This is a genomic window from Oceanospirillum sp. (assembly GCF_982874595.1).
This window is the reverse complement of sequence record NZ_CEYNZH010000001.1, coordinates 229614-286650: the sequence shown is the minus strand read 5'-3', so window position 1 is coordinate 286650 and position 57037 is coordinate 229614. Positions and strand designations below refer to the sequence as shown.

Sequence of the window (57037 nt, the reverse complement as noted above, 5' to 3'; positions counted from 1 at the left end):
TCTCTTTCGGTGATGGCCCACGCCTTTAAACAGATACCTGAAAATCAAAGAACTAAGCTACAGGGGATTCTGATCAGCGTCGACCCTGAGCGGGACACCCTGCAGCACCTGAAGAATTACACCCAATTCTTCCATCCGCAGATTATCGGCCTGACCGATACTCCGGAGAAAATTCTGGCCCTGTCGCGCAAGTATGGTGCCTTTTATCAGAAAGCACAGATCGACAACAGCGCCATGGGCTACACCATTGATCACACGTCGATGTTTTACCTGACGAATGATAAAGGCGAAGTACTCGAAACCGTCAACCACTCAGCCTCACCGGATGCATTGCTGGAAGCACTTAAGCGCCAGCTTGATTAACAACTGACTGAACAAAACTGTGAGAACGATAAGGAATCACTATGAAAAAATGGCTTACTGCACTCATCTTTGCACTCATCACCCCCATGGCTCTTGCCGCCAATACCGTTGATGTGGTTAACCCTTATGCCCGAGCGGTGCCTCCCGGTCAGACCAACTCCGCAATCTTTATGATGCTAAAAAATAAATCAGCCAAAGAAGTGAGTCTGATCCGAGCCCAAAGCGGCGTAGCAGATGCCGTAGAACTACACACCCACACCATGGACCAGGGTGTTATGAAGATGCGTCGGGTATCAGAAATCCGTATTCCCGGTAACGGTATGACTCTCCTGAAACCAGGCGGCTATCACATCATGCTGATCGGACTGAAGCAAAACCTGTTTGAAGGGCAGAAAGTGTCGGTAAAACTGTACTTCAGCAACGGCAGCATGGCTGTGGTTGAAATGCCAATCAAAAAGGTGATGGCAGGCATGAAGCAACACGCCGCTCACTAAGCCTTTCTGAATGCACAAAAAAACGGCTCAGAGTTCGCTCTGAGCCGTTTTTTTATATCACAAGCTGGCATAGTGTCCGTTATACCGCATCGGTACCACTCTCACCGGTGCGGATACGGATCACCTGCTCCAGCGGAGAAACAAAAATCTTACCATCGCCGATCTTACCGGTATTCGCCACTTTAGTGATCGCTTCAATGACCTGATCAACGACATCATCACCCACCGCAATCTCAATTTTCACCTTCGGCAGGAAATCCACCACATACTCTGCGCCACGGTACAGCTCTGTATGACCTTTCTGACGACCAAAGCCTTTAACTTCCGTTACGGTAATGCCCTGAACACCAATCTCAGAAAGAGATTCACGCACATCGTCCAGCTTGAACGGTTTAATAATCGCAGTAACCAGTTTCATTGTTGTACTCCTGTGAAAACGGCCCCAGCCCGATGAGCTGGTGAAAATGAGTGAACAGGTCTGGTGTGCTTACCCTGTTTAAACTGCCAATAGCATACTGCTATTGTTGACAATAAAAAAGGGTACCCGAAGGTACCCTTAAGCTTTTTGAGGTCAAACCTCTTAGTGTTTTTCTTAATCTTTTTTCGTTTTTTAGGTCGAGCTCTTATTTTTGTTGGCTTAACACAGTGATTAAACCCTGAGCATTCGCTCAGCTTTTAATAATTAACCTTTAGTGAATTCCGGATAAGCTTCCAGACCACACTCAGCGATATCCACACCGTCGTACTCTTCTTCTTCAGAAACCCGGATGCCGATAACCACTTTCAGGATGCTCCACACGATCAGGCTTGCTACAAACACCCAGCCGAAGATAGAGATGATACCCAGCAGCTGTGCAGAGAAGGTTGCATCACCGTTGCTCAGAGGCACAGCCAGCAGACCCCAGATACCCACAACACCGTGTACAGAGATCGCACCCACCGGATCATCGATACGCAGTTTGTCCAGCGCGATGATGGAGAAGACTACCAGTACGCCACCTACAGCACCGATCAGAGTAGAAGCGAAAGCAGTTGGAGACAGAGGATCAGCAGTGATCGCAACCAGACCAGCCAATGCACCGTTCAGTACCATGGTCAGATCCGCTTTACGGAACCACAGGCGAGCCAGGATCAGAGCCGCAATCGCACCACCAGCAGCCGCTGCGTTAGTGTTTACGAAAACCTGTGCTACCGCGTTTGCTTCACCCACATCAGACAGTTTCAGCTCAGAACCACCGTTGAAGCCGAACCAACCCATCCACAGAATGAACGTACCCAGCGTTGCCAGCGGCATGTTGCTGCCCGGAATCGCGTTTACCTGACCGTTAGGGCCGTATTTACCCTTACGTGCACCCAGCAGCAGTACACCTGCCAGAGCTGCAGCAGCACCAGCCATGTGAACAATACCGGAACCCGCAAAATCAGAGAAACCCGCTTCGCTCAGGAAGCCCCCACCCCAGGTCCAGTAACCAGATGTTGGGTAGATGAAACCAGTCATAACCACAGCAAAAGCCAGGAAAGCCCACAGCTTCATACGCTCAGCAACGGCACCGGATACGATAGACATCGCAGTCGCTACGAATACCACCTGGAAGAAGAAGTCAGAGCGCGCAGAGTAGTAAGTCTCACCACCGCTTGCCAGAACAGCGTCTGTTGTATTCTCATCGCCAATCAGAAAGCCCAGATTTGGCAGAATACCGCCTTCATCACCACTGTACATGATGAAGTAACCGCAAAGCAGATACATCGTACAGGCGATCGCATACAGTGCGATGTTCTTAGTCAGAATCTCTGTCGTGTTTTTGGCCCGAACCAGACCCGCTTCCAGCATGGCGAAACCGGCCGCCATCCACATCACAAGCGCACCACAGATCAGAAAGTAAAAGGTATCAAGTGCATACTTGACTTGTACTAAATCTTCCATTGGAAGGCCCTCCGAAGGCTGAATTCTTTTTTTAGCTAGTAAGCGGCTTAGATAGCGTCAGTGCCGCGTTCGCCGGTACGGATACGAACAATCTCTTCAAGAGCGGTGATGAAAATCTTACCATCGCCAATCTTGCCCGTGTTTGCTGCATTGGTGACCGCTTCAACTACCTGGTCAACCTGATCACCGGATACCGCAACTTCCAGCTTTACTTTTGGCAGAAAATCCACCACGTATTCCGCACCGCGATATAACTCGGTGTGACCCTTCTGGCGGCCAAAACCTTTAACCTCAGTGACTGTGATGCCCTGAATACCGATATCGGATAATGCTTCACGCACATCGTCCAGTTTGAACGGCTTGATGACTGCAGTGACCAGTTTCATTGGTTTACCCCTACGGCACGCTTAACGTGCTTATCAGATTGAATTGTTGTCCGTAATTTTTTTGGTCTAAGGTGTGGCTTTCTTACGGTGCGTTGCTTGCTCAATGCACTCTCGCCAACATACCGGGGGTTTTGCACAGGATGTGCCAATAAGAAAAAACCTATGTATTTCATTGCACTAGAAGAAAAAACAGCCTTAAACCTGTTCTTTTATGCACCGAAACAGAAAAAACACTGCACCGTCAAAATCCCAAACAAATCGATATCGCACTATTTTTGTGCGCTTAAAACGCACCACGAAGACACACAGAAAGGACAATCCAAAAAAGAGGTCATGCACGTAAAGTGGTACACTCAACCCTGAAATTTGGCTCTCAGATGCATTGAAGGTGAAGCAACTGAGCAGCAAAAACAGAAACGACTAAACGAATGCAATAGTTGAGCGATGAAGATGCTAAAACCTGAAATGATTTCCGAACTGACCCGCCAGATGGGCGAAAAATTCTCTGGTGCTGGTCTTCCGGGCGAAGCCGAACTCAAGCGTCAAATGCAGGCGGTAGCAGAAAATGTTTTTGCTAAACTGAATCTTGTTACCCGTGAAGAGTTTGAAATTCAGAGCGAGATCTTGCTACGCACACGTGCAAAAGCCGATGCTCTGGAAGTACAGGTCGCGCAACTGGAAGCGATTGTTGCCCAATTAGCGGGCAATGCATCAGCCGATAAAGAACAGACAGCAGAAAAGCCGAAGAAATAACGCTCTGTTGTTAAGCCAACTAACACGGCAGCTTCTTTAACGGATAAAAGAAGCGGGTTAAGCAACCCAACCTCAACGCACAAGGAGTCGTGCCATGACCTTAGCTGTCATCTATAGTCGTGCTTCTGTGGGCATTGATGCCCCGGAAGTACGCATCGAAGTCCATCTTACTAACGGTCTGCCCGGTCTTGCGATTGTGGGCATGCCGGAAACCGCCGTCAGGGAAAGTAAAGATCGGGTCCGCAGCGCTCTGATCAATGCCGGTTTTGAATACCCTCAACGGCGCATCACCGTCAATCTTGCTCCGGCAGACCTGCCAAAAGAAGGCGGCCGTTATGATCTGGCAATTGCTTTAGGGGTATTAGCCGCTTCTAACCAGATTCCTGCCGATCGTCTGACGGAGTTCGAATGTTATGGCGAACTGTCACTTTCTGCAGAGCTGCGCCCTATCTCCGGCATTCTTCCTGCCGCCTTAGCCTGTGCACAGGCAGAACGCACCATGTTGGTTCCCTCAGAAAATGGCGATGAAGCCTCTCTGCCAGAAGCCAACCGGGTTATGACAGCTCCGCACCTTCTGGCGGTAACCGCCATGTTGCACGGCCAGGAAGAACTCTCTCTGCATCAGCTGGAAAACGAGAAACGACATACCCTGTTTCGTGATCAGCCGGATCTGGCCGATGTCAAAGGTCAGTTTCAGGCGAGGCGTGCTCTGGAAATCGCTGCAGCAGGAAATCATCACTTATTGCTGGTTGGCCCACCGGGCACTGGCAAAACACTGCTCGCCAGCCGTCTCGGTGGCATTCTGCCAAAAATGAGCGAGCAAGAAGCCTTGGAAGTAATGGCTTTAGCATCGGTATCAGGGCGCTTCTCCATGGATGAGTGGGGACAACGTCCCTTCCGCAGCCCGCACCATACCGCATCCGGCGTGGCTTTGGTGGGCGGTGGTTCCCGACCGAAACCGGGGGAGATCAGTCTGGCACACAACGGCATTTTGTTTCTGGATGAGCTGCCGGAATACGACCGGCGCGTGCTGGAAGTGTTGCGCGAACCGCTGGAATCCGGTGAGATCCATATCTCCCGGGCCACCCAACAGGTCCGTTACCCCAGTCGTTTTCAGCTGGTCGCGGCAATGAATCCCTGTCCCTGTGGCTATTTCGGTGACAGTTTAAGAAGCTGCCGCTGCACACCAAAACAGGTTCGCAATTATCAAAGCCGTTTATCCGGGCCTTTATTAGACCGTATTGATCTGCAGGTCGCGGTTACCAGCCTGCCACCGGAGCAGTTGGCCAACGTTAGCCCCGGTGAAAGCAGTCAGCAGGTTCAGGCCAGGGTAACGGAGGCGCATCAGCGCCAGCTGGACCGCTCCGGTAAAAGCAACGCCCAGCTAACCGGACGCGAGCTGGATAATCAGATCCTATTACAGGACGAAGCCAGTCACTTGCTCCAACAGGCGATGGAGCAACTGGGATTATCACCAAGAAGCTACCATCGCATTCTGAAAGTCGCCCGCACCATCGCGGATCTTGCCGGTGAAGAAAGTGTTGGTGTTCCCGCGGTATCCGAAGCACTGGGTTTGCGTCAACTGGATCGTTATCTGCAACAACTCTCGCCCTAGTCATAGACTTCGAAGTGATTCATTCTTAAGCAGTGTGACCAAGAGAAAGTTCACACTGCTTTTTTGTTTCCTGCTGGTACAATCCCTCTTTCAAAATCTGTAACTCTTTTATCTCAGTCAGACCCGCTTATTTTTACCGGAAACCCAATATGCTCTCTCGCCTGAATGATCGCCAACGTGAAGCCGTAGAATATATCGGTGGCCCACTCTTGGTGCTGGCCGGTGCCGGCAGTGGTAAAACCAGTGTAATTACCACCAAGATCGCCTATCTGATCAAAGAGAAAGGCATCAAAGCTAATAAGATCGCTGCAGTGACCTTTACCAATAAGGCGGCGCGGGAGATGAAAGAGCGTGTCGGTAAACTGGTACAGGGCAAAGAAGCACGGGGGCTGACGGTTTCCACCTTTCATAACCTCGGCCTGACTATTATCCGCCGCGAACATAAAACCCTCGGCTATAAGGCCGGGTTCTCACTTTTCGATGATCAGGATACCAAGTCTCTGATCAAGGATCTGATGCACAAGGATTTCCAGACCGATGCCGAGATCATCGGCATGGTGCAGAACATGATCTCCAACTGGAAGAATGATCTGATCGAACCGGAACAGGCGATGGGACTGGCCAATGATGATCGCGAGACTCTGGCTGCTGCGGTGTATCGTGAATATGACCGCCACCTGCAAGCCTATAACGCGGTGGACTTTGACGACCTGATCCGCCTGCCCGTTCGCCTGTTCCGGGATAATCCCGAGGTACTGGATCGCTGGCAGAACAAAATGCACTACATGCTGGTGGATGAGTATCAGGACACCAACGTCAGTCAGTATCTGCTGGTGAAACTACTGATCGGCTATCGCGGCGCGTTAACCGTGGTCGGTGATGATGACCAGTCGATCTACGCCTGGCGGGGTGCACGGCCGGAAAACCTGGTGAAACTGGGTGAAGACTTTAAAAGCCTGAAAATCGTCAAACTGGAACAGAACTACCGGTCAACATCGCTGATCCTACGTTGTGCGAACACCTTGATCGCCAATAACCCCCACGTTTATGAGAAAACCCTGTGGAGTAATATGGGTTCCGGTGCACCGATTCGGGTAATCAGCTGCCGCAATGAAGACGCCGAATCTGAACGGGTCGTCACTGAAATCCTGACCCACCGCATCAAAAACGACGGCCACTACAAAGACTTCGCCATTCTCTATCGTGGTAACCATCAGGCGCGCCTGCTGGAGATCAAGCTGCAGGCCTATCAGGTACCTTATAAGATCAGTGGCGGAACCTCGTTTTTCTCCCGCCACGAGATCAAAGACATCATGGGTTACCTGCGACTGCTGGTAAACCCGGAGGACGATAACGCCTTCCTGCGGGTAATCAATATGCCGCGTCGGGAGATCGGGCCTTCCACACTGGAGCGACTGGGCACCTACGCTAACAGCCGCCATATCAGTCTGTTTAACGCCTGTGATGAGATCGGTCTGGAACAATACCTGTCCGGCAAAGCCCTTGAGAAACTGGGTCGCTTTAATCACTGGCTGCAGCAAACCATCCAACGCTGCTCCCAGGATGATCCTATCGCCGCAATCCGCCAGATGATTCAGGATATCGACTACGAAGCCTGGCTGCATCAGAACTCCAGCTCGCCGCAGGTGGCAGAGCGCCGCATGGCCAACGTCTGGATTCTGGTGGATTCCCTGAAAGATACCTTAAACCGTATGCAGGAAGAGGACGAGGAAGCCACCATCGAAGATGCCATATCCCGTCTGGTACTGCGGGATATGCTGGAACAGCAGGAAAAAGAAGATGACTCCGACCGGGTTCAGCTGATGACCCTGCACTCGGCCAAAGGTCTGGAATACCCTCATGTGTACATTATCGGTATGGAAGAAGACCTGCTGCCGCACCGGAACAGTATTGATGAGGGAAATATCGAAGAGGAACGACGCCTGGCTTATGTAGGCATCACCCGCGCCAGGGAAACCCTGACCCTCTCCTTTGCCAGCCAACGGAAACAGTTTGGTGAAATGCTGAACTGCACCCCAAGCCGTTTTCTGGATGAACTACCGGAGGCCGATCTGGAATGGGAAGGCAAAGAGAAAGCACCGGACGAGGCCAAACGTGCCAGAGGACACGCCGCATTGGATGCTTTGAAAAAACGACTGGGCAGCGCGGATTAAAGCCAAACGTAAACAGCAGACATGAAAAAGCCGGTACAGCTCGCCAAAAGCTGTACCGGCTTTTTTGTATCAAACAGTTTTAAGGCAACGTCTTACTTGCTGTTTTCTACGATGTAATCAACGATAGATTTCACTTCGTCGTCGCTCAAAGATGGGTTACCACCTTTAGCTGGCATCGCATTGAAGCCATTGATCGCATGGTTGTACAGAGTGTCCATGCCTTTGCTGATGCGAGGAGCCCAAGCCGCTGCATCACCCTTCTTAGGTGCGCCAGCTGCGCCAGTGTTGTGACATGCGGAGCACACAGATCCGTACAGATCTGCAGGAGACTTAGCGCCACCTGCTGCCGGAGCAGGAGCGGCACCACCACAATCCTGACCCTGCAGGCAAACGTCACCAACCGGTGCCAGACGCTCTGCAATAGCTTCTTTAGACATTGCTGCCGCTTGTACTGATGTGCTCAGAACCGCGCCAGCCAGCACGCCCATTACACCCGCGATAATTCCGCTGCGTTTCACTCTCACCACCTCTAATCACTGGTCCGTCAAAAAACAGAATTTGTTTTTTTTTCGGTGTGTATTCTATTAACCCTAAAAAACGGAAGTATAGCGGCAATTAGTCTTAGCGGAAATAGCCAACAAGACGCATAACCCGCCATGGATCAGCTGATCTGCAGGTTATAAAGACACCTGAGGCATGCATCAGCCTCTGTCTATCACAGCACATACCCGTTTAGATCTTGATTTTAAAGCCCTTTCCCCTTTGCTGTTTTGATCTCACACGGGGTTCGGAGTAGACATAAGGTTAATAACTCCATAAAATGCATGCCGTTGCCCGCTCGTAGCTCAGCTGGATAGAGTACCGCCCTCCGAAGGCGGTGGTCGCGCGTTCGAATCGCGCCGAGCGGGCCATTTTCTCCCCATATATCAAGCACTTACAGCACCCATCAAAAACCTTAAAATCCTGTTTCCCGCTCTAGGTACAGCATAGGTACACAGCGGCACAAACTCAGGCAAACAAGCAGCCATAATACACGGCTAATTCTCCCTCTCTGACGACCATGTTAAGCCTGAAACTGTACCCGCATTTTGAATTGCTACGCACCTGTTGGCCTGTGCGCTTACCGGCTGCGCTTTTTGCGTCTCTGCGTACCCAGTGCGGTTACTCAGATTGGCCGGTGATCAGCGCCAGCTCTCAGGGTTAATCGTGATCGGTATAACGGTTTCGGGTGTGGTCATCATGACCATAACTGAAACACCCTTAAAATGAGGGTATTACCCTTGTTTTGAGGGTGTTTGCTGTTGGCCTGCGGTGATCCCAGAAGCCGGGCAGCTGATGAATCTCCAAAGGGGTTGCCGCTCGGGTTCGGCTTGTGGCGCGCTGGCCTGTGAACAGGTGGTGCATCTGTTGCACTACTCCCTGTGCTCTCTGGTGGCATACCTGTGCCGTGACCTGCGTAACGGTTTCAGTTGTGAACATCATGGCTATAAATGAAACACCCCTGTTTTAGGGGTATTCCCCCTGTTTTGCTGTTGGCCTTTACGTTGGCCTTTTGCTGGCTGGGTGATCGGCTCCGTGCTGATCGGGTGGGCATTTGGGAGCTGGCGCGGGCTGGCCCTTATGTTGGCCCCGGCTGATCGGCAGGACGTGAAATACCACTCAGAAAATTTTCCTTATTTCTCACGTAAAAAAACGGCTTTAAGGGTGCGGTCATTGAGCCTATGGAACCCTGGACTTTCAGACCCCCCTATACCCTATCGCTGTGTCCGCCCTACCAGTCCGCCCTTAACAACTGCCTACCGCTAGTAACGGTCTGTTTTAACGGGCTGTATTGTCTCTACGTGTCCGCCCCATCAGTCCGCCCCTTACCCATGCCGGGGTGACTTACCCCAAGCTGGGGTAACTGACTTACCCCAAAGTAGGGTAACTCATCCCAAAGCAAGCTAACTCAGATGATAAGCGTCTGACCTGCGCCCCCGGTGCGAGGGTGCAGCTGGTAAACCTCCAAAGAGATTACCGGCCCGATTCGGCTTGTGGCTATCTGCGTGGTTATCTCTGGTGCCGGGTAGGGTGACAACGGTTTGACGGTCTGCGCCAGCTCTCAGGGTGCCGATTCATACCGGCGTTACCTTCGGCAGTGTCGGCACTGCAAAACCGCTCTGTAATGCGGGTTTGACTGGGGTGCTGCTGACGACGCTAAAGCCCCGAAATTTAGCCGAAAGCCGGGGTTCTGCGCCCCCGTGGCGCTCGCTTGATCTCAGATAAGAACCTAGGTTTTTCAGGATACGCTTTGCCTGTGTCGTGCTGACTGGTGCGCACTCTGGTGTATCGGTTATATGTTGGCGTCCTGGTCTTGCTGGCCAGTTGCTGAAACTACTGTTCTCCAGATCGGTTTATCAGGTATGTGTGATCTTGAGCTGATCCCGGCTGCCGGTGTTTGTGTTGCTGTGGTAATCAGAATGCAAAACGTATCAGCGCAGAAAATCAGCTCCTGAAACTTGTTTCTGGAGTCTGTATTTTTTGTTTATCTACTGATTGTTAATACTGGTTATTCTACTAATGATTACTGGGACTCTCTGACACTTAGCTTTGGACTCTCTGACACTTAGCTTTGGACTCTCTGACACTTAGCTTTGGACTCTCTGACACTTAGCTTTTCAAGGTTGGCCCTTTTGTTGGCCCTGTGACCTTCTGGCTGATCGGCTCCGGCCTGATCTGGTGGGCGTTCGGTAGCTGGCGCGTGTTGGCCCTGATGTTGGCCTTGTGTCTCTGGGTTAGAGGCATTGTCTCTAGCCTAGAGACAATGCCCGCTATTCCTCATGTGTATCACCATCGCCACGACTGAATAAACGCTCTGCTCCCTCTGGCATCCAAGCAGGCGGACTATTCTGCTTAAACCTGTGTGATTACGTCACTCAGAAAGAAAACGCCTCCTGTGTGCGCTCTGGTGCGTTCTGGCTCTGGTGTCATGGTGACACTTGGGAATGCGGCCTGTGCTATCTGGTGCTACACCCTGTGCTATCTGGTGCTACACCCTGTGCTATCTGGTGCTACACCCTGTGTCATCTGGTGGCATACCTGCGCCAGCTCTCAGACATTCATTCTCTGTGTAACTGCTCCAGTTGCCAGCATCATACAGGCAGCTGAAAACACCCTGATTCGGGGTGTTTTTCCACCCTGATTTAGGGTGTTTAACCCTGTTTTGGGGTTGTTTTTTAACCCCGTTCTGGGGTTGTTTCTTTGCTGGCCTGTACGGATCGACAGTACCAAAACAACCCTGTTGGCAGTACCAAAACAGTCCTGTTACAGCGACACGCCTACCGACACGCTGAATCCTTTGTGCGGTGCTGCTTTCAAGCAAAGAGCGACACACCTACCGACACTCTGACGACATACGGCAGCAACCCGCTATCTAACCCGCTGAACCCCACGGATGACGAGAGTTGTAGCGAAGATGCAACCCACTCATCAACCCACCTGCAACCCACCACCAGAACGAAAAAAACCAGACCGGCCTATGCTGATCTGGGTTTCTGTTTTGGGTCGTTTTGACCTCATTAGGGCTGTTTTGACCCTGTTGCTCTGCTGGGTAGTTTCTACCTTATTCGGGTAGTTTCTACCTTATTCGGGTAGTTTCTTGCCGGGTATCAGTCGCATCAGTGACCGGGTGGCGGCATCTCTACCGGCCTTTGCTTTCAACTCCTTTACCGGCTCTGCTATGGCTGACTTCTTCCAGTGGGCAACGTACCGGGCAGCGGCCTTGTACATGACCAGAGGCGGCAACGTCTCCAGGCACTCAATAATCAGCGGCATATCCTCAGCCGGTGGGCTTGTATACCAGGTGATCCATTCCGCCCAAGCCTTAGCGCCAGCATCATAAGGCGGCTGATAGGGTTCATGGTTGATCATAGCAATATGGCGTTTTGCTTTAACCTGCTGGCGTTTCTTCTTGATTGCTGGGTGCATCTTTTTCTTCTCCATCACTACCACCCTTCACGGTAACTCAGCATAGCTTCAAATCTTTCATACTGATGTCTTATGACTGCCATGCCATCCTGACCGCCCATCGTTTCAGGAAAAATATTGGGGAGTGATACCGCTTTGATGAATCTATGAGCGCAGTTGGCAGCCCATTCCGTTAAAAAGAGCTCGGTATCTATCAGCTCATCAAGCTCAGCACGAGCTATAGCACTCTCACAACAGTACCACTCGCTCCAACTTAGAGGGCCGGTGTAAAAATTGTATCCGGCTGCGTTGAGCTCTCTAAGCACCCGGATAGCATCAATACACCTTGGATATTCATCAGGCGGTAACTGATCAACAGCGCATTCAGTCTCATCAGTAGGTAACTCATCAACAGAACTTTCAGGCTCCGTTATGGGCGGGCTCGACTCTTCAGCGACCTTTGAAGCTGCTGCCAACATCTCCGAAGCTGGCGCACCTGATCCGGAACGCGATAGTGGTTCCCGCCTGAGTGAATGCAAGAGCTGAATGTTGACCTTATACGTGTTGTATTTGCGCCCCCCCCTCCAATGGCCTTTTTTTCTGATAAGCCCTGCCTGCTCCAGAGACTTAATACTTCGGGTAACTGTCTTGAGTGACATTCCCGTCTCAAGAGATAGCAACTCTTGAGAGGGCCAGCTTTCGAGATTTTCATTTGCCCGGTCAGCCAGCCGGGAAAGTATCGTTTTTGCAGGCTGGCCCACTTTCATTTCTTTAGGAAAATCAGCTTCCCATACCGCCTTATGAGCTTCAAAACACATGCTATAATCCTGTGGTCGTATACACTCAGAGCCTCAACAGAAGGCCTGTGTAATAAATAGCCCGGTCAGACATTGCAGGTGTCAGCCGGGCTTTTTTTGGTCATCTGGTAGTGATCTGCGCCAGCTTATGCCGGATCGCTTAACCCCTGCTGCGCTTCGCTGATTTCCTCAATACGGGCGGCAACCTCAGCCACCTGATCCGCGATAACTTCCAGAGCATCCATCATCGATACGGTTTCATCATCGCTTAAAATGCGCTCTTGGCTCTCAAGGCTGCGAGTGACCAACCGGGTGATAACCTGCGTTCCGCTATGGGCAGTCAGTAGCTTATTTGAGTAGACCTGCAACAGATCGGATTGGTAACGCTGCTCAAGTGTGGTCTGTGGCTTAGGCATGGCGGAACCCTCCCTGCTGCAACTGGTTGAGCTGTTGCTTGATGTCTTCGTGAATCTCGAAACGCTGGTTTTCCACGTCATCCGACAGATCAACCAGAGAATCCCCCAGGCGTTCCAGTGCTTTTAAAAAGCCGAGCTTATCCCCGTCTGAAAGTTCCCGTTCGTTCAGTTCTGATTCCCGTAGCATCCGGGCGATACCCATTACAGCAAAGCCTGTATCTGACGTTTTTCGGTTGTATTCGGGCAGAACTATCTCGTTGAGTAGGTGAAGATTTGTGGAAAGCTCATTTAACTTAGACATGGCTCAGCCCTCCATCAACCGGTTTACGGCTGACAAACGTCAGGGACAGGCCAGCAAAAACAGCACGGGCTTGGTTCAGGTTTGAGGCGTAACAGCTCACCATACGAGCACGGTTAAGCGCGGATAGCTTTAAGCCCTTGGGGGCTATCAGGAAGGTGTAAATCATGGGATGGAACCCCTTGTTCATTTTAGAAACAAAGGGCGGATTGGCAGCCTCAAAGCAGCACCGAACAAGGAAGGTGCAGCGGGGGGCTTTGCGGTCATGCCGCTTGGCTCCCAATCCCTCCCCCCAAAACAGGGCGCAGCGCACCGGCTGGGTGCCAGTGTGCGAAAATTTGTCATTAGGGAGATAATAGTCTCCTTGTTCAGATGCTGCTAACGGGTGCTTAATCCGCCAGCTCTGCCGGGTGCTTAATCCGGCACAGCTGATACTAGCGCCAGCCCCAACAGAACACAAGGCGGGTTTTAAGGGCATCGACATCATGCGGCCATTCCCTCCGGCAGCCGATACTTAGACACCAGAGCGCGGGCAGCGTGTATGCTGCTTTCTTTCAGTTTGTACCGGGTGAAATATGCGGTTCCTCCGTGCCGGTGCTGGTATGGGTATCGGGTGCGGTAAAACTCCAGACCGTTAGCGTGGTACAGCTCGCTGACAGTCGAATGTAAGCAGGTATCCCCGTACAGACTGGCGGCTTCCAGCTGAATCAGGGATCGCGTCATCAGGTAGTGAAGGGCTATAATCTTTTTCGGTGCTTTTTTAAGACGGGCGGCTTTCTTAGTTGGAGCCGCTTGTTTTTTATGTGGCATCGCTAAACCCTCCCCTTATGCAACAGCAGCACCGGCCATGCCAGCCTGTGCGGTGTTGGTGAAGCTCTCAAACTGCGCCAGCCATTCAGACAGATCAGTTTTTTTATAACGGACATTGCGCCCCATCTTGATAAAAGCCGGAGCCTGTACGCCTGCCAGCTTGCCAGTAGTGCGACTCAGACGGACGGTGTATTCACTGAATCCCAAAAACTCAGCAGCCTGGGCACTGGTCAGTAATGCGGTGTGTTCGGTAGGTGTGTTCATGTTGTTACCCCACGGTTATCTGTTGGTGAACGTGGGGCAAGGTTAAGACGGTGGGAGTAGGGTTTCGAGGCACGAAAAACAGGTTTTTTTCTGCCGGTAGGATTCAGATAAAAAAGTTTACCGGCATGATTTTAAAGAAAAATTATGCCGGTACGTTTTTCAGTAAAAACTATGACGCTGCGTTAAGTTTTGCTTTCCAGTCTTCAATAAAACCATTCGTAATAACACGTTCAAACCACGTTTTAGCTGTCGTTCTTATATGCTCTTCTCCTTTCGTATGATCAGGATAAAGAGCAGCTGCCATAACACGGTTAATAATTACCTTACCCTCAGAGTTAGCCCAAAGCGTTAAGTCCATATACGGAATGACCTTACTCTCCAAAATCCCTTTTATCTTTGCTTTGGAATACTTAACACCATTATCAGGCAGCCCCAAATACTCCCTTATACCGGGTAGCGTTCTTTTGAGTTCAGATAGTATTAAGTGGTCAGGAGCGGAAAGATCAACGTCAAGGTGAAGGTATCCGGGGTTTGGGGATTCTGGGACAACCTTGTCAAAAAGGTCATCATGCAACACGGAAAGCACCAAAGTATTAATTTTGTCTTCAAGGTCATCATCAGTTAGGTTTAACTTCTCTCTTGCTTGCTCCCCTATCATCATGGCCCGCCCCGTGCTGATCGGCTGAACAACTTCACTGACTACGGGCTTACTTTCTATCGTCTTACTATTCAAAGCCCAGCTCTCAAACCAAGTCACATAAGGTTCTTTTAGTCTTTGTTCATGAAATGACTTGTCACAATGAGAATCACCGTAGCGAAAGGCGTGTACCCGTTCTTCTACTTGCACCAGTAATTCAGGCTCGCTCAGAGTCTCGAATACCTGATACTTCTCAATATCAAACCACTCCAAATCCCGGGCATCATTAATTTCTTCCATCAGCTGTACCCCTACAGCAACCCTCCGACAGATCAGCCAGCCCAGGCAAAGAGGGTGCTTTGCTTTTCGGATCGTCATCCTATGGCTGGCCACTGGATATAATCACAGCATTAACACTAAACAACAAGGGGCAACAGAATATAGGGCTAGTGTTCCCCCTGTTCCCTCGGCTTTATTCATGGGGAACGGCTACAGGCCCCGTGGTTACTGGCTGCTCCCCGTGTTCCCTCTGTTCTCCCTACAAAACGCAAAGGCAAAGTAAAAACCAGAGAATTACCCGATATGCTGGCGCGGTGTTATGGCGGGTGGCTCTGACTGATCGTCCCCGGTCTGCAACTGACTTGCGAACAGCTCTACAGCATTGCGCTTGTGGTTAGGTCTCAGGTGTCCATAGTTCTTAATCGTGGTCTGTATATCGGTGTGAGCCATCAGCTCCGACACTGCCAGCAGATCGACCCCAGCCATAATTAGCTGACTGGCGAAGTTATGGCGCAAGGTGTACAGCACCAGCTCACCCGGCAACTGCGCCAGCTTGCGAAGTTTGGCCCATGGCTTTTGCATTGAGCTGGGATCCATTTTGCCCCCTGTGCGCTCTGACTGAAAAACATACCCGGTTTCAGGCTGGCCCTGTTGCTGGTGCCAGGTGGTTAAGACATCGATCACCGGCTGACTGATCGGGAAGGCCCGAGGCTCTGGCTGGTGGTGGGCGGTCTTTTCTATGATCTTGGTGATAGTGGCAAACTTCAGATTCACATGCTCCCAGCGAAGCCCGAACAGATCACCGGGACGAAACCCGGTGTAATACATGGTCATGACCCAAGGTTTTACATGATCGACATAGGCAACATTATCCCAGTCCGGCAGATAAGACTTACCATGCGCCCTGCTACTCTGGCGTTGCTGGCGCTTTTCATCCTGATAAGCATCCAAGGCAGCAAACAGGGCTTTAACTTCGTGTGCCTCCAGGTATCGCCTACTCTGTGCGGCTGATAGCTCCTGTTCTGTTAGAGCCGGTTTTTCCAACTGGTGTCCCTGTAATGGGTTGGCATCAATAAAGCCTTTCTTTACTGCGTGGTTAAGCAGCGTAGTCAGAGCACCAAAAACCCGCCTGATAGTAGTCCATGCCAAACCCTCGACCTCTTTTTCCGTCTGCCATCGATCAATATCACGGGTAGTAATCTGCGACATTGGCTTAATCATCAGATCAGCAAAGTGTTTCCTGATGCGGCCCAATGTCTGCTTACCGTCCTTTCTCCGGTTCTGGTGTGTCGTATAAGGGCCGTCAAGATAAGCCCCTAACGTTTGCCGCTTCTGTTGATCGGATTCTTTTTTGGCGCTCTGCTTTGTTTCCTGAATATCCACACCACGGGCCACCCGGCCCAATAGGTCACGCGCCAGCTCTCGGGCCTGTTCTGCTGTCAGATCAGGATAACGGCCCAATGTGTAGACTCTCTGGTTGTTGGTGCCCGGTGCCAGGTACTTAATGCGGTAGCTGATATTTCTTTTACCGGGGCGAACGTGAAAGCCTGATACCTCGGTATCAAACACATCCCCTTGAGGCTGACCGGCTGATATTGCCCGGGCCATTTGTTGAAGTTTTCTAGCGGTGATTTTTTCGGTGGTTTTGACCATTTTCCTGTACCTGAAAATTTCTAGGTACAGCATAGGTACACAGCGGCAACCCTTCTCGTCAACAAGCAAAAACAAGAGCAACCAACAAAACAAATGCTAACCAACTGTTTTTAAAGCAATTTCACGCTGATTTCTGTTTCTAAATATGTGTGACTTGTTTGTCGTTATTTGTCACAAAAACGCCCTCCGAAGGCGGTGGTCGCGCGTTCGAATCGCGCCGAGCGGGCCATTTATCTAATCCCCCCCTACAGCACCTCTATAGATCAACCTGATCATATAGCTTGTTCAATGCTGGCTTCGTCCCCTGAAAGATCAATTTTTTGTTTCCGCTCTATCCCCGATTAAACACAACCCAATACCGATTGATTTCGCATAACGGACTTGGCGACTGCATTTAAATCTTTGTCAGATCAAAGTAGTAAAATAAAGACCTCGATGGGGTTTGCGTTCAGATCAGCAAGGTTTTACATTAGCTAATAGATATCCGGGGCACCGGCGGTTAACAGGGCAGAGTCAATGACATCATCCATCGATATCTTCACGGGTAAACTCCTTATCGTTGACGACGAACCCGTCAACGTTAAGCTGCTAGAACGAACCCTTGCCAAGGCAGGTTACAGCAACATCAGGTCTACACTGGACCCAAGGGAAGTTTGCGACCTGTTTGATGCTCACAATTTTGATCTGGTCCTTCTCGATCTCAATATGCCCTACATGGATGGCTTTGCTGTACTCACCGCCCTGCATGAACGCTTCAGCAGTCCTCCCCCGGTTCTGGTCCTGACCGCCCAGTCGTCGCAGGAATTCCGTACTCAGGCACTTGAGATGGGTGCTCAGGACTACGTGACAAAGCCCTTTGAGCGCAACGAACTTCTTCACCGTGTGAGCAACCTGCTTGGTAGTAAACTCTACCGCCATGCTCTGGAACGCCTGAATGAATCTCTTGAAGAGAAAGTCGCTGAACGCACTAAGCAACTGAATGAAACCCGCCTGCAGGTGGTTCGTCGTTTAGGTCGTGCTGCTGAATACCGGGATAATGAGACCGGCCTGCATATTGTCCGCATGAGTAAAATATCCCGACTACTGGGCGAAGCCTTGGGTATGGGGGCTTACGAGTGTGATCTTCTGCTGAACGCAAGCCCCATGCACGACATCGGCAAGATAGGCATTCCTGATCATATTCTGCTTAAGCCGGGTAAGTTTGAACCGGATGAGTGGGAGGTCATGAAGCAGCATGCTCAGATAGGAGCCGACATCCTCGAAGGCGAGGATTCTGATCTGCTGGGTATGGCCCGCGAAATCGCCCTGACGCACCATGAGAAATGGGATGGCACCGGCTACCCTAACGGCCTTAAAGGCGAAGATATTCCGCTGGTGGGACGTATCTGTGCCATCGCAGATGTATTCGATGCTCTGACATCTGAACGTCCCTACAAAAAAGCCTGGTCCGTTGATGATGCGATTAATTTGCTTCAGGAAAACCGAGGCACTCACTTTGATCCGGCCATCGTTGATGCGTTTATGGCCAATCTGGATGATATTCTGGCGATCCGCAACAGCCACCAAGAACCTCAGTAATCATCTAATCGGCAGAGCTTAAACCACAAACTTATCCACAGGCTGTGTATAAACCTGTTATTAAGGGGGTGTCTTCGGTGGATAAAGCCTGTTAATAGCCTGTTTATTCCTTTTTGACCTTTTACAGGGCGGGGCTTCCCGGCGTCTTACCCTAAGGCTCAATAGGAATCCTCCCCCAGATTGGTTAAGGTGACGATACGAATCACCAATGCAGGTTTAACCCTATGGCCTCGCTCGCCTCTTCCCTTCTATTACGCTTATTCAGTGCTCTGTTATTTTTGCTGGCAGCAAGTGGCTGTACTTCCAGTCAACCCGACAGGCACTTCAACAAACTCCCTTATCTGGCAAGCCTGAATAACGCGACGGTAACCGTCTCTGGTTTTTCCTCTGGTGGCTATATGGCCAACCAGTTACACCTTGCTCACCCGGAAGAGATCGAAGGCGCAGCCATTTTTTCTGCAGGTCCCTGGGGCTGCGCTATTAAAGGCCTGAGTCACGCCATGATGTCCTGCATGAAAACAACCTTACCGATGATCGGTCCGCAGGAACGCATGGCCATGCTACACAAAGCCAGCCGAAGCGGCGCCATTGGCGATCCGGCACTGTTGGTCGATGACCCTGTATATATCTTTATGGGGCAGAGTGATGATGTTGTCGATCCGGCTGTCACTGAAAGCTTGATCACGTTTTATCAGACGCTGGTGGCGGGTTATAACCTACGAATAACAACCCTACCTGATGCCAGCCACGGGTTCCCGACCCTACAAACAGATGCTAAATGCGGCTCCCCTTCCGGCAATCACCTTCAGAACTGCCATTTTGATGGTGCCGGCGAAGCGCTGACCACGCTCTATGGCAAATTGAAACCCGCATCAGAACCCGAAAAACTGAAAGGTAACGTTGAGGAGTTCGGCCAGCAGGAATTCTTTGATGGCAGAGGCATGCTGGACCGGGGTTATCTTTATATTCCCCAAGCCTGTCGGGAACAGGATGCTCAATGCCAACTGCATATCGCACTGCATGGGTGTGATCAAAGCGCAGAAGTTGCCGGTGACAGTTTTATCCGCGACAGTGGATTTAACCGCTGGGCAGACAGCAACAAGATTGTGGTGCTGTACCCCCAGGCGAAAAAAAGCCTGCCGAATCCGAAAGGCTGCTGGGATTGGTGGGGCTATGAATCTGAACCCTTCTTCTCACGCAATAACCAGCAGATATCAGCGATCATCGCTATGATACATCGCCTGAAAGGACGTCATGGATCATAGCGAATACTTGCTTACCTGCTTCAGTGCCCTGTGGATAATCTGATCATCAATAAAAAACCGCTTGCCCGAAGGCCAGCGGTTTTGTGTATAGCGGGTATGGGGAGTGTTTAACTTAACCCAAAACCTTCTTCATAAAAGGCGGCAGTGTCAGTGCACCACGGTGCATATCAGCCGTGTAGTAATCCGTCTCAAATGTTTTCGCAGCGGAATCCGCTTCACGGAAGGTTTTTACGTCAGAACCTTTACCCGCCATGGTGCAACTCCACCAGCCTGATGGGTACACCGGCTGAGGGAATGGCAGAGTCGCTGTGGTACTGAAACCCGCGGCCTGCATATCCACATGCAGATCCTTGATGATGCTGTCGGTGTGGTACAGCGGAGACTCAGACTGCTGAACCATGATGCCGCCCTGTTTCAGAATGCGGAAACAACGCTTGAAGAAGTCCACCTTAAACAGACCTTCGGCTGGCCCCACCGGATCCGTCGAGTCCACAATGATCAGGTCGATACTCTCTTCCGGGCACTCATCCACCCACTTCACGCCATCTTCAAACAGCAGCTCGGCACGGGGATCATCGTTGCTGTCGCACAGCGCCGGGAAGTATTTCTCAGACAGATCGGTAACCAGCTTATCGATATCGATCTGGGTTACTTTCTCAACGCCCGGGTGCTTCAGCACTTCACGCAGAGTACCGCAGTCGCCGCCACCGATGATCACAACACGCTTAGGATCAGGATGGCTGAACAGCGCCGGGTGAGACATCATCTCGTGATAGAGGAAGTTGTCGCGATCCGTCAGCATCACGCAGCCATCAATCACCATCAGGTTGCCATAGGTTTCCGTATCGTAGATTTCCAGTTTCTGATACGGACTCTGTTCCTCGTGCAGTTTCGCTTTTACTTTCAAAGAAAAGCCGGAACCACAGGAAGTGAAAACCTCAGTAAACCAGTTGTTGTCCAGTTGTTCGCTCATAGCTACCTCAACAATTGCATCTCAGAAACGTCTGCATCCCGGGCATTCATTCTGAAACCTGAGATGTGGTTGCACCTGATGGGAAGATGGCTTGCAGCCGAAACTCTTTTGTTTGAAAGAGCCGTTCAAGCCGTTTAAATAAGGGGCGCAACAATAACGGATTGCCCCTGCAGAAACAAAGATATTTTTAACCCAAAATCCGATAAAAGCCACCAGGAAAAACGGACAGAGTTTTTGTTTGATTTTTACAAAATTGAATGGATAATGCGCGCGCTTTTAAGTCGCCCTGAAAGCGATCAAATCACGACGAAAGCACACAGGAAAAAACTGCTTTCGTCATCAAAATGATCTACCCTCAAACCTGTTTTGTACCAGCCGACATTAACCTCAATATGACAAAAGGTGAGTAACGAAGAGATGACCGATTGGAGCCTTGAAGATGCGTTCCGCACATACAATATCGACCACTGGGGCAGTGACTACTTTGCTGTAAATCCTAAGGGTCGGGTTGTTGTTAAACCCAGCCCGGCGCAGCCGAATGCTGCGGTGGATCTGACACAACTTTGCCAGACGCTTCAGGCTCAGGGACTTTCGTTACCGGTTCTGGTTCGTTTCACCGATATTCTGCACCACCGTGTGAACCGCCTGTGCGCCGCCTTTGATAAAGCGATGCAGGAGCAGGAATACACAGGGGGCTACACTGCGGTTTACCCGATCAAAGTGAACCAGCAGCGCCGTGTGGTGGAAGAGATTCTGAACACCTCTGCCCGCTCCGCCAACCGTGTAGGTCTGGAAGCAGGCAGCAAACCTGAACTGCTGGCCGTGCTGGCACAAACGGGTCAGAAAAACTCGGTGATCGTCTGCAACGGTTATAAAGACCGCGAATACGTGCGTCTGGCGCTTTTGGGTGAAAAGCTCGGTCATAAAGTCTTTATCGTGATCGAGAAGATGAACGAGCTGAACCTTGTTCTGGAAGAGAGCAAAAAGATGGGGGTTAAGCCGCGCATGGGTATCCGTGCCCGCCTGGCTTCCATCGGTAAAGGTAACTGGCAGAACACAGGTGGCGAAAAGTCCAAGTTTGGTCTCTCTGCCAGTCAGATTCTGGATGTGGTAGAGCAACTGAAAAAAGCCGGTGCGCTGGATGCGCTGCAGCTGCTGCACTTCCATCTGGGTTCTCAGATCGCCAATATCCGTGATATTCAGCGTGGTCTGAAAGAGTGTGGTCGTTTCTATAACGAACTGTGCAATCTGGGCGCGAACGTACGCTTTGTGGATGTGGGCGGTGGTCTGGGTGTGGATTACGAAGGTACCCGTTCCCGCAGCATCTGCTCCATCAACTACAGCATGGAAGAGTACGCCAACAACGTGGTGCATGCGATTAACGAGGTTTGCACCAATAACAACCTGCCGCATCCGCATCTGATTACAGAATCCGGTCGTGCCATTACCGCACACCATGCGGTACTGATTACCGATGTGATCGATATCGAATCGCCGGATACCAATGCACCGGAACATATCGATGATGATGAACCGGCGGTGATTCAGGAGCTGTGGCGGGCCTTCCAGCTGGTCACTCAGGGTGCGGATGAGCGCTCTCTGGTGGAAAGCTATCACGATGTGGTGCAGGCGGTTTCTGAAGCGCAGGATATGTACACTCTGGGCATTCTGAGCCTGACCCAGCGCTCACTGGCGGAACGTATCTACACCGCAACCTGTGATCAGCTACGCGGGCAGCTGAATACCCGGAACCGTGCCCACCGCACCATTCTGGATGAGCTAAACGAGAAACTGGCGGACAAGCTGTTTGCTAACTTCTCCCTGTTCCAGTCGCTGCCGGATGTTTGGGGTATCGAGCAGATCTTCCCGATTCTGCCCCTGTCCCAGCTGCATCAGCCGCCGCTGCGCCGTGGCGTGATTCAGGATATTACCTGTGACTCCGATGGCCGTATCGACCTGTATGTGGACGGTCAGGGTCTGGAAACCACCCTGCCGCTGCCAGCCTGGCCGGAAGGTGAACAACGCCTGTTAGGGGTTTTCCTGGTGGGTGCTTATCAGGAGATTCTGGGGGATATGCACAACCTGTTCGGTGATACCGACTCGGTGGATGTTACGGTCAATGCCGACGGTGACGTGCAGATCAATCAGGTGATCAAGGGTGATACTGTGGCCAAGGTTCTGGAATACGTGAACTTTGACCCTATCAAGCTGATGGACAGCTACCGTGCCAAGATGGATGCCAGTGACCTGACCGATGAAGAGCAGGCGCTCTTTATTAAGGAACTGGAAGAGGGTCTGGCGGGCTATACCTATCTTGAATGACGTACTTATCGGGAATAAACAAAAAAGGCTGAGTCGTAAGACTCAGCCTTTCTTTCTCCGATTAGAGAGAAACCCGCTGATCAGATCGCAATACCTTCCGGCTCAGCCTCTTCGGCCTGCTTCTGCTCTTCTTCCTGCTGGCGACGTTCACGTTCAGCCTGCTGTTCCTGATACTCTTTCTTCAGGTATTCCGTACCTTCATCCAGCTTCTCGCTGGCCGCATCGGCAGCACGCTTTCCCCCTTCAACCAGGGAGTTACCAATACCCTTAATCGTCTCCCCGATAGCACCACTATCGGTTTCCGCTATTTTTTGTTTCGCAACATCAGCCGCTTCCTTACCGGTATCCCAGGCTTTGCTGCCCCAGTCTTTCAATTTACTGCCTATCTCTGCCGCGGTTTCTGCGGTTTCATCTGCCAGTGCCGAGGCTTTCTCTTTTAGGGCTTCTGTATCTGCCGCCTGCACAGGCAGGGCTATAGCTGTCAGTAATACCAAGGAGAAGATAAAAGGCTTCATGGTTCGGGTCATACCTTGATTCACAATGAGTTGTTATTAAGACACGAAGCGCATCGATGGGTTCCTTAGGAGGAACCCGGCAAAGTAATGTGATGTTGCTCTAACAGCTTAAACGTGGCCTCTGTATCCACCGGCCGGCTCAGCAAATAACCCTGAGCATAGGTGCAGCCTTTCTTCCGGAGCATATCCAGCTGAAATTCAGTTTCCACACCTTCTGCCACGGTTTCCAGATGCAGACTACGTCCCAGATTGATAATCGCAGTGGGAATAATCTGATCATTACGGCGTTCCGTCAGCTGTTGAGTAAAGGCGCGGTCAATCTTGAGCTTGTTAGCGGTAAAACGCATCAGATAACTCAGAGAGGAGTATCCGGCACCAAAATCATCAATGGAGATTTTAACCCCCAGAGCAGAGATATCCCGCAGCAGATTCTCGGTTTGCTCCGGCTGCTTCATCACTGTGGTTTCTGTGATCTCCACATGCAGTAACTCAGGGGCCAGGCCCGTACGCTTGAGTACATCTTCGATATAGGCAGGAAGCTCGGGATTTTCAAACTGAACAGCGGATAGGTTCACGGCCATCGCCACCGGATGTTCCAGCTGGCGATTCCAGATCGCCGCTTGTTCGCAGGCCGCTTCCAGTACCCAGTCGCCTATAGCATGAATAAGCCCGGTCTCTTCTGCATGTTCGATAAAATCGCCGGGATAGATGATTCTGCCATCTTCCGGTTGCCAGCGGATCAGCGCTTCAACCGCAGAAATAGAGGCATCTGCAATAGACACAATCGGCTGATAATGCAGAATAAATTCGTTCTGCGCGATCGCCTGCTTCAGCTGTCCGGTCAGCGCCATCCGGTCAAGATTTACTTCTGTCATTCCCGGATCAAACATCTGATAGCGGCCACGACCCGCTTCTTTAGCCTTGTACATCGCCATATCGGCATATTTTTTCAGCAACTCGCTGCCCGTAGCGTGCTCCGGGTAAAGACTGATACCGATACTGGCACCAACAAAAATATCCCGCTCAGCAATCTGCACCGGTCGGTCGATCTGCTCAATAATCTTACTGGCGACCACCTCCATATCCTGTGCTTCGTGCACACTACGCACGATGACCGTAAACTCATCGCCACTGATACGGGCAACCGTATCAGGCTCCCGAACACAGCTTTTAATACGACGCCCCACTTCCACCAGCAGCTCATCCCCTACGGAATGACCCAGCGTATCGTTGACGTACTTAAAGCGATCGAGATCGATATAAAGCACACCAAAGCGACTATGATCAGCAGAACAGGTACGAATCTCCTGCTCAAGGCGGTCGTTAAAGAGCACCCGGTTCGGTAGGTTGGTCAGTGGATCGTAATAAGCCAGGCGTTCCAGCTGTTGCTCGGTTTGCTTAAGGTTGCTGATATCCATGAAAACACCCACATAGTAGGTGTAATCAGACTGGCCATCGTTAACCGCATTAATACTGAGCCATTTCGGGAAGACTTCGCCGTTTTTTCGGCGATCCCAGATTTCACCACTCCATTGCCCGTTCTGGCTGAGGTTACTCCACATATCCCGATAAAATTCAGGATCATGACGGTCAGAACGGGTGATATTCGGATTTTTGCCCAATACATCCTGGCGACTGTAACCGGTAATCTGGCAATAAGCGGGATTCACTTCAAGAATGCGGGCGTCAGAGTCGGTAATAATCACCGCTTCACTGGTGTTATGCACCGCCATTTTAAAGAGCTGCAGCTGCTTCTCCGCTTCTCGGCGAAAATCCACCTCCTGCTGCAGGTTATTATTGATTTGCGCGAGCTCCTGAGTCCGCTCTTCAACCCGGTGTTCCAACTCATCATTGGCTAACTGTAATGCATCCAGCGCATTGTTCAGCTCAGACTCTGCATTTTCTTTAAAAGTGATCTCCTGACGCAGGCGCTGATTGGTTTCCTCAACCTTACTCTGCGTTATATCCAGAGCTACCAGGCTACGCTGGAAGCAGTCGATCGCTTCCGACATCTGCTGCAACTCTTTGGTTTTATAGTCCCGATCTCGCAGGCCTATTCGACGCTCACCGGAGGCCAGTTTATTCAGTGCCTTTATCATGCTGTGCAGGCTTCGGGAAAAATCCCCGGTCTGGCGGAAACTGAAAACGATCAGCATAAAGAGCACGATACTCATACCAAGAGTAAAGGCGATGACCTCCTGCTCTAAGCGATGCAGTTCAGTATTGGTATCCTTGGTAATCGTGTTTCCCATCAGTTCAAGGAAGGTAATGAACTGACGGTGAGTACCCGAGAAACTGCGGTTAAGCAGCAGTAACATACGTTCCGTTTCGTCATGGTTTTGCGAGGCATGTTCTAAGGTGGATTCAGCATTAACGGCATATCCTTCCAAGTCATCCACCAGAGCTTTAACCGCCGCATTGAGCGAGCGACTATTAAGGGATCGCTGTTGCTGAAACTCCTGCAAAAGGTTATCCCGAACCTGATAGATCACGTGCACCCGACTCAGACCGATGCTATGCAAGCTGCTACGATCATCCAGCTGCTGATAGCGGGTCAGCAGCTCCTGCAGAGAAACGTGGTTACGGGACAGGTCTGATAACAAGGTGGTATTACGGGCGATACTGGTCAGATCCTTAGTCACGATCTGACGCATACTGCTTTCCTGGCGGTTTACCAAGCCCAGCATCGTTGTAATAAAGATAACCACAACCAGGAAACCCATCGCTGGCACCGCGATCAGTTTCTGCCTGAGGGACAGGCGGCTAAGCATACTGGACTCCAATCACCGAAATCCCGGCACGCGGGTAATAGGTCAAAAACTGCTCGCTGCTATCTTCCATTGGCATATCCGAAACGCGTTACTGATAGAAATCTTTAGATAACTTTAAAAGACAACATTATATAGATGTCCGACTGAAGACCACAAAACTATTCAGAATAGAACAGAAAGCAAACGGGGCGATAATCATCGCCCCGTTATTTCGATCATAGACCAAGCGCTTTAACCTATCGGCTACAATTTGCTCCGTTTTATTACGCTGGGTAACTGAATCGGATGCCCGATCAGACAAAAGCCGGATCAGTGCGCCTGATCCCAGTTTTCGCCGCTGTCGGCTTCCACTAATAATGGCACATCCAGCTCAACGGCATGTTCCATCAGCGGCAGCAGACCGGCTTTAAACGCCTCCAGCTGAGCCTGGGGCACCTCAAACACCAGTTCATCGTGTACCTGCATAATCATCTTCACGCCGTTGCAGGCCGGATCATTGCCTTCAGCCAGCCAGTTATGCACGTTGATCATCGCTTTCTTGATGATATCTGCTGCGGTACCCTGCATCGGTGCGTTAATCGCGGTACGCTCCGCCGCTTTACGCATAGCACCGTTACTGGCGTTGATCTCCGGCAGATAGAGGCGACGCCCCAGCAGGGTCTCAACGTAGCCTTTCTCTTTGGCGCTTTCACGGATGCTGTCCATATAGCGTGCCACACCCGGATAACGGTCGAAGTAGCGCTCGATATAGATCTGCGCCTGACCGCGTTCGATATGCAGCTGCTTGGCTAAACCAAAGGCAGACATACCGTAGATCAGACCGAAGTTGATCGCTTTAGCGCTGCGGCGCTGATCGTTAGTGACCTGATCCGGCGTACAACCGAAGACCTCGGCCGCGGTCGCTTTATGCACATCCTGATTGTTCTTAAAGGCTTCCAGGAGGCCTTTGTCACCGGACAGGTGCGCCATAATACGCAGCTCAATCTGGGAGTAATCCGCTGCGACAATCACATTGCCCGCTTCCGGCACAAAGGCCTGACGGATACGGCGGCCTTCCTCGGTACGGATCGGAATATTCTGCAGGTTAGGATCACTGGACGACAGACGACCCGTGGCGGTGACCGCCTGATGATAGGAGGTGTGCAGACGACCGGTACGGGCGCTGACCATCTGCGGCAGCTTGTCGGTATAGGTGGATTTCAGCTTGCTTAAGCCACGATGCTCCATGATCAGCTTAGGCAGCGGATAGTCCAGTGCCAGCTCCTGCAACACCGCTTCTGCGGTAGACGGTTTACCCTTTGGCGTTTTCTTCAGCACCGGCAGCTTCATCTCATCATAGAGAATCTCACCCAGCTGTTTGGTAGAACCCAGATTGAACTCTTTACCGGCCAGTTCAAAGGCATCGCGTTCCAGCTCAGTTAAACGAGCCGTGATCTGCTGGCTTTGCTCGGCAAGCTTAGCAGTATCAATTTTGGCACCATTACGCTCAATGCGGGACAGTACCGGCACCAGTGGCAGCTCCACCTCGGCTAACAGATCGCCAAGACGACCTTCCGCCTGCACCATCGGCAGCAGCTTGTTGTGCAGGCGCAGGGTGATATCTGCATCTTCAGCGGCGTAAGGCGCGGCCTGTTCCATCTCGATCTGGTTAAAGGTCAGCTGCTTAGCGCCTTTTCCTGCGATCTGCTCAAAACTGATGGTGGTATGACCCAGATACTTGCTGGACAGGCTGTCCATGTCATGACGGGTGGCGGTGGAGTTGAGCACGTAGGACGCCAGCATGGTATCGCTGGCAACGCCCTGCAGCTCAATACCGTAGTTGGCCAGTACGTTGATATCGTATTTCAGATGCTGCCCGATCTTACCCTTAGTCGGATCTTCCAGCAGCGGTTTCAGCTGGTTCAGCACCCAGTCTCGATCCAGCTGCTCCGGTGCGCCCATATAGTCGTGGGCGACCGGTACGTAAGCTGCTTTACCCGCTTCCACGGCAAAGGAGACACCCACAATCTGTGCCTGCATATAATCTAGGCTGGTGGTTTCGGTATCAAAAGCAAACTGATCAGCGGCTTTCAGCTGTTCCAGCCACTTATTGAAGGCTTCTTCGGTCAGTACGGTTTCGTATTCACCGGCGATGGCCGGTTCTTCATCTTCTGCCGCCTGCTCGACTTCTGCAGCAGTGGCTTCTTCATTAGCAACCTTGTCAGAACTACCTTCAGCGCGATTCAGCGCGTTAAGCCAGGTTTTAAATTCCAGCTCAGCGTACAGCTCTTTCAGAGTGTCCGTATCCTGTGGTGCCAGCACCAGATCTTCAATGGTGACATCCAGCGGTACATCACACTTGATCGTCGCCAGCTCATAGGAGAGATAAGCCATATCTTTATGCTCAGCCATCTTCTTCGGCAGCGTCTTAGCACCACGGAAACTCAGCTCCGGAATCTTATCCAGATCCGCATAGATGGCATCCAGACCACCAATACCCTGCAGCAGACCCAGAGCAGTTTTCTCACCCACACCCGGAACGCCAGGAATGTTATCCACCTTGTCCCCCATCAGCGCGAGGAAGTCGATAATCAGCTCAGGGCCGATACCAAACTTGTCGTGCACACCCTGAATATCCATTACGGTGTCGGTCATGGTGTTTACCAGAGTCACCTTCTCGGTCACCAGCTGCGCCATATCTTTATCGCCGGTGGAGACAATCACCGAACGCCCGGCGGCTTCGCCCTGCTCCGCGAGAGTACCGATCACATCATCCGCTTCAACGCCATCAACACACAAAAGCGGCAGCCCCATCGCTTTAATCGCTTTATGCAGCGGCTCAATCTGGGAACGCAGATCATCCGGCATCGGCGGACGCTGGGCTTTGTACTCAGCGTACATGTCGTCGCGGAAGGTTTTACCCTTAGCATCAAACACCACCACAACCGGAGCCTGCGGATACTGTTTCAGCAGGCTCTTCAGCATGTTAATTACGCCTTTAATCGCACCGCTGGGCTGGCCCTTAGAGGTGGTTAAAGGTGGCAGGGCGTGAAAAGCTCGGTAAAGATAGGAGGAGCCATCAACCAGAACCAGAGGCAATTGGGTGGTGTCATTCATACAGGATATCAACTCAACTCGGTTATACTGGGAATATATTGGGATTCATCATAATGCACTCAGGATTCAGACCAAAGGTCTGACAAGGATTTAACATGAAACGCACTCCGTTTTTGACCTTATTTGCTGCTCTTCTGTTATCACTGCCCCTGAGCAGCGTCTACGCAGAAGATCAGCAACCGGAGCCGGAGATCACCATTCGTGATGGCGGTGACCGTACGCTGTACGAATATCGTGCGAACGGCATTCTCTACGCCATCAAAGTAAAACCTAAGGTAGGTGCAGAGTACTATCTGGTCGATGCCAACGGTGACGGTAACTTTGTCCGTAAAGAAACTACCCGTAAGTCTTTCCTGATTCCTGAATGGGTACTGCTTCGCTGGTAAAACGATCAAGCCATAAGAAAGCAGACCATCTTATTGATTTTGCAGTTTTTTTAATAAAAAATCGCTGCTGATTAATTCATTCCCTGCATACAGATAAGAGCACCGACCATGGCCGTTTACACTCAGGTTTCCGAGACTGAACTCAACTCCTTTCTGCAAGGCTACGGTCTGACGACTGATTACCAGCTGCAGGGACTGATGGGCGGTACTGAAAACACCACCTATCTCATTAGCTTTGATGGTCTGCAGGAAAGCTACATTCTGACCCTCTTCGAACAGGGTGATCACAGCGATCTGGGCTACTTTGTGTCTCTGCTGACCCAGCTGAAAGCTAAAGGTATGGATACCGTTGCGGCTCCCATGGCAGACAAAGCAGGGGAATATCTGCATACACTGTCCGATAAACCCGCATTACTCTTCCCTTGTCTGAGTGGCACCCACCCGGAAAATCCGGGCATTGCACAGGCCAAGCAACTGGGACAATGGCTGGGACAGATGCACGTTACCGCTCAGCCGTTTGAACTGCATAAGCCCAATAATCGATCGATCGACTGGATGAAGACGGTTGCACCGGATCTGCTGCCCTTGCTGGATGAGATGGATCAGCAGCTGATGCAGCTGGAGATCAGCCACTTTGCGGATCTGCTGGAGGAGTGCCCGGATCTGCCGGAAGGCGTACTGCACGGTGATCTGTTCCGGGATAACACCTTTTATGAAGGCGAAACCCTGACCGGCGTAATCGACTTCTACAACGGGTGTAATGGTCACCTGCTTTATGATCTGGCCGTCGTACTGAATGACTGGAGTTGTCAGGACGGCAGCGAACCGGATCTGGATATTCAAAGCGCTCTGCTGGAAGCCTACGAAAGTGTGCGTCCACTAACGGATACCGAGCGCCATGCTCTGCCCGGTTTCCTGCGCGCCTGCTCCCTGCGCTACTGGATCTCCCGCCTGCTGGCGAAACATCTGGCGGAAGAGGAAGGCCACGCCCACGGCTTTAAAGATCCTGAGCACTACAAACTGATTCTGCTAAACCGCATTAAGCAGGCGGGTTGGTAAACCAGCACACTGCCATCAAAAGACGAAACAGCGAAGACAAAAAAGGCGAAGCCCGATTACAGGCTTCGCCTTTTTTAATTCTTTAGCCGTGATAAACGCGCCAGCTTACTTCGCCTTAGGATCCATCAGGTTAACCACCTGAATCTCATCTTTCGGATCCGGCTGCGTCTGGTTAACGCGGGTTGCTGGTTCTGCCAGCTCTGGTGGTGCGGTCAGTGACATCTCATCGGTGAAGTCACAGGCAACACACTCACGATGCTGGATATCATCCTCGGTCCAGGCTTTCAGTTTATCCATCTCACCACAGCGCGGGCAGACTGCACCGGCGATAAAGCGTTTCACAATTGTCATATTTTTACCTGTAAAAGACCTGTAAAAAGTACCTGTTTAGTGTTTTTCAACCGAACAGGGCGGCCATTATGCCGCCCTGTTCCGGGGAACACTATTAGCGTTCCGGCTTATTCCGCTTTTAAGAGCCTACTCTTAATAGGCTGCGCTTAACCCTGAATACCACAGTGGCGCAGCAGGGCATCCACCTTAGGCTCACGGCCACGGAAGGCTTTAAACAGCTCAGCCGGTTCACGGGAACCGCCCATCTCCAGAATGTTTTCCCGGAAGGAGCGGCCAGTCGCTTCGTTAAAGATACCTTCCTCTTCAAAGCGGGAATAAGCATCAGCAGACAGCACTTCCGCCCACTTGTAGCTGTAGTAGCCTGCCGCATAACCACCGGCGAAGATATGGCTGAAACCGTGCTGGAAGCGGTTAAACGGCACCGGCGGCAGTACCGCCACCTGATCACGTACCTCATCCAGCAGCTGCTGTACGCTGGAATCCCACTCCGGCTGATATTCGTTATGCAGACGGAAGTCGAACAGCGAGAATTCCAGCTGGCGCACCATCATCATGGCGGACTGGAAGTTCTTCGCCGCCTGCAGTTTATCCAGCATCTCCTGTGGCAGCGGCTCACCGGTATCTACGTGACCTGCAATCAGATCCAGACCTTCTTTCTCGTAGCAGAAGTTCTCCATAAACTGGCTAGGCAGCTCTACCGCATCCCAGGCCACACCGTTGATACCGGAGACATCGGCGACATCGATTTTGGTCAGCATGTGGTGCAGGCCGTGACCAAACTCGTGGAACAGAGTGGTGACTTCATCGTGGGTCAGCAGCGCGGGCTTACCCCCCACCGGCGCGGAGAAGTTACACACCAGATACGCCACCGGCAGCTGAACAGAACCATCCGCTTTACGACGGCGCACACGGCAATCATCCATCCAGGCTCCGCCACGCTTGTTTTCACGGGCGTACAGATCCAGATAGAAACCAGCAATCGGCTGACCGTCCTGCGAGATCTCGTAGTATTTGGCATCGTCGTGCCAGCGATCCACCTGCTCGGTTTTCTCTTCGATGGTGATGCCGTACAGGCGATTCACCACCTCAAACATACCGGCGATCACTTTCGGAGCCGGGAAGTAAGGACGCAGCTCTTCCTGAGAAATGGCATAACGCTGCTGGCGCAGCTTCTCGCTGTAGAAACCGGTATCCCAGGCTTTCAGTTCACCGTCAAAACCCTGTTCGTTAGCGTAGGCCTGCAGCTCTTTAAACTCCTGACGGGCCTGAGGCACAGAACGCTCGGCCAGATCCGTCAGAAAGCCCAGCACTTCATCGGTGCTGGAAGCCATCTTGGTTTCGATGGAGTATTCGGCGTAGCTGTTAAAGCCCAGCAGTTGCGCCAGCTCATGACGCAGCTGCAGAATCTCATCCATGACTGGGGTGTTATCCCACTGACCGGCATTCGGGCCCTGATCTGATGCGCGGGTGACAAAGGCGGTGTACACCTCTTCACGCAGGGAGCGGTTTTCGGCGTAGGTCATCACCGGATGGAACGCCGGGAAATCCAGCGTAATCAGCCAACCGTCCAGCTCTTTCTGCTGAGCCAGTTGCTGCAGCAGACCCAGCGCGCTTTCCGGCAGACCGGCCAGCTCTTGCTCGTCGGTGATATGTTTGGTCCAGCCCTGAGTCGCATCCAGAACGTTCTCGGCAAACTTGTTGCTCAGCTCGGACAGGCGGGATTTCAGCTCGCCGTAACGCTTTTTCTTCTCGGCAGGCAGGTCGATACCGGACAAGTGGAAATCACGCAAGGTGTTGTTGATCGCTTTCTGCTGCGCTTCGTTCAGGGTGGCAAATTCAGGGCTGGCTTTCAGCGCCTTGAAGCTTTCACACAGGGCTTCGTTCTGACCGATCTCGGTACTGTACTGGGACAGTTTCGGCAGGCAGGCGTTGTAGGCTTCACGCAGCGCATCGCTGTTCAGTACGCCGTTCAGGTGGCCCACCGGTGACCACATCTGCGCCAGGCGGTCTTCATGTTCACTCATCGCCTGAGCCAGAGATTCCCAGCTTGGGTTTTCCTGCTGTTGCAGTTCGGCAATCGCCGCGCGGTTGTCCGCCAGAATCTGATCCAGTGCCGGCTCAATCATTTCCGGTTTGATCTGGCTGAAAGGTGGCAGGGTGTGACTTTCAAGTAACGGATTGCTCATGGATGAATCCTTATCAGTAATCTTTGGCTTTTTCGCTTACAGTGAATATGGGGACAGACCACAGAAATTCCACCGTGCCGCAGGTTATAATCACCATAGCGCTTTCCCTATTTTACGATAACGACAACTAAAACGGAGCTTCAGCCATGTCCACAGCCAAACCGGAAAACACCGCTTCTGCACCCGCCACCAATATTCGCCCTTTTAAAGAGTGGACACCCCAGCTGGGCGAGCGCGTGTTTGTTGATCCGACCGCCGTGGTTCTGGGGGATGTTGAGCTGGGGGATGATTGCTCCGTGTGGCCGTTAACCGTGATCCGGGGTGATATGCACCGTATCCGTATCGGCAACCGCACCAGCGTGCAGGATGGTTCGGTACTGCATATCACCCACGCAGGCCCCTTCAACCCGGATGGTTTCCCTTTGATTATTGGCGATGATGTCACCATCGGCCATCAGGCGATGCTGCATGGCTGCACCATAGGTAGCCGGATTCTGATCGGTATGGGTGCTATGGTGATGGACGGTGCGGTTGTTGAAGATGATGTCATTGTCGGTGCCGGTAGTCTGGTGCCACCGGGCAAAGTGCTGGAGTCCGGTCATCTGTATGTCGGCCGCCCGGTGGAGAAAAAACGCCCGCTGACCGAGAAAGAGATGAAGTTCTTCACCTACACCGCCGGTAACTATGTGAAGCTGAAAGACGAGCATATCGCGGAAGGCTATAACGGCTGAGTCTGTTAAGCCGTACGACACCTGAACCCTGCTCCGGCGGGGTTCTTTACTTTTAAGAACCGAATAGCACCAAATAGAGGCTGTACTCAAAATTCATTTCAGCGATAATTCCTCAGAATACCCCGTTTGATTATATTCGTTTGATTACAACACTGTGCCAGCCACCGGCACAGCTGACTGCGAAAGGATTATTTATGCCATCACAACAGGTTTCCCGTTGGTTCAAAAAAGCACTGATTACGGGTATCAGTGCCGCCCTTCTGACCGCCTGCGCCAGCTCGCCTACGGGTCGCAATCAGCTCAAACTTTTCCCCAGTTCAGAGATCGATCAGATGGGTGTGCAGTCCTTTGCTCAGATGAAGGAAGAAACACCGGCAACCACCAACACCTCCACCAGCCAGTATGTAAATTGCGTGGCAAATCAGGTGATCGCACAGGTGCCCTCCAAATACGGCATTAAAAACTGGGAAGTGGTGGTATTTGATTCGGAACAGGTGAACGCCTTCGCACTGCCCGGCGGTAAGGTGGGGGTTTATACCGGCCTGCTGAAAGTGGCTAACAACCAGCATCAGCTGGCAGCGGTAATAGGTCATGAGCTGGCGCACGTTTTAGCCGAGCACGGTAACGAGCGTGTTTCCACCGCCTTTGCCACCCAAACCGGTCTGGCGCTGGCCTATAAGATCAGCGGTGAGCCAAGCGAAGAGAAAGATCAGCTGTTTGCTCTGTTGGGTATCGGTTCTCAGGTTGGCGTTATTTTACCCTTCGGGCGGGTACAGGAAAGTGAAGCGGACGTGATGGGGCTGGAACTTATGGCCAAAGCCGGCTTCCAACCGGAGCAGGCTGTCAGCCTGTGGCAAAACATGTCAAAGGCCAGTGGTGGTAAAAGTCAGCCCGAACTGCTGTCGACTCACCCATCCCACGATCGCCGGATTAAAGATCTGCAGAAACTGATGCCGAAAGCCAACGCCCTGTATCAGAAGGCAAAAGCCGCTGGCCGGGTACCAAGCTGTAAGATCTGATCTTCCCGATCAGCAACTGATGATTTAACAGGTAACGCAAAACGAGATGATGTATTCGATTAAAAACCGCTGGGTACTTTGGGGCTTAGCATTAATGGTTGTGCCATCGGTGGCGATGATGAGTGGCTACTGGGCGGAACTGACCGACGTACAGAAGTGCATTGCTGAGGGCATGGGCTTTGATTACCGGGTGGGAGAATGCATCGAAGGACGTACCATTTTCGTTCCCTTCTCTGAGCGTCAGCCTCTTCTCGTCAACAGCGGTATTCTGCTGTCGATGCTGGGCTTAGTGCTGTGTCTGATCGGGCTGTATAAAAAGCGCTGATTTCTACAGCGGACATGTGGGTCGCCCTTCAGGGCGTCAGTCGTTAAAAACAACTGACGGGCTAAAGCCCGACCCACATACTGATTCCGTATTAACCTATCAGCCTTTCAGCTGTGCCCGAAGATCCGCCAGTACCTCTGCGGTATCCGGTTTTACACCCCGCCAGATGCGGAACGACTCGGCAGCCTGCTCCACCAGCATACCCAGACCATCAATCGCCTCGGCTGCGCCATGTTCCAGTGCCCACTGGTTAAAGACCGTGGTTTCTGCACCGTACATCATGTCGTAGCAGGCCGCATGCTCCGCCAACAGGCTATCCGGAAGCGGTGGCAGATCACCAGACAGGCTGGCTGCCGTACCATTGATGACCCGATCAAACTGCTGGCCTTCAAGATCGCTAAACCCACAGGCAGAAAGGGTGCAACCTTCCGGAAGCAGGTCTTTAAAGATATCGACGAGAAGTTCTGCTTTAGACACGGTACGGTTCGCAATCACCACAGAAGCTGGATTCTGTTCCAGAATCGGTTCGATAACACCGCGAACAGCACCACCGGCTCCCAGAATCAGCACCCGCTGCCCTTTAATGTCCACCTGCTGGTTATCGGTCAGGTCACGCACCAGTCCGACGCCGTCTGTAGTATCACCCCAAAGCTGACCATCTTCCGCCTGCCAGAGGGTATTCACAGCACCGGCCCGCTGAGCACGGGCGGTCAGTTGCTCTGCCGTGTCATAGGCATCCTGCTTGAAAGGTACGGTGATATTACAGCCCCGCCCCTGATCCGCCAGAAAAGCACGCAGGGATTGCGCAAAAGCATCCACCGGTGCCAGCAAGGCTTCGTAACTCAACAGCTGCTGGGTCTGACGGGCAAACGCCTGATGAATCTGCGGCGACTTGCTGTGGGCAATAGGATTACCAAATACCGCGTAACGATCGGTCATCTTAAACCTCCGTCGCCTGAGGCGTTGCGATCTGTCCGGAGGTCACTTCCACTACCACCGGCTTCAGCGCCTGAACGAGACCTTCCGGATCACCATAAAAATCTTCATGCTGAATCTTCTGGTAACGGCCACGGTACTTAATGGCAAAGGTCGGATAACCCTGACCTTCCGAGGAGGTCATCATGTTATGGCCCTGAGTAAACAGCGGGTCCATCAGATCAGACCAGGTTGCCGGTTTGCTCAGCTTCTCTTTCAGTGTGCTCTGATCCTCTAACAGGCCATCGGTGGCGCTGATCAGCAGATCGGTTTCATTCAGACTGAAGCCTTCACGGAAATGGTGGTTCTGCAGACGCTTGATGTAATCCAGTGTCTTTTCCGGATCCCCCTGCAGAATCAGCTCATGAATGGCGATACTGGCCGGACGGGAATCCAGCGCACAGTCCGGCTGCTGAATCAGTTGCTTAAAGCCCATACCGATAGTCTGACCAGTAATCTGCTCGATACGCTGGCTGGCAGCCAAAATATGATCACGGAAACGCGGCCCCAGCACGCGGGATTCGCGAATCAGACCACCCAGATAGATCTGCCACTGCAGCTGATCACCAAACTCTTCCCGCATCGCTTCCACAATAGGGGCTGCGGCATAACACCAGCCACAGAGCGGGTCCATAATGTAAGCAACCTGAAGTTTTTGGCTGGAATCTTTATCGGTAGGCATAGCATCGTTTGCGGCCTGTTGGCTCATCTTCTGGCTCCTGCAGGATATTCAGGAACGTCTTTCAGCAGACGTTTCAGATAACAATTTGAATAGGTCTTAGAACCGGACAGCGGGTAACTGCCCAGTTTGTTTTTTGAAAAATCAGATCCAGTCACGGTGCGGCAGGAAGCGTTCATAAAGCTCGGCTTCGGCACTGCCTGCTTCCGGCTCGTAACCATAATCCCAATGCACCACAGGCGGCAGAGACATCAGGATCGACTCGGTACGACCACCGGATTGCAGGCCAAACAGAGTGCCACGGTCAAAGACCAGATTGAACTCCACATAGCGACCACGACGGTAGCACTGGAACTTGCGCTCACGCTCACCAAATGGCGTCTCTTTACGCTTGGCGACGATAGGACGGTAAGCCTCCAGATAGCTGTCACCCACCGCCTGAATAAACTTAAAGCACTCTTCAAAGCTGCCAAAGGTGGCTTCGTTCAGATCATCCATAAAGAGACCACCGACACCACGGGCTTCATCACGGTGCTTCAGGTAGAAGTACTCGTCACACCATTTTTTGTACTTGGGATAAACCTCTTCCCCGAATGGCTCACAGGCCTTCCTGGCCACCTGATGCCAGGCAACGCAGTCTTCTTCAAAACCGTAATAAGGCGTCAGATCGTAGCCACCGCCAAACCACCAAACCGGCTCTTCGCCTTCTTTCTCGGCAACGAAGATACGCACATTCATATGGGAGGTCGGCACGTAAGGGTTTTCAGGGTGCATCACCAGAGACACACCGGCTGCATGGAAACTACGTCCGGCCAGCTCCGGGCGAACCGCTGAAGCGCTCGGTGGCAGCTTACCGCCGAAGACATGAGAGAAGTTCACGCCGCCTTTCTCAAAAACCGCACCCTCGGTAATCAGACGGGTACGACCACCGCCACCCTGTTCACGCTGCCAGTTATCTTCCTGAAAACCAACCTTGCCATCTTCTTCAGCAAGACCGGCACAGATACGATCCTGCAGGTCGAGCAGATAGGATTTAACGGCTTCAAAATCGACAGCACTCATGGCGTTCTCCGGTGGTTAAGGTTCAGGCAGGCTCTTAAAAAAGCGATCAATCACAGAGCCGGACTGAGAAAAAAGGTATGGAGTATCCGGACAGGAAACCCAATCAAAAAAGTTGCCGCAAATACTAGGGGGAATAACCCTCGGAAACAAGGAAAGAGACGTCAGCCCGGCTTGCATGAGGCTGGGTATAAGATAGGAATCACAAGAGGGTGTGGATAACGGGCTGGCGTGGATAAAAAAACGGCCCTTAAGAACCTGAAGAGCCGGGATTCAGTAGAAAGGCTATCTGTGGCGACTGACAGCCTATAGCGACTAAGCAGCCTGCATTATGGACGCAGGGTTTCACCGGTCAGCAGATTACGAATGGTACTTGGCTGACCCAGCCCCCCCAGTTCACCGGATAAAACAAAATCCAGACGATCATCAAAGTAGGTGTGGATATCTTCTTCACTCAGGGCAGGATCTTCTCCCGCCGGATTGGCCGAGGTGGACACAATAGGCCCGCCAAAGGCTTCACACAACGCCTGCACCAGAGGATGCGCCGTTACCCGCATCGCCACCAGCGGATGCTGGCCTTTGATCAAAGCCGGTACTTTTTCCGAAGGAGGCACTAACCACGTATTTGCGCCGGGCCAGGTGTGAGTAAGTTGTAACTTTTTCTCATGGGAAAGCTCTTCCATAAAGGAAGTATCCATATAGGGCAGCACCTGTTCATAACTCGCCGCGATCAGAATAACCCCTTTAGCGGGATCCCGTGATTTCAGTGACAACAGCTGTTCCATAGCGTCTGTATTATGCGGATCGCATCCCAGCCCCCATACCGCTTCGGTGGGATAGGCGATCACTCCACCCTGTTTCAGAGTATCGGCAGCTTGCTGAATCAGTTGTTTGTCCACGTTGTTCTACCTGCTTATGTCGGAGTCAAATATAGCCTGCGGCAAAAAATCGAGAAATCAGTTCCAAAAAGTCGGTTTGCCTCACTCCTTTCAGGCGGGCGAAAAATTAACCAAGGCGTCTTGGAGATGCAAGCGAAACCGTTCTGATGACGCTCCAATAGATAAGCGGGCCAGGGATAAGTTCCGCTCCGACAAAGCACTTAAGCAGTCTGCCATCGCCCTGCGTTCTGGTTTAGAAACCCCTGCATCTCCAGCATCAGACAATGCTGACTGATCTGTGAGGTCTCCATCTGACAATGCAGCACCAATTCATCCAGATTTCCTGCGCCCGCCTTCACCGCCTGCCAGATCTGATAGGCCTCCGGGGAGTTAAATTCCTCGGGGCTGCGATCTGCAGGTCGCTGACATCTACTGCCTGAAGCAGCTTGTTTACTGAAAAGAGATGTTTGTGGATCAACAGCGGCTGAACAGATCTGTTCAGAACGAGCCGGATAAACAGGCATCGAGACGGCATTCTGCAACCAGTGACTCAGCTCCTCATGCATATCCATCACGGTTTCGGTCAGTTTCGCTCCCTGCTTAATCAGCTGATGGCAACCTTTGCTCTGGGCCTGATGAATCGAACCCGGTATGGCAAAAACTTCACGCCCCTGTTCGCTGGCAAGTCTGGCGCTGATCAGAGAGCCGCTTTTCAGGGCTGCTTCAACCACCAGAAGCCCAACGCTTAAACCGCTGACAATACGGTTTCGCCGGGGAAAGTTTGGCCCCCTTGGTGGCGTACCCAAAGGGTATTCGCTGACCAGCAAACCGGCATCGGCTATAGCCTGTTGCAGACTTTTATGATGAGCGGGATAACAGCGATCAATTCCGGTACCTAATACCGCAAGGGTTTTACCATTAGCCTGCAGAGCGCCCTGATGAGCGGCTGCATCGATGCCTTCGGCCAACCCACTGGTAATGGTCCAGCCCAGTTCCGTTAACGCACCGGCAAAAGCTCTGGCATCCGATAACCCGATGGCCGTAGGACGCCGGGCACCGACAATGGCTAACTGGGGCTTGTGCAGAAGTTCGGCATCTCCCTGCAGATAAAGCAGCAGGGGCGGGTCTGATATTTCAGATAGCAGATAAGGGTAGTTGCTCTGCCCTAACGCTAACAGCTGGCGGGTTGGATTCCCCTGCAGCCATTCGAGCACACCATCCCGCTCCGGCCAGACCAGAGCATCACTGAAGGGATTGGCGATCCGTTGCTCAAACAGATGCCGTTCCGCCAGAGGTAAACGCTTCTGACCGCTTAAGGCTCTGATCGCCAGTGTCCAGAAAGCCTCTTCAGAGGGATCCATATCTTCCTGAGCGGCAAAAGCCAGTAACGCCTGAACACCCACCGGCCCCAGCCCCTTAATGAGCGAGAGGGCCAGAAAGCGCAAGCTGGTCAGAAGCTGATCATCTGAGGGGGCTGAGCATAAAGAGGGGGTTTCAGCAGACATCCTGTCGCTCCTTCTGCCAATCCTTAGCAGTCATACATTTAGCAGTTATAGATTGTTGTAGCAGTTATAGATTGTTGAGCCGGATCAGAGGCCCGATATCAAAAATCGGGCGTGATCAGCTGATCGCCAACACCAATCGGCTTCTTCGCTTCCATCACCAGTGCATAACTCACCTGCTTAAAGGTACGGAACACCATCAGCTTACCGGTCTCTTCCGGTGGTAATTCGATCAGCTCTTCCGTCCGAACATCCTTTACAGGCGATCTTTTCTGCTTAATGGTAAGCACATTACCCGGAACTAGTCGGTTGGATTGCCCCAAATTAATAGCAACGACCGCATTGCTACCGGCATAGCGAACACCAGACAGCACGGAGATAATCTCTCCCTGTACCCGACGGGCTGGCGCACTTGGGAAGAAGGTTGCTGGTGTTTCACCACGATCCTTCAGTGTGACCAGATCATTGTCACGGATCTCTTCACGGGCCTGCACCACGCGCATTACCGCCACATCATCACTGGCGGATTCCTGCTGCAGCGTGGCGATATACTTCAATTCAATCCCCAGTAGCTGCTGATCACCGGCAAGATCGGTTGCCAGATACGGTCGTTGCTGACGATAGACCAGGAAACGGGTGCCATCCTGAGCTTGCTCCGCTTTGCGGACATACACCAGATCACCAACACCGGTCACGATACGGCCATCTTCAGCACCCAGCACGTAGGCGCTTGCCTGAACCTCCTCTTCGCTGAACACCTGATGCCGCTCAATAAAGGGTTCTATGGTTTTCAGGGGGATCGCCGGAACGGCCTGACGGTAACGGGTAATACGAATACCGGGAGACAACTTCACCACGCCGGGTTTCTGACGCTCAATTCGGGGTAGGCCCTTTTCGTCATAGATCAGCGCCAGCCGGTCACCGGGGTAGATAAGATCAGGGTTCTCAACCTGAGGATTTTCCCGCCACAACTGCGGCCACATCCACGGATCTTTCAGAAAGAGCGCAGAGATATCCCACAAGGTATCACCGGGCTTAACTTCATAATATTGTGGTGCATCGGTTCTGAGGCTGTTTTGCCCTATCAAGCGAGTTGTTGCGTTTTCAATCGCTGCCCCTGCCCAGGAAACTGACTGAGCCAGGCTGGAGGTTGAAGCCATCCCCAGGACCGCTACTGACAGACCTGAAACCAGAACGCCTTTGATCAGCATTCGTAGTGGCGTCATTCGCCCAAAAGTCGGGAGAGAAGGTAAATTGGATGGCTTGTTCATGCTGTTTTCCTTTTGCCAAGCCGGCTCATTCCGAATGGTCAGTGTGAGCGCTAAAATCTGAGTACCGAAAGAATTACCATTGCTCAATCATGGCTTTCAGAGTTGGCTTATTCCACTCAAGAGATTGCCCCTAGGGAACCTCCCCCCTACAATACCAGTCAAATTTTCCGGAAGCAGCTATTTGCCCTGTTTTCAGAACAAAATTATCCGGACAGAGTCAGCCCGCCACCGGCTTATTGATGCAGGTTATTACTGATGCGTCTCTGTCCCAGACAGTATTGATAAAGGCACACGCCATGGCAGTTCTTGAAATTCTTGAGTACCCGGATACCCGCCTGCGCACGGTTGCGCAACCTGTTGCTGTAGTCGACGATAGCATTCGTAAAATCGTTGACGATATGTTCGAAACCATGCTGGATGCCAACGGCATCGGTCTGGCAGCCACTCAGGTCAACATTCATCAGCAGATTATTGTGATCGATGTTTCTGAAAACCGTGACCAGCCGTATGTCCTGATCAATCCGGAATACACGCCACTGGATGATGAAACCGAGATGATGCAGGAAGGCTGCCTTTCTGTGCCGGAATACTATGCCGATGTAGAGCGCGCGCTGCGTGTTCGCCTTAAGGCACTGGACCGTAACGGTGAACCCTATGAGCTGGAAGCCGATGGTCTGTTAGCACACTGTATTCAGCACGAATGTGACCACCTGCAAGGCAAAGTCTTTGTTGATTACCTGTCCAGTATGAAGCGCAACCGTGTGCGCAAACTGATGGATAAGCGCCATAAAGACCAGAACCGTTAAGAGCAGTACGCTGCTTTCTCAGGCCAGCTTTAGCTGGCCTGTTCTGTTTCTGATCACTGCTTACCGATGAATTGACCGTATTCTGGAGCCTCACCGATGTCATCCGATTCTTTGCGTATTATTTTCGCCGGAACCCCTGAATTTGCTGCCCGCTCTCTGGCTGCATTACTGGAAACCCGTCATGAAGTTGTAGCGGCTTACAGTCAGCCGGACCGCCCAGCGGGCCGTGGCCGTAAACTGGCACCGACTCCGGTTAAAGCGCTGGCACTGGAACACAATATTCCGGTACATCAGCCGGTATCTCTGCGGGATGAAGAGGCTCAGCAGATCCTGGCCAGCCACAATGCAGACCTGATGGTTGTGGTGGCTTACGGTCTGATTCTGCCGCAGGTGGTACTGGATACGCCGCGCTTGGGCTGCATCAACGTACACGGTTCTCTGCTGCCTCGCTGGCGCGGTGCCGCACCGATTCAGCGTGCGATCTGGCAGGGCGATAAAGAGAGCGGGGTCACCATCATGCAGATGGAAGCCGGTCTGGACACGGGTCCTATGCTGCTGAAAACCCGTCTGGATATCGCCGCCGATGAAACCGCTCAGACACTGCACGACAAACTGGCAGAACAGGGCGGAGAAGCTCTGAAACAAGCCGTTGATGCTTTGGCAGAAGGCAGCCTGACTCCGGAAGTACAGGACGATTCGCTGGCGAACTATGCTGAGAAACTGAGCAAAGCCGAAGCAGAGATCGACTGGGCTAAAGATGCGGCCTTTATTGACCGCTGTATTCGCGCTTTTAATCCCTGGCCAGTGTCCTGGACAACCCTTAACGGAGAAACTGTCCGTATCTGGCATGCAACACCTGAAACCGGGAACAGTGAGCTAGCACCGGGCACCGTCATCAGTGCCGACAAAACGGGGCTACGTATCGCCTGTGGCAAAGGTGCCCTGTGCATCAATAATCTTCAGCTGCCAGGCAAAAAAGCACTTTCGGTTGTGGATATCTTAAACTCAGGTAAAGGCCTGTTTGTGGCTGGTGAAACCTGCTTAGGTGAGTAACCTGAATTTATTGTACTGAGTTGATTGAATAATCCGGCCTCTGCATTTTGCAGGGGCTTTTTAGCAGATTACGGCGGTATTTTTTATGGCTCGTCCCAATGTTCGCGTTGCAGCAGTTCAGGCGCTCTTGCCTGTGGTTACCCAGCAGGACTCCCTCTCTACCAGTTTACCGAAGCAGCTGGATAAAGTGCCTGATCAGGATCGCGGGCTGCTGCAGGAGCTCTGCTTTGGCACGCTTCGCTGGCTGACTCAGCTGGAAGGAGTGCGCAACCAGTTACTGGAAAAACCCTTCAAAGCCAAAGACCGGGATATCGATCTGCTGCTATTGGTCGGCCTTTACCAACTGCACTATATGCGGACTCCTGCTCATGCCGCTATTAATGAAACCGTTCAGGGGGCTGTGGATATCAAAAAGCAGTGGGCCAAAGGGGTACTTAATGGTTGTCTGCGCCGTTTCCAGCGGGAAAGTGATGCTCTGTTGGCAGAACTTGAGCGTTCAGATGCAGCGCGTCTGGCGCATCCGAACTGGCTGCTGAACCACCTGAAAGAAGACTGGCCGGAGCAGTGGCAGGCTATTGCCTGCGCCAATAACCAGCACCCGCCGATGACCCTGCGGGTTAATCACAGTAAGGGTGAGCGTGATCAGTATCTGGCTCAACTCAAAGATGCCGAGATAGAAGCAAAAGCCTGTGACTACTCCCCCGATGGTATTCAGTTGGAAAAAGCGCTGGATGTAACCTCATTGCCAGGCTTTGCTGCTGGCGAGATCAGCGTGCAGGATGAAGCGGCACAGCTGTCGGCTCAACTGCTGCAGCTGGAACCGAATCAAAGGGTGCTGGATGCCTGCTGCGCCCCAGGTGGTAAGACGGCACATATTCTTGAGCGGGAACCAACCGCTTATGTCGTGGCGGTTGATAGTGAAGCGCGTCGCTTACAGCGTGTGGAAGAAAACTTCGAACGTCTTGGACTGAATGCCGAGCTGCATTGCTCTGATGTTACCGACCTGGATAACTGGTGGGATGGCGAATTATTTGATCGCATTCTGTTAGATGCACCCTGCTCGGCTACCGGCGTGATCCGTCGTCACCCGGACATTAAATGGTTACGCCGCAAAGCCGATATTCCTGCGTTAGCTGAGCTACAGCAATCTATGCTGCAGCTGCTCTGGAAAACGCTTAAACCGGGGGGCATCCTGGTTTATGCTACCTGCTCGGTTTTATCCATGGAAAATTCAGGGAATATCCGACAGTTTTTAGCCGCGTCCGATGCCTCTCTGATCGGACCTCAGGCTGCACCTTTTGGTATTGATACCGGCTTTGGCCAACAATTGTTGCCACAGCCCCAGGGACACGATGGTTTCTTTTACGCCGTACTGCAAAAGCCTGAACATTAGAAATACTAACCTGCCTGCAGAATCATTGCCGGCAGACAAGGCGGAAACCAAAAGCGGAATTAACTGAGATCTGATAATGAAGATTATTATTCTGGGTGCCGGCCAGGTTGGTGGCACTCTGGCTGAAAACCTGGCCATTGAAGAAAATGACATTACTGTGGTCGATACAGACGGTGCCCGTTTAAGAGAGTTACAAAACCGTTTTGATATCCGAACAGTGCAGGGCAAAGGCTCCTACCCCAATGTTCTGCGTCAGGCCGGTGGCGAAGATTGCGATATGCTCATTGCGGTAACCAACAGTGATGAAGTCAATATGATCGCCTGTCAGATCGCCTTCACCCTGTTCCGCACACCGACCAAAATAGCTCGTGTTCGCTCAAACGCCTATTCCGGCCGTAAAGGTCTGTTTGGCGCGGAAGCGATTCCGATTGATGTTCTTATCAGCCCTGAACAGGTGGTAACCAACCATCTGAAACGACTGATTCAGTATCCCGGTGCCCTTCAGGTGCTCGACTTTACCGGTGGTGTGGCTCAGCTGGTTGCTGTTCGTGCCTACTACGGCGGCCCGCTGGTGGGGCAGGAGTTAGGTTACCTGCGCCAGCACATGCCCAATGTGGATACCCGTGTTGCGGCAATCTATCGTCGTAACCGCCCGATCATCCCGCAGGGTGATACCGTCATTGAGGCGGATGACGAAGTCTTCTTTATTGCTGCCCGCCACAACATTAATGCGGTGATGAGTGAGCTACGTAAAGTCGATCATCAATACAAACGCATTATGATCGCCGGTGGCGGTAATATCGGTGAGCGTCTGGCGGAAGCGCTGGAACACGAATATCAGGTCAAAATTATTGAATACGGTCTGCCCCGCTGTCAGGAACTCTCTGAAAAACTCGACCGTACAATCGTTCTTCACGGTAGCGCGACCAGCAAAGACCTGCTGGTGGAAGAAAATATCGATGAGGTCGATATTTTCTGTGCCCTGACCAACGATGATGAAGTCAACATCATGTCCTCTATGCTGGCAAAGCGTCTGGGCGCGAATAAGGTGCTCACCCTTATTAATAACGCTGCGTATGTTGATCTGGTACAGGGTGGCGAAATCGATATCGCCATCTCACCTCAGATGGCCACCATCGGCAGCCTGCTGACCCATGTGCGACGGGGGGACATCGTTAACGTACACTCCCTACGTCGGGGTGCCGCTGAAGCGATTGAAGCCATTGCCCACGGTGATGAGCGCAGCTCTAAAGTGGTGGGTAAAGCGATTGAAGAGATCGATCTGCCGGATGGCACCACCATTGGTGCTATCGTCCGTAATGGTGAAGTCATCATCGCCCATGATGATGTGGTCGTTCAGCAGGATGATCACGTCATCATGTTCCTGGTGGATAAACGTAAAATTCGCGAAGTTGAGCGCCTGTTCCAGGTGGGCCTCACCTTCTTCTGATGCCTCAGATTTGCTGACAATAATCTGCTAACGATGAATAAACGGTCACTATGAATATTGTTATTACCATGCGCATTCTGGGGCTGCTGCTGATGCTGTTCAGCATCACCATGATGCCTTCTATTCTGATCTCGGCATTCTATAAAGATGGGGCGCATCTGGCATTTATCACCGGTATGTCGATCACCTTCTTCACCGGTTTTTTTACCTGGATGCCGGTTCGGCGGGAGCGTAAAGAACTGCGCACACGGGATGGCTTCCTGGTGGTGGTACTCTTCTGGACGGTACTGAGTCTGTTCGGTGCGATCCCGCTGTTTCTGGCAGATAACCCCCATCTGAGCTTTACCGATGCCGTATTTGAATCAGTTTCTGGTCTGAGTACCACAGGGGCAACGGTGATTACAGGCCTCGACAGCCTGCCGGAATCCATTCTCTTCTACCGACAGCTGCTACAGTGGTTGGGCGGTATGGGTATCATCGTATTGGCGGTCGCCATTCTGCCGATGCTCGGCATTGGTGGGATGCAGCTCTACCGTGCCGAAACGCCGGGGCCGGTTAAAGACAACAAGTTAACGCCTCGTATCACCGAAACAGCAAAAGCCCTCTGGTATATCTATCTGACCCTGACCGTACTCTGTGCCGTAGCCTACTGGATTGCAGGCATGAGCCTGTTTGATGCTATCGGCCATAGCTTTGCGACGGTGGCCATTGGGGGTTTCTCAACCCATGATGCCAGCATCGGTTACTTTGACAGCCCAGCCATCGAGATGATCGGCATCGTCTTTATGCTGATCTCAGCGGTGAACTTCTCTCTGCACTTTCTCGCCTGGCGGGAACGCTCCGTCAGGAACTACTTTTACGATCCGGAATTTAAGTTCTTTATCTTCCTGATCGGGCTGACAGCCATCAGTACAATCGGCGTGCTTTGGATTACCGATACCTATGAGCTACCGGATTCAATTCGCCATGGCTTATTTGAGGTGGTATCGGTAGCCACAACAACAGGTTTTGGTGTGGCGGACTTCTCTCAGTGGCCCAGTGTTCTTCCCTTTACACTATTCCTGGCAGCTTTTGTCGGAGGCTGCGCCGGCTCTACTGGTGGTGGTATGAAGGTGATGCGCATCCTTCTGATTCTGAAACAGGGTATCCGTGAGATTAAGCGCCTAGTACACCCTAACGCTATCATCATGGTTAAGCTGGGTGGACGTAGTGTACCGGACCGGGTGATTGAAGCCGTCTGGGGTTTCTTCTCGGTTTATCTGATGCTGTTTGTGGTGATGCTGATCGGTTTACTGGCAACAGGACTGGATCAGATTACCGCCTGGTCTGCTGTGGGTTCTGCTCTGAATAACCTTGGACCAGGTCTTGGGGATGTCGCATCCCACTATGGCGATATCCCCGATACCGCTAAGTGGATTCTGATTGTGGCGATGCTGCTGGGCCGACTCGAGATCTTTACTCTGCTGGTACTCTTTACACCGATGTTCTGGCGACGGTAAGTAAGACAGCAATCAAAAAAGGCCGGTATTTCAGTCAGAAACACCGGCCTTTTTTATGGGGCTGATGACTCAGGAAAGCTCCCGGGCTTTATAAAGCTTCTTCTCGCCCTGAGGGCGTCTTTTAAAGCGCTTGTATTCCCATTGATACTGGTCCGGAGCCAGCATAACCAGCTGCTCAACGGTTCGGTTCATAGCCGCAACAGCTTCAACCTCATCAGGACTATAAATCCCTTCATCCGCATCAATAAAATGGATATTAAAGCCTTCACCATTCGGCAAACGCTCTGCAAAACCAGCAACAACTCTGGCCCCGGTTTTACTAATCAGACGGGTGACCAGCTTCGGAGAAAAGGCCGGTATCCCCATAAAGGGCGCAAAAACTCCACCGGAGAGATCATCTGGCTCCTGATCTGGAAGATTACCGACAATAGCTCCCTGTTTAAGCAATTTCAGAAGCACAGCTACACCCTTGATATTCGCCGGAACCATATTCATACCAGCACGACATCTCCCTTCATAAATAATACTATCTAAGCTGTCCTTATTCTGAGGGGCGTACATTGCAGAAAACGTGTAGTGATGGTTGATAAAATGCCCAAATAACTCCCAGTTACCAAGGTGCGGGCCCATAACAATAACGCCATGCCCCTTAGCGTACACATCGTGAACTCTATCAAGTCCATGTACTTCCCTCACCGCACCTATAATTTGATCCAAAGGCGCCATCCAACACCAGCCAAACTCCAGGCCCGTTTTCATCGTTTCCTGAAGGCTTAAACGCACCTTTTTCTCAAGTTCATCTGCGGACAGCTCCGGGTAAACCAACGACAGATTTTTACGAGTAATTTTGGCCGACTTGGTATTATTGCGATACATCAAATCACCGAGCCAGTCTCCCCATTTCTGCAACCGCGCCAATGGCTGCCGACTCAGAAAACGGAGCACAACACCGGTCAGGTGCTGTTCCAGAAAACGCTTTATCCAGTTATTAATCTTCTTCATCGTGTCAGGCGCTCTTTTTCTGTTTGATTGCCTGTTCTATCATGGTGAACTGCTTATCCAATGCCCCCCGATTGCTTTTTACAACAGCCAGTGCTTTTTCACCAAGCTCAAGTCGCAGATCCGGCAATTCCACTAAAGGGCGCAGCTGGGCAAAAATATCCGCAGGATCAGAACAGCGAATCAATGCGTTATTCTGGTCAAACGTTTCTGCAACATCCGCAAAGTTAAACAGGTGGCCACCGGATAAAACTGGCTTTCCCAGCGCCGCAGGTTCAAGCAGGTTATGCCCGCCAATCGGCATCAGACTACCGGCAACAAAGGCGATATCGGATGCCGCATACATCAGCATCAGCTCTCCCATGGTATCAGCCAGTAATACCTGATCACTCTCTTCAAAAGCGTCATCACGGGAACGGCGCTTGTAGCTAAGTTCCTGACTTTCGATCAGGCTGGCGACATCATCAAAGCGCTGCGGGTGCCTTGGCACAAGAATCAGTACCGCGTCGGAATGTTCCTCAAGCAATAATTTGTGAGCTTCCAGAAGCCGCTCATCTTCACCGGCATGGGTACTGCCTGCAACCCAGACAGGCCGTTCACCAAAGAGAGCCTCTTTAAGCTGTTCACCTTCCTCAGTGAGACCCGGATCTGGGGTTATATCGAACTTAATACTACCGGTCACTGTGACCTTAGCTGCCGGAGCACCCAATTCAATAAAACGCCGGGAATCTTCCGGTGACTTAGCCGCAATGGCATAGATATCCGCCATCACTTCTTCGGTAGTTTCCTTAAACTTCAGATAGCTCTCCATCGACTTTTCTGATAATCGACCATTGGCAAAGACGATAGGAATCTGCCTCTGATGGCAACCGTGAATCAGATTCGGCCAAATTTCGGTTTCCATAATGATTGCTACTTCCGGTTTGATACCGTCCAGAAATCGATTGGCAAACCAAGGCAGATCCAACGGAATCATTAACTGAATCCCCTTCCCTTTCAGGGCTTTTCGAGCCTGCCGGGCTCCTGTAGCCGTCATGGTAGTGACGACCAACAGGTGTTGATCATACTGCTGCAACAAACGATCAATCAGCGGAGTCGCTGCAATCACTTCGCCTACCGAAGCAGCATGAAGCCAAATGACCGGTTTGATCGGCAAGCTTGGGGTATACCCCAAACGCTCAGAGAAATGGTTCAGTTCCGTCGTTTCTTTTTGCGCCTTCCAGAGCAGAGCAGGTGATAAAAGCGTCAGAATAGTACTGTAAAGGCCGCGGGTAATCTTCATAAACTATGCAGTTCCGGTTTCAAAATCATTGATCGTCAGTTGCGACGCTCAAAGAGATCAGCTCTGTGAGCTGCTTGCAGGGTATTCGATCATTAAACGATCGATAGTTTTTATTACGTCATCCGTTTGGATAAGCTCCATCGCGTGAGGATGACGAACACGCTGCCCCCATGACAGCTCCTCAACGGACTTATTCAGGTAGGTGCGAGCAGCATCCGGATACTTATCCACCACCCACTGCTGCCACTTATAGGGGCCGGTACGGTGAACATTGGATGTAGCAAATAAACCAACAACCGGAGTATTAACCGCATTGGCAAAATGCACGGGGCCGGAATCAGGAGCAATAACAAGAGATGCCCGCTGAATCAGAGCAACCAAGCCTTGCAGAGAAGTCTGAGCGACCAGGTTAAGAACAGGGGTTGTCGCCCGCTCCATAATTTCCCTGGCGTAGTAATGCTCAATATCACGGTTTCCGCCAGTGATGACCGCCTTAATACCATGCTGCTTATAAAGGTGTTCAACAACCGCGACATAGCCTTCCAGGGTCCAGTTACGAAAATTACGCGCCCTTTGGCTCGAACAGGGAGAGATCACCACGTACTGATCACAAGGGCATTTTTGCTGTGCTTCGGCAACAGCTTCTTCCGAAACAGGTAGCTCCCATTGCATATCTGACGCTTGTGCTGGAGCCACACCCAAAGCATCCAGAAAGTCATAAAACCCTTCAACGACATGGCCTTTATCCCGTGATGCTATGCGCTTATTGGTAAATAACCACTGCCAGTCTTTGGCTCTTTCTTTATCAAAACCCAACTTTATCTTTGCTTTAATACCCACGGAAAGTACTGAAGCACGAAGGGCCGCCTGCATATGCAGCAAGAGATCAAACCGGGTATCCGATAGCTGTTGCCAAATCGCTTTCATCCCCTTAATACCAGTGGATTTGTCATAGACAATAAACTCGACCCCTGACAGCCCCTTGAGTAGACTGTGCTCCGCCTTACCGGTAACCCAAACAATTCGGGTCTCTGGCCAAACCTGCTGCAATCTTTTAACAACAGGGACGACATTAGATACATCACCTAACGCCGACAGCCTTAAAATACAGATTGTCTGGGGTGGTGTTTTCCGGAAATGAGACATGACCATCGAGATATATTCCTCCAAGAAGCAGCACATTCTATATGATGCTGATCACCTGTCACAAATTGATGGCACTTTCTTTGATCCTTGTTTATGGAAGCAACAAGGCCGTCTCACTGAACCCAGTGGTGGACGTGGTCAGGCTTTCTTTATTGAACACCCAAACGGCGTTCATTATCTGCTGCGCCATTACCGCCGGGGCGGGCTGGTCGCTAAAATCAGTCAGGATAAATACTGGTTTATCGGACTGGAGAAGAGCCGCCCTTTTCAGGAATTTCGGCTGACATACGACCTGCATTCAGCGGGACTGCCTGTCCCCCGACCTTTAGCAGCTCGAGTCACGAGAACCGGCCCTTTCTATCAGGGTGACCTGATCACAGAAAAAGTCCCTCAGGCGAAACCCTTCGCTGAGTTTTTACTTGAGGCGGACCAACACAGTCTTTGGCAAAAGGTTGGCGCCATGATTGCGGCTTTCCACCAATGGGGGCTTAACCACGTAGACCTTAACGCCAATAATATTCTGGTAGATCGCCACTCCAAGGTTTGGCTGATCGACTTGGACCGCTGTAAAAAGATGCCAGCTTCCGGAGACTGGCAACAGGGCAATCTGAATCGACTGAAACGCTCAATCAGGAAATTAACACACCAAGATGTTTCAGAAACACACTGGAATAGCTTACAGGCAGGCTACAACAGTTAATGCTTTGCAACATTAAATCTGTATTTCTTACGGGTTATTAATCGTCATGTTGTGATTGATCGGTTATATTGATCACAACTTTTAAAACGATTAATTATTAGATAATACGGATATTATGTTTAACAGTCTCCTTGTCTCCGCTATCACTTGCGTAGCATTATCACTTCCTGCCATTAGTTCCGCTTCTTCACAAATGTCTGATTCCAGCTTTGCCAGCGATCTGGGTAATGGCTATAAAAGTTTCTACAGCCGAGAACAACTACCCTGGTTAGGCAAAACACTTCTGGCAGGCGGAATTCTGGCAAATACTGATCTGGACCAGGAAATTCAGGACAGTTATAACCGTCACATTCTTTCAGAAACCACTAATGATTTTGCTGATAATGCCAAAGTGATCGGCGACCCTGAAACGACTCTTTTATATTTCGGTCTCGCAGCCGTAAATCGTCTGGCTTGTGAACGTGACTGTGGAGCCGTCCCTGAATGGGGAGACCGAACCGCTCAAGCGCTTCTCGTTGGTTTGCCTGCAGTTTGGGCTTCTCAGGCAATTCTAGGTGGCGCCCGTCCCCATCATGATGAAGGATCTGGCTGGTCTATTTTTGAGTTAAAACGCGAACATGCAGTCAGCGGCCATGCATTTACCGGTGCCGTCCCGTTTCTCACAGCAGCTCAGATGGCCGATAATTACTATGCCAAAGCAACATTTTATGCACTATCTCCGCTGACAGCTCTCTCGCGAGTCAATGACCAGAAACATTATTTCTCTCAGGCATTAATGGGATGGTTATATGCTGCAAAAGTTACAGAAGTAATTAACAGCGACCTACAGCCGGAAGATACCGTTGTGCTACCCTATGCCGACGAAGATACTGTGCTGTTAAGCGTGATTAAGCCGTTCTGAGAACATCGGACGGTAAAAACTAATAATCAGCGGAAAAAGCGGCCTTCATGGCCGCTTTTTTCATGTCTGTTGCTTAATGTCCACTACATAGAGCCGCGGTCAAAATGTATACTTGATCGCTTATAAAAATTCATTAGCGCATTGATGGTGGCTAACTGAGATGAACCAAACTACGCCAGACGTACAAACTTTTCAGGGCCTGATTCTGGCCCTGCAACAATACTGGGCCAATCAGGGTTGTGTTGTTCTGCAGCCACTGGATATGGAAGTGGGTGCCGGTACTTTCCACCCTGCGACCTTCCTGCGCTCCATCGGCCCTGAAACCTGGAACGCAGCCTATGTGCAGCCTTCCCGTCGTCCGACCGACGGACGCTATGGTGAGAACCCGAACCGCCTGCAACACTACTACCAATTTCAGGTGGTGATGAAGCCATCGCCAAAGAACATTCAGGAGCTGTACCTGGGCTCTCTGCGCATGATGGGCATCGACACCAACGTACACGATGTGCGTTTTGTAGAAGATAACTGGGAATCACCGACTCTCGGGGCCTGGGGCCTGGGTTGGGAAGTGTGGCTGAACGGTATGGAAGTGACTCAGTTCACTTACTTCCAGCAGGCCGGTGGTATCGAATGTTATCCGGTAACCGGTGAGATCACCTATGGTCTGGAACGTATCGCCATGTACATCCAGGGTGTGGACAGCGTTTATGATCTGACCTGGACCATCGATCCGGACGGCAACAAGGTGACATACGGCGACGTATTTCACCAGAACGAAGTGGAGCAGTCGGCATTCAACTTTGAGCACGCTGACGTGCCGATGCTGTTCAAAAACTTCGACCATTACGAGTCCGAGTGCCAGAAGCTGCTGGCGCTGGAAACCCCGCTGCCACTGCCCGCCTATGAGCAGGTACTGAAAGCATCCCACACCTTTAACCTGCTGGATGCGCGCCACGCGATCTCGGTTACCGAACGTCAGCGTTACATCCTGCGTGTTCGTACCATGGCTCGTGATGTGGCCAACGCCTACTTTAAAGTGCGTAAGGATCTGGGTTTCCCGCTGGCACCTGAAGCCCTGCGTGAAGAAGTTCTGGCTCAGTTCAAAGAGGAAGAGGCATAAGATGGCTGAAGTACGCGATTTTTTAGTTGAACTGGGAACAGAAGAACTGCCACCAACAGCATTGAAACGCCTGTCTGATGTCTTTGCTGAAGGTATTAAAACAGGTCTGGAAAAGGCTGATATCCCATTTGCTGAAGTAAAAGCTCTGGCAACCCCCCGTCGTCTGGCGGTTCAGGTTAAGGCGCTGGCTGTAGCTCAGCCGGACCGTGAAATCCAGCGTCGTGGCCCTGCACTGCAGGCGGCTCTGGATACAGACGGCAAACCGACCAAAGCTGCAGAAGGCTTTGCCCGCTCCTGCGGTGTAGCGTTTGATCAACTGGAAAAGCTGGAAACAGACAAAGGCACCTGGCTGGTTTTCAATACGGTGCAAAAGGGTACTCAGACCGCAGACCTGCTGCCGGAACTGGTGAGCAAATCCATCAGCCAGCTACCAGTGCCCAAGCGTATGCGCTGGGGTGCAAGCCGCACGGAATTCTCACGCCCGGTACACTGGCTGGTAAGCCTGTTTGGCAGTGACATAGTGGACATGGAAGTACTGGGTCTGAAAGCAGGCCGTACCACCATGGGTCACCGCTTCCACCACAATGAGAGCATCGAACTGGCTTCCACCGAAGGTTACGTGGAAACCCTGCGAAGTGCTTTCGTTCTGGTTGATATGGAAGAACGCCGTGACACCATCCGTAAACAGGTGAACGAAGAAGCCTCCAAGCTGGGTGCGGTAGCCGAGATCGACGAAGATCTGCTGGACGAAGTAAACGGTCTGGTAGAGTGGCCGGTTGCACTGACCGGCTCATTTGAAGATCGCTTCCTGGAAGTACCTGCTGCCTGTCTGATCTCTTCTATGAAAGAGCACCAGAAGTATTTCCACCTGGTGGACAATTCAGGCAACCTGAAGCCAAACTTTATTACGGTATCCAATATCGTCAGTAAAGATCCGGCTCAGGTTATTGCCGGTAACGAAAAAGTGATCCGTCCCCGTCTGTCTGATGCCGCGTTCTTCTTTGAAACAGACAAGAAGAAACCGCTGGCCGAGCGTATTGATGCCCTGAAAACCGTGACCTTCCAGAAGCAGCTGGGCAGCATCTACGACAAATCCCAGCGAGTCAGCCAGGTCGCTCAGTTTATTGCTGAACAGATTGGTGGCGACAAAGCCAAAGCACAGCGCGCTGCGGATCTGAGTAAGTGTGATCTGGTCACCGAAATGGTACTGGAGTTCACCGATCTGCAGGGCATCATGGGTGCACACTACGCGGCTAACGATGGTGAAGATGCTGAAGTTGCTCAGTCTCTGAATGAGCAGTATATGCCGCGCTTTGCCGGTGACGAACTGCCTGCGACCCAGACCGGTATGGCGCTGGCCATTGCCGATCGTATCGACACCCTAGTAGGTATTTTCGGTATCGGACAGCGTCCGACCGGTGATAAAGACCCGTTTGCACTGCGTCGTGCCACCATCGGCATCCTGAGCATCCTGGTGAAGAACAAGCTGGATATCGACCTGAAGGCACTGATCGAGCTGAGCATTGCGCAGCATGGTGATCTGCCGAAAGCGGAAGGTCTGGCAGATGACGTTCTGAACTATATGCTGGATCGCTTCCGCGCCTGGTATCAGGCCGAAGGTATTCCAGTGGAAACCTTCCTGGCAGTTCGCTCCCGCCCCGTGAGCAACGCGTACGACTTCGACCGTCGTGTGCAGGCCGTAACCGCCTTCAGCAAGCTGGAAGAAGCAGAAGCGCTTGCTGCCGCCAATAAGCGTGTTAATAACATTCTGGCGAAGCAGAACTACCAGGGCGATGCTAAGGTTGATGCCTCACTGCTGGCAGAAGATGCTGAAAAAGTACTGGCTGAGCAGGTCGCTGCGAAACAGGCAGAACTGGCTCCTTTGTTTGCTGCGGCAGACTATCAGACAGCTCTGAACAGCCTCGCAAGTCTGCGCAGTGCTGTTGATAGCTTCTTCGACAATGTGATGGTGATGGCCGATGACGAGCAGGTTAAAAATAACCGTCTTGCTCTGCTGGCGTCCCTGAGCAGCCTGTTCCTAGAAGTTGCAGATATCGCCTTGCTTCAGCAGTAAGCACCACCGCTGACTCAGCGAGAGTCGCTTTACTCACAAACTGTATCCTGTTTTACATTTTGTGGTTGTTAAAGCAGGAAAAGAGCCGTATTTTTACGGCTCTTTTTTTATCTCTGATAATGACTCAAACAACCTACTCGACAGAATACGACTATCACCATGACTAAACTGGTTATCCTCGACCGTGACGGTGTTATCAACCTGGATTCCGATGCTTTTGTAAAGAACGCTGAAGAATGGATCCCTATCGAACCCAGCATAAAAGCTATCGCGCGCCTGAATAAAGCGGGATACCAGATTGCTGTTGCCACTAACCAGTCCGGTCTTGGGCGCGGGCATTTTGATCAGGCTGATCTGGATGCTATGCATGACAAAATGACGGCCCTGGTTGAAGCGGAAGGCGGACACTTTGCCACCATCAAGTATTGCCCCCACAAACCGGATGAAGGCTGTGAATGCCGTAAACCACTTTCAGGTTTGATTGATCAGATTACGGAAGAGCTCAACATTCCCTCCCTTGAAGGCTGCTATATGGTTGGGGATAGTTTACGGGATCTGCAGGCTGGCGAGGCCCGAGGCTGTCAGGCTGTTTTGGTGAAAACCGGTAAAGGTGAGAAGACACTGGCAGCCAATGAGGGTCTGGAAAATGCGCTGGTATTCAATCAGCTGGCAGACTTTGTCGATTGGCTTCTCAACAAAGATGAATAGTTGAACGCCCTTGGAAATGTCAGATACAAAAAAGCAGCCTTCGGGCTGCTTTTTTGTTTTCCGGTGTTTAAACGAAATATTTGATTAAACGTCCAGATTCTCAACGGTCAGAGCATTCGTCTCGATAAAGTCTCGGCGTGGTTCTACTTCATCGCCC

53 protein-coding genes and 1 tRNA gene (2 of these 54 only partly in view) are annotated in these 57037 nt (G+C 51.6%); 25 read left to right on the top strand and 29 right to left on the bottom strand.

Annotated features, from left to right (window positions below; genetic code table 11):
- Both AC4GL5_RS01285 and AC4GL5_RS01280 read left to right on the top strand, forming a co-directional pair.
- Positions 1-363, top strand: the 3' portion of a protein-coding gene (locus AC4GL5_RS01285; RefSeq protein WP_490380972.1) for an SCO family protein. It extends 243 nt beyond the left edge of the window; the window shows 363 of its 606 coding nt (coding positions 244-606); its start codon lies beyond the left edge, outside the window; the stop codon is at positions 361-363.
- Between the two features lie 41 nt (positions 364-404).
- A complete protein-coding gene (locus AC4GL5_RS01280; RefSeq protein ID WP_490380971.1) occupies positions 405-857 on the top strand; it encodes a copper chaperone PCu(A)C in 453 nt (150 codons plus the stop codon).
- 79 nt (positions 858-936) lie between these two features.
- Here AC4GL5_RS01280 and glnK (AC4GL5_RS01275) read toward each other — a convergent pair whose 3' ends face one another.
- The 3 genes from glnK (AC4GL5_RS01275) to glnK (AC4GL5_RS01265) all read right to left on the bottom strand — a co-directional run bounded on the left by glnK (AC4GL5_RS01275) (position 937) and on the right by glnK (AC4GL5_RS01265) (position 3167).
- Positions 937-1275 (bottom strand): P-II family nitrogen regulator, encoded by a 339-nt coding sequence (gene glnK / locus AC4GL5_RS01275; RefSeq protein WP_490380970.1) that lies wholly within the window; start codon positions 1273-1275, stop codon positions 937-939.
- Between the two features lie 264 nt (positions 1276-1539).
- Positions 1540-2781, bottom strand: coding sequence for an ammonium transporter (locus AC4GL5_RS01270; protein ID WP_490380969.1), 1242 nt, complete (start codon positions 2779-2781; stop codon positions 1540-1542).
- A gap of 47 nt (positions 2782-2828) precedes the next feature.
- The gene (gene glnK, locus AC4GL5_RS01265) at positions 2829-3167 is read right to left on the bottom strand and encodes a P-II family nitrogen regulator (RefSeq protein ID WP_078320510.1); all 339 of its coding nucleotides are present in this window, start codon (positions 3165-3167) and stop codon (positions 2829-2831) included.
- A 450-nt stretch (positions 3168-3617) separates the two neighbouring features.
- On the opposite strand from glnK (AC4GL5_RS01265), the gene AC4GL5_RS01260 reads away from it, so the two are divergent.
- From AC4GL5_RS01260 to rep, 3 genes are all read left to right on the top strand, one after another.
- Entirely contained in the window at positions 3618-3920 is a 303-nt protein-coding gene (locus AC4GL5_RS01260; protein WP_490380968.1) for an accessory factor UbiK family protein, read from the top strand.
- Between the two features lie 94 nt (positions 3921-4014).
- A complete protein-coding gene (locus AC4GL5_RS01255; protein ID WP_490380967.1) occupies positions 4015-5535 on the top strand; it encodes a YifB family Mg chelatase-like AAA ATPase in 1521 nt (506 codons plus the stop codon).
- 149 nt (positions 5536-5684) lie between these two features.
- Positions 5685-7709 carry a DNA helicase Rep gene (rep, locus tag AC4GL5_RS01250; protein ID WP_490380966.1) on the top strand — a complete coding sequence of 675 codons (2025 nt, stop codon included), beginning with the start codon at positions 5685-5687 and terminating at the stop codon, positions 7707-7709.
- 92 nt (positions 7710-7801) lie between these two features.
- Here rep and AC4GL5_RS01245 read toward each other — a convergent pair whose 3' ends face one another.
- On the bottom strand, positions 7802-8227 hold the full coding sequence (locus tag AC4GL5_RS01245) for a c-type cytochrome (RefSeq protein ID WP_490380965.1): 426 nt from the start codon (positions 8225-8227) through the stop codon (positions 7802-7804).
- 316 nt (positions 8228-8543) lie between these two features.
- Here AC4GL5_RS01245 and AC4GL5_RS01240 point away from each other — a divergent pair.
- A tRNA-Arg gene (locus AC4GL5_RS01240) sits at positions 8544-8620 on the top strand.
- Between the two features lie 424 nt (positions 8621-9044).
- Positions 9045-9203, top strand: coding sequence for a hypothetical protein (locus AC4GL5_RS01235; RefSeq protein WP_490380964.1), 159 nt, complete (start codon positions 9045-9047; stop codon positions 9201-9203).
- 2127 nt (positions 9204-11330) lie between these two features.
- Here AC4GL5_RS01235 and AC4GL5_RS01230 read toward each other — a convergent pair.
- The 9 genes from AC4GL5_RS01230 to AC4GL5_RS01190 form a co-directional block, all read right to left on the bottom strand.
- Positions 11331-11690, bottom strand: coding sequence for a hypothetical protein (locus AC4GL5_RS01230; RefSeq protein ID WP_490380963.1), 360 nt, complete (start codon positions 11688-11690; stop codon positions 11331-11333).
- 2 nt (positions 11691-11692) lie between these two features.
- On the bottom strand, positions 11693-12472 hold the full coding sequence (locus AC4GL5_RS01225; RefSeq protein ID WP_490380962.1) for a helix-turn-helix domain-containing protein: 780 nt from the start codon (positions 12470-12472) through the stop codon (positions 11693-11695).
- Between the two features lie 125 nt (positions 12473-12597).
- Positions 12598-12867, bottom strand: a complete 270-nt coding sequence (locus AC4GL5_RS01220; protein ID WP_490380961.1) for a hypothetical protein — start codon at positions 12865-12867, stop codon at positions 12598-12600.
- A complete protein-coding gene (locus AC4GL5_RS01215; protein WP_490380960.1) occupies positions 12860-13168 on the bottom strand; it encodes a hypothetical protein in 309 nt (102 codons plus the stop codon). Before AC4GL5_RS01215 ends, AC4GL5_RS01220 begins: the two co-directional genes overlap by 8 nt.
- Positions 13161-13334 (bottom strand): hypothetical protein, encoded by a 174-nt coding sequence (locus AC4GL5_RS01210; protein ID WP_490380959.1) that lies wholly within the window; start codon positions 13332-13334, stop codon positions 13161-13163. Before AC4GL5_RS01210 ends, AC4GL5_RS01215 begins: the two co-directional genes overlap by 8 nt.
- Positions 13335-13648: 314 nt before the next feature.
- The gene (locus AC4GL5_RS01205) at positions 13649-13975 is read right to left on the bottom strand and encodes a hypothetical protein (RefSeq protein WP_490380958.1); all 327 of its coding nucleotides are present in this window, start codon (positions 13973-13975) and stop codon (positions 13649-13651) included.
- A 15-nt stretch (positions 13976-13990) separates the two neighbouring features.
- Positions 13991-14239, bottom strand: coding sequence for a helix-turn-helix domain-containing protein (locus AC4GL5_RS01200; RefSeq protein WP_490380957.1), 249 nt, complete (start codon positions 14237-14239; stop codon positions 13991-13993).
- Positions 14240-14408: 169 nt separating this feature from the next.
- Complete coding sequence (locus AC4GL5_RS01195; RefSeq protein WP_490380956.1) at positions 14409-15176, bottom strand: DUF6387 family protein; 768 nt, start codon at positions 15174-15176, stop codon at positions 14409-14411.
- Between the two features lie 273 nt (positions 15177-15449).
- Positions 15450-16808, bottom strand: a complete 1359-nt coding sequence (locus AC4GL5_RS01190; RefSeq protein WP_490380955.1) for a site-specific integrase — start codon at positions 16806-16808, stop codon at positions 15450-15452.
- A 516-nt stretch (positions 16809-17324) separates the two neighbouring features.
- Between AC4GL5_RS01190 and AC4GL5_RS01185 the strand changes: the two genes are divergently transcribed.
- Complete coding sequence (locus AC4GL5_RS01185) at positions 17325-18386, top strand: HD domain-containing phosphohydrolase (protein WP_490380954.1); 1062 nt, start codon at positions 17325-17327, stop codon at positions 18384-18386.
- Between the two features lie 224 nt (positions 18387-18610).
- Positions 18611-19651: an extracellular catalytic domain type 2 short-chain-length polyhydroxyalkanoate depolymerase gene (locus tag AC4GL5_RS01180; RefSeq protein WP_490380953.1), complete on the top strand. Its 1041-nt coding sequence runs from the start codon at positions 18611-18613 to the stop codon at positions 19649-19651.
- A 112-nt stretch (positions 19652-19763) separates the two neighbouring features.
- Here the strand turns inward: AC4GL5_RS01180 and speE are convergent, their stop codons facing one another.
- The gene (gene speE, locus AC4GL5_RS01175) at positions 19764-20624 is read right to left on the bottom strand and encodes a polyamine aminopropyltransferase (RefSeq protein WP_490380952.1); all 861 of its coding nucleotides are present in this window, start codon (positions 20622-20624) and stop codon (positions 19764-19766) included.
- Positions 20625-21041: 417 nt separating this feature from the next.
- Between speE and speA the strand changes: the two genes are divergently transcribed.
- Positions 21042-22946 (top strand): biosynthetic arginine decarboxylase, encoded by a 1905-nt coding sequence (speA, locus tag AC4GL5_RS01170; protein ID WP_490380951.1) that lies wholly within the window; start codon positions 21042-21044, stop codon positions 22944-22946.
- 80 nt (positions 22947-23026) lie between these two features.
- On the opposite strand, the gene AC4GL5_RS01165 is transcribed toward speA, so the two are convergent.
- The 3 genes from AC4GL5_RS01165 to polA form a co-directional block, all read right to left on the bottom strand.
- Positions 23027-23461, bottom strand: a complete 435-nt coding sequence (locus AC4GL5_RS01165; protein ID WP_490380950.1) for a hypothetical protein — start codon at positions 23459-23461, stop codon at positions 23027-23029.
- A gap of 65 nt (positions 23462-23526) precedes the next feature.
- Positions 23527-26232, bottom strand: coding sequence for a putative bifunctional diguanylate cyclase/phosphodiesterase (locus AC4GL5_RS01160; RefSeq protein WP_490380949.1), 2706 nt, complete (start codon positions 26230-26232; stop codon positions 23527-23529).
- Between the two features lie 309 nt (positions 26233-26541).
- Positions 26542-29328: a DNA polymerase I gene (gene polA, locus AC4GL5_RS01155; RefSeq protein WP_490380948.1), complete on the bottom strand. Its 2787-nt coding sequence runs from the start codon at positions 29326-29328 to the stop codon at positions 26542-26544.
- 95 nt (positions 29329-29423) lie between these two features.
- Between polA and AC4GL5_RS01150 the strand changes: the two genes are divergently transcribed.
- Positions 29424-29714 carry a DUF2782 domain-containing protein gene (locus tag AC4GL5_RS01150; RefSeq protein ID WP_490380947.1) on the top strand — a complete coding sequence of 97 codons (291 nt, stop codon included), beginning with the start codon at positions 29424-29426 and terminating at the stop codon, positions 29712-29714.
- Between the two features lie 108 nt (positions 29715-29822).
- Positions 29823-30773 (top strand): homoserine kinase, encoded by a 951-nt coding sequence (locus tag AC4GL5_RS01145; protein WP_490380946.1) that lies wholly within the window; start codon positions 29823-29825, stop codon positions 30771-30773.
- A 105-nt stretch (positions 30774-30878) separates the two neighbouring features.
- Here AC4GL5_RS01145 and AC4GL5_RS01140 read toward each other — a convergent pair whose 3' ends face one another.
- A complete protein-coding gene (locus tag AC4GL5_RS01140) occupies positions 30879-31124 on the bottom strand; it encodes a YheV family putative zinc ribbon protein (RefSeq protein ID WP_490380945.1) in 246 nt (81 codons plus the stop codon).
- Between the two features lie 146 nt (positions 31125-31270).
- On the bottom strand, positions 31271-33310 hold the full coding sequence (gene prlC, locus AC4GL5_RS01135) for an oligopeptidase A (RefSeq protein WP_490380944.1): 2040 nt from the start codon (positions 33308-33310) through the stop codon (positions 31271-31273).
- A 146-nt stretch (positions 33311-33456) separates the two neighbouring features.
- Between prlC and AC4GL5_RS01130 the strand changes: the two genes are divergently transcribed.
- The 3 genes from AC4GL5_RS01130 (at position 33457) to AC4GL5_RS01120 (ending at position 35385) form a co-directional block, all read left to right on the top strand.
- A complete protein-coding gene (locus tag AC4GL5_RS01130; protein ID WP_490380943.1) occupies positions 33457-34041 on the top strand; it encodes a gamma carbonic anhydrase family protein in 585 nt (194 codons plus the stop codon).
- A 194-nt stretch (positions 34042-34235) separates the two neighbouring features.
- Positions 34236-35060 (top strand): M48 family metallopeptidase, encoded by an 825-nt coding sequence (locus AC4GL5_RS01125; RefSeq protein WP_490380942.1) that lies wholly within the window; start codon positions 34236-34238, stop codon positions 35058-35060.
- Between the two features lie 46 nt (positions 35061-35106).
- On the top strand, positions 35107-35385 hold the full coding sequence (locus AC4GL5_RS01120; protein ID WP_490380941.1) for a hypothetical protein: 279 nt from the start codon (positions 35107-35109) through the stop codon (positions 35383-35385).
- 99 nt (positions 35386-35484) lie between these two features.
- Here AC4GL5_RS01120 and aroE read toward each other — a convergent pair whose 3' ends face one another.
- From aroE to AC4GL5_RS01090, 6 genes are all read right to left on the bottom strand, one after another.
- Positions 35485-36324, bottom strand: coding sequence for a shikimate dehydrogenase (aroE, locus tag AC4GL5_RS01115; RefSeq protein WP_490380940.1), 840 nt, complete (start codon positions 36322-36324; stop codon positions 35485-35487).
- 1 nt (position 36325) lies between these two features.
- On the bottom strand, positions 36326-37069 hold the full coding sequence (locus tag AC4GL5_RS01110; protein ID WP_490380939.1) for a hypothetical protein: 744 nt from the start codon (positions 37067-37069) through the stop codon (positions 36326-36328).
- Between the two features lie 114 nt (positions 37070-37183).
- A complete protein-coding gene (hemF, locus tag AC4GL5_RS01105) occupies positions 37184-38101 on the bottom strand; it encodes an oxygen-dependent coproporphyrinogen oxidase (RefSeq protein ID WP_490380938.1) in 918 nt (305 codons plus the stop codon).
- A 326-nt stretch (positions 38102-38427) separates the two neighbouring features.
- Positions 38428-38997, bottom strand: a complete 570-nt coding sequence (tsaC, locus tag AC4GL5_RS01100) for an L-threonylcarbamoyladenylate synthase type 1 TsaC (protein WP_490380937.1) — start codon at positions 38995-38997, stop codon at positions 38428-38430.
- A 200-nt stretch (positions 38998-39197) separates the two neighbouring features.
- The gene (gene dprA / locus AC4GL5_RS01095) at positions 39198-40481 is read right to left on the bottom strand and encodes a DNA-processing protein DprA (RefSeq protein WP_490380936.1); all 1284 of its coding nucleotides are present in this window, start codon (positions 40479-40481) and stop codon (positions 39198-39200) included.
- Between the two features lie 98 nt (positions 40482-40579).
- Positions 40580-41749 carry a LysM peptidoglycan-binding domain-containing protein gene (locus tag AC4GL5_RS01090; protein WP_490380935.1) on the bottom strand — a complete coding sequence of 390 codons (1170 nt, stop codon included), beginning with the start codon at positions 41747-41749 and terminating at the stop codon, positions 40580-40582.
- Between the two features lie 296 nt (positions 41750-42045).
- On the opposite strand from AC4GL5_RS01090, the gene def reads away from it, so the two are divergent.
- From def to AC4GL5_RS01065, 5 genes are all read left to right on the top strand, one after another.
- Positions 42046-42555: a peptide deformylase gene (def, locus tag AC4GL5_RS01085; RefSeq protein WP_490380988.1), complete on the top strand. Its 510-nt coding sequence runs from the start codon at positions 42046-42048 to the stop codon at positions 42553-42555.
- A gap of 96 nt (positions 42556-42651) precedes the next feature.
- Positions 42652-43608, top strand: coding sequence for a methionyl-tRNA formyltransferase (fmt, locus tag AC4GL5_RS01080; RefSeq protein WP_490380934.1), 957 nt, complete (start codon positions 42652-42654; stop codon positions 43606-43608).
- 85 nt (positions 43609-43693) lie between these two features.
- Entirely contained in the window at positions 43694-45001 is a 1308-nt protein-coding gene (gene rsmB / locus AC4GL5_RS01075) for a 16S rRNA (cytosine(967)-C(5))-methyltransferase RsmB (protein WP_490380933.1), read from the top strand.
- 76 nt (positions 45002-45077) lie between these two features.
- Positions 45078-46451: a Trk system potassium transporter TrkA gene (gene trkA, locus AC4GL5_RS01070; RefSeq protein WP_490380932.1), complete on the top strand. Its 1374-nt coding sequence runs from the start codon at positions 45078-45080 to the stop codon at positions 46449-46451.
- A 50-nt stretch (positions 46452-46501) separates the two neighbouring features.
- Complete coding sequence (locus tag AC4GL5_RS01065; protein ID WP_490380931.1) at positions 46502-47950, top strand: TrkH family potassium uptake protein; 1449 nt, start codon at positions 46502-46504, stop codon at positions 47948-47950.
- Positions 47951-48019: 69 nt separating this feature from the next.
- On the opposite strand, the gene AC4GL5_RS01060 is transcribed toward AC4GL5_RS01065, so the two are convergent.
- From AC4GL5_RS01060 to AC4GL5_RS01050, 3 genes are read right to left on the bottom strand one after another with little or no spacing between them, the layout of a single operon-like run.
- Positions 48020-48952 carry a lysophospholipid acyltransferase family protein gene (locus AC4GL5_RS01060; RefSeq protein ID WP_490380930.1) on the bottom strand — a complete coding sequence of 311 codons (933 nt, stop codon included), beginning with the start codon at positions 48950-48952 and terminating at the stop codon, positions 48020-48022.
- 4 nt (positions 48953-48956) lie between these two features.
- The gene (gene waaA / locus AC4GL5_RS01055; protein ID WP_490380929.1) at positions 48957-50231 is read right to left on the bottom strand and encodes a lipid IV(A) 3-deoxy-D-manno-octulosonic acid transferase; all 1275 of its coding nucleotides are present in this window, start codon (positions 50229-50231) and stop codon (positions 48957-48959) included.
- A gap of 57 nt (positions 50232-50288) precedes the next feature.
- Complete coding sequence (locus AC4GL5_RS01050; RefSeq protein ID WP_490380928.1) at positions 50289-51383, bottom strand: glycosyltransferase family 9 protein; 1095 nt, start codon at positions 51381-51383, stop codon at positions 50289-50291.
- Between AC4GL5_RS01050 and AC4GL5_RS01045 the strand changes: the two genes are divergently transcribed.
- The 5 genes from AC4GL5_RS01045 to gmhB all read left to right on the top strand — a co-directional run bounded on the left by AC4GL5_RS01045 (position 51376) and on the right by gmhB (position 56880).
- Positions 51376-52077 carry a 3-deoxy-D-manno-octulosonic acid kinase gene (locus tag AC4GL5_RS01045; protein WP_490380927.1) on the top strand — a complete coding sequence of 234 codons (702 nt, stop codon included), beginning with the start codon at positions 51376-51378 and terminating at the stop codon, positions 52075-52077. The two genes, AC4GL5_RS01050 and AC4GL5_RS01045, sit on opposite strands and share 8 nt — an antisense overlap.
- Before the next feature lie 115 nt (positions 52078-52192).
- Complete coding sequence (locus AC4GL5_RS01040) at positions 52193-52978, top strand: phosphatase PAP2 family protein (RefSeq protein ID WP_490380926.1); 786 nt, start codon at positions 52193-52195, stop codon at positions 52976-52978.
- A 160-nt stretch (positions 52979-53138) separates the two neighbouring features.
- Positions 53139-54098: a glycine--tRNA ligase subunit alpha gene (glyQ, locus tag AC4GL5_RS01035; protein WP_490380925.1), complete on the top strand. Its 960-nt coding sequence runs from the start codon at positions 53139-53141 to the stop codon at positions 54096-54098.
- Between the two features lies 1 nt (position 54099).
- Positions 54100-56172, top strand: a complete 2073-nt coding sequence (glyS, locus tag AC4GL5_RS01030; RefSeq protein WP_490380924.1) for a glycine--tRNA ligase subunit beta — start codon at positions 54100-54102, stop codon at positions 56170-56172.
- A 159-nt stretch (positions 56173-56331) separates the two neighbouring features.
- Positions 56332-56880 (top strand): D-glycero-beta-D-manno-heptose 1,7-bisphosphate 7-phosphatase, encoded by a 549-nt coding sequence (gene gmhB, locus AC4GL5_RS01025; RefSeq protein ID WP_490380923.1) that lies wholly within the window; start codon positions 56332-56334, stop codon positions 56878-56880.
- Positions 56881-56964: 84 nt separating this feature from the next.
- On the opposite strand, the gene gyrB is transcribed toward gmhB, so the two are convergent.
- Positions 56965-57037: the 3' portion of a DNA topoisomerase (ATP-hydrolyzing) subunit B gene (gyrB, locus tag AC4GL5_RS01020; RefSeq protein ID WP_490380922.1), read on the bottom strand. It continues 2348 nt past the right edge of the window; the window shows 73 of its 2421 coding nt (coding positions 2349-2421); its start codon lies off the right edge, out of view; its stop codon occupies positions 56965-56967.

What these genes read in the sequence shown, in the direction of transcription:
- AC4GL5_RS01280 (WP_490380971.1), top strand. Translation starts at nt 405, where the DNA reads ATGAAAAAATGGCTTACTGCACTCATCTTTGCACTCATCACCCCCATG.
- glnK (WP_490380970.1), bottom strand. Translation starts at nt 1,275, where the DNA reads ATGAAACTGGTTACTGCGATTATTAAACCGTTCAAGCTGGACGATGTG.
- AC4GL5_RS01270 (WP_490380969.1), bottom strand. Translation starts at nt 2,781, where the DNA reads ATGGAAGATTTAGTACAAGTCAAGTATGCACTTGATACCTTTTACTTT.
- glnK (WP_078320510.1), bottom strand. Translation starts at nt 3,167, where the DNA reads ATGAAACTGGTCACTGCAGTCATCAAGCCGTTCAAACTGGACGATGTG.
- AC4GL5_RS01260 (WP_490380968.1), top strand. Translation starts at nt 3,618, where the DNA reads ATGCTAAAACCTGAAATGATTTCCGAACTGACCCGCCAGATGGGCGAA.
- AC4GL5_RS01255 (WP_490380967.1), top strand. Translation starts at nt 4,015, where the DNA reads ATGACCTTAGCTGTCATCTATAGTCGTGCTTCTGTGGGCATTGATGCC.
- rep (WP_490380966.1), top strand. Translation starts at nt 5,685, where the DNA reads ATGCTCTCTCGCCTGAATGATCGCCAACGTGAAGCCGTAGAATATATC.
- AC4GL5_RS01235 (WP_490380964.1), top strand. Translation starts at nt 9,045, where the DNA reads ATGAATCTCCAAAGGGGTTGCCGCTCGGGTTCGGCTTGTGGCGCGCTG.
- AC4GL5_RS01230 (WP_490380963.1), bottom strand. Translation starts at nt 11,690, where the DNA reads ATGGAGAAGAAAAAGATGCACCCAGCAATCAAGAAGAAACGCCAGCAG.
- AC4GL5_RS01225 (WP_490380962.1), bottom strand. Translation starts at nt 12,472, where the DNA reads ATGTGTTTTGAAGCTCATAAGGCGGTATGGGAAGCTGATTTTCCTAAA.
- AC4GL5_RS01220 (WP_490380961.1), bottom strand. Translation starts at nt 12,867, where the DNA reads ATGCCTAAGCCACAGACCACACTTGAGCAGCGTTACCAATCCGATCTG.
- AC4GL5_RS01215 (WP_490380960.1), bottom strand. Translation starts at nt 13,168, where the DNA reads ATGTCTAAGTTAAATGAGCTTTCCACAAATCTTCACCTACTCAACGAG.
- AC4GL5_RS01210 (WP_490380959.1), bottom strand. Translation starts at nt 13,334, where the DNA reads ATGATTTACACCTTCCTGATAGCCCCCAAGGGCTTAAAGCTATCCGCG.
- AC4GL5_RS01205 (WP_490380958.1), bottom strand. Translation starts at nt 13,975, where the DNA reads ATGCCACATAAAAAACAAGCGGCTCCAACTAAGAAAGCCGCCCGTCTT.
- AC4GL5_RS01200 (WP_490380957.1), bottom strand. Translation starts at nt 14,239, where the DNA reads ATGAACACACCTACCGAACACACCGCATTACTGACCAGTGCCCAGGCT.
- AC4GL5_RS01195 (WP_490380956.1), bottom strand. Translation starts at nt 15,176, where the DNA reads ATGGAAGAAATTAATGATGCCCGGGATTTGGAGTGGTTTGATATTGAG.
- AC4GL5_RS01190 (WP_490380955.1), bottom strand. Translation starts at nt 16,808, where the DNA reads ATGGTCAAAACCACCGAAAAAATCACCGCTAGAAAACTTCAACAAATG.
- AC4GL5_RS01185 (WP_490380954.1), top strand. Translation starts at nt 17,325, where the DNA reads ATGACATCATCCATCGATATCTTCACGGGTAAACTCCTTATCGTTGAC.
- AC4GL5_RS01180 (WP_490380953.1), top strand. Translation starts at nt 18,611, where the DNA reads ATGGCCTCGCTCGCCTCTTCCCTTCTATTACGCTTATTCAGTGCTCTG.
- speE (WP_490380952.1), bottom strand. Translation starts at nt 20,624, where the DNA reads ATGAGCGAACAACTGGACAACAACTGGTTTACTGAGGTTTTCACTTCC.
- speA (WP_490380951.1), top strand. Translation starts at nt 21,042, where the DNA reads ATGACCGATTGGAGCCTTGAAGATGCGTTCCGCACATACAATATCGAC.
- AC4GL5_RS01165 (WP_490380950.1), bottom strand. Translation starts at nt 23,461, where the DNA reads ATGAAGCCTTTTATCTTCTCCTTGGTATTACTGACAGCTATAGCCCTG.
- AC4GL5_RS01160 (WP_490380949.1), bottom strand. Translation starts at nt 26,232, where the DNA reads ATGCTTAGCCGCCTGTCCCTCAGGCAGAAACTGATCGCGGTGCCAGCG.
- polA (WP_490380948.1), bottom strand. Translation starts at nt 29,328, where the DNA reads ATGAATGACACCACCCAATTGCCTCTGGTTCTGGTTGATGGCTCCTCC.
- AC4GL5_RS01150 (WP_490380947.1), top strand. Translation starts at nt 29,424, where the DNA reads ATGAAACGCACTCCGTTTTTGACCTTATTTGCTGCTCTTCTGTTATCA.
- AC4GL5_RS01145 (WP_490380946.1), top strand. Translation starts at nt 29,823, where the DNA reads ATGGCCGTTTACACTCAGGTTTCCGAGACTGAACTCAACTCCTTTCTG.
- AC4GL5_RS01140 (WP_490380945.1), bottom strand. Translation starts at nt 31,124, where the DNA reads ATGACAATTGTGAAACGCTTTATCGCCGGTGCAGTCTGCCCGCGCTGT.
- prlC (WP_490380944.1), bottom strand. Translation starts at nt 33,310, where the DNA reads ATGAGCAATCCGTTACTTGAAAGTCACACCCTGCCACCTTTCAGCCAG.
- AC4GL5_RS01130 (WP_490380943.1), top strand. Translation starts at nt 33,457, where the DNA reads ATGTCCACAGCCAAACCGGAAAACACCGCTTCTGCACCCGCCACCAAT.
- AC4GL5_RS01125 (WP_490380942.1), top strand. Translation starts at nt 34,236, where the DNA reads ATGCCATCACAACAGGTTTCCCGTTGGTTCAAAAAAGCACTGATTACG.
- AC4GL5_RS01120 (WP_490380941.1), top strand. Translation starts at nt 35,107, where the DNA reads ATGATGTATTCGATTAAAAACCGCTGGGTACTTTGGGGCTTAGCATTA.
- aroE (WP_490380940.1), bottom strand. Translation starts at nt 36,324, where the DNA reads ATGACCGATCGTTACGCGGTATTTGGTAATCCTATTGCCCACAGCAAG.
- AC4GL5_RS01110 (WP_490380939.1), bottom strand. Translation starts at nt 37,069, where the DNA reads ATGAGCCAACAGGCCGCAAACGATGCTATGCCTACCGATAAAGATTCC.
- hemF (WP_490380938.1), bottom strand. Translation starts at nt 38,101, where the DNA reads ATGAGTGCTGTCGATTTTGAAGCCGTTAAATCCTATCTGCTCGACCTG.
- dprA (WP_490380936.1), bottom strand. Translation starts at nt 40,481, where the DNA reads ATGTCTGCTGAAACCCCCTCTTTATGCTCAGCCCCCTCAGATGATCAG.
- AC4GL5_RS01090 (WP_490380935.1), bottom strand. Translation starts at nt 41,749, where the DNA reads ATGAACAAGCCATCCAATTTACCTTCTCTCCCGACTTTTGGGCGAATG.
- def (WP_490380988.1), top strand. Translation starts at nt 42,046, where the DNA reads ATGGCAGTTCTTGAAATTCTTGAGTACCCGGATACCCGCCTGCGCACG.
- fmt (WP_490380934.1), top strand. Translation starts at nt 42,652, where the DNA reads ATGTCATCCGATTCTTTGCGTATTATTTTCGCCGGAACCCCTGAATTT.
- rsmB (WP_490380933.1), top strand. Translation starts at nt 43,694, where the DNA reads ATGGCTCGTCCCAATGTTCGCGTTGCAGCAGTTCAGGCGCTCTTGCCT.
- trkA (WP_490380932.1), top strand. Translation starts at nt 45,078, where the DNA reads ATGAAGATTATTATTCTGGGTGCCGGCCAGGTTGGTGGCACTCTGGCT.
- AC4GL5_RS01065 (WP_490380931.1), top strand. Translation starts at nt 46,502, where the DNA reads ATGAATATTGTTATTACCATGCGCATTCTGGGGCTGCTGCTGATGCTG.
- AC4GL5_RS01060 (WP_490380930.1), bottom strand. Translation starts at nt 48,952, where the DNA reads ATGAAGAAGATTAATAACTGGATAAAGCGTTTTCTGGAACAGCACCTG.
- waaA (WP_490380929.1), bottom strand. Translation starts at nt 50,231, where the DNA reads ATGAAGATTACCCGCGGCCTTTACAGTACTATTCTGACGCTTTTATCA.
- AC4GL5_RS01045 (WP_490380927.1), top strand. Translation starts at nt 51,376, where the DNA reads ATGACCATCGAGATATATTCCTCCAAGAAGCAGCACATTCTATATGAT.
- AC4GL5_RS01050 (WP_490380928.1), bottom strand. Translation starts at nt 51,383, where the DNA reads ATGGTCATGTCTCATTTCCGGAAAACACCACCCCAGACAATCTGTATT.
- AC4GL5_RS01040 (WP_490380926.1), top strand. Translation starts at nt 52,193, where the DNA reads ATGTTTAACAGTCTCCTTGTCTCCGCTATCACTTGCGTAGCATTATCA.
- glyQ (WP_490380925.1), top strand. Translation starts at nt 53,139, where the DNA reads ATGAACCAAACTACGCCAGACGTACAAACTTTTCAGGGCCTGATTCTG.
- glyS (WP_490380924.1), top strand. Translation starts at nt 54,100, where the DNA reads ATGGCTGAAGTACGCGATTTTTTAGTTGAACTGGGAACAGAAGAACTG.
- gmhB (WP_490380923.1), top strand. Translation starts at nt 56,332, where the DNA reads ATGACTAAACTGGTTATCCTCGACCGTGACGGTGTTATCAACCTGGAT.